General features: G+C 67.9%; 51 protein-coding genes (1 of these 51 running past the window's edge). 25 read left to right on the top strand and 26 right to left on the bottom strand.

Annotation, left to right across the window (positions count from 1 at the left end):
• The 12 genes from ACREB7_RS03410 to ACREB7_RS03465 form a co-directional block, all read right to left on the bottom strand.
• On the bottom strand, positions 1-1,150 hold a 1,150-nt coding region (locus ACREB7_RS03410; protein ID WP_431590884.1), incomplete at its 3' end, for a GGDEF domain-containing protein.
• A gap of 82 nt (positions 1,151-1,232) precedes the next feature.
• Positions 1,233-2,249 carry a LacI family DNA-binding transcriptional regulator gene (locus tag ACREB7_RS03415; protein ID WP_431590885.1) on the bottom strand — a complete coding sequence of 339 codons (1,017 nt, stop codon included), beginning with the start codon at positions 2,247-2,249 and terminating at the stop codon, positions 1,233-1,235.
• A gap of 48 nt (positions 2,250-2,297) precedes the next feature.
• Positions 2,298-3,053 (bottom strand): hypothetical protein, encoded by a 756-nt coding sequence (locus tag ACREB7_RS03420; protein ID WP_431590886.1) that lies wholly within the window; start codon positions 3,051-3,053, stop codon positions 2,298-2,300.
• Positions 3,050-3,850 carry a sulfotransferase gene (locus ACREB7_RS03425; protein ID WP_431590887.1) on the bottom strand — a complete coding sequence of 267 codons (801 nt, stop codon included), beginning with the start codon at positions 3,848-3,850 and terminating at the stop codon, positions 3,050-3,052. The genes ACREB7_RS03420 and ACREB7_RS03425 overlap by 4 nt, the downstream gene beginning before the upstream one ends.
• The gene (locus tag ACREB7_RS03430) at positions 3,847-4,695 is read right to left on the bottom strand and encodes a glycosyltransferase (protein ID WP_431590888.1); all 849 of its coding nucleotides are present in this window, start codon (positions 4,693-4,695) and stop codon (positions 3,847-3,849) included. The genes ACREB7_RS03425 and ACREB7_RS03430 overlap by 4 nt, the downstream gene beginning before the upstream one ends.
• On the bottom strand, positions 4,692-5,324 hold the full coding sequence (locus ACREB7_RS03435; RefSeq protein ID WP_431590889.1) for a sulfotransferase family 2 domain-containing protein: 633 nt from the start codon (positions 5,322-5,324) through the stop codon (positions 4,692-4,694). The genes ACREB7_RS03430 and ACREB7_RS03435 overlap by 4 nt, the downstream gene beginning before the upstream one ends.
• On the bottom strand, positions 5,321-7,132 hold the full coding sequence (locus ACREB7_RS03440) for an asparagine synthetase B family protein (RefSeq protein WP_431590890.1): 1,812 nt from the start codon (positions 7,130-7,132) through the stop codon (positions 5,321-5,323). The genes ACREB7_RS03435 and ACREB7_RS03440 overlap by 4 nt, the downstream gene beginning before the upstream one ends.
• Before the next feature lie 176 nt (positions 7,133-7,308).
• The gene (locus ACREB7_RS03445; protein WP_431590891.1) at positions 7,309-7,449 is read right to left on the bottom strand and encodes a hypothetical protein; all 141 of its coding nucleotides are present in this window, start codon (positions 7,447-7,449) and stop codon (positions 7,309-7,311) included.
• Between the two features lie 131 nt (positions 7,450-7,580).
• Complete coding sequence (locus ACREB7_RS03450) at positions 7,581-7,871, bottom strand: PqqD family peptide modification chaperone (RefSeq protein WP_431590892.1); 291 nt, start codon at positions 7,869-7,871, stop codon at positions 7,581-7,583.
• A 55-nt stretch (positions 7,872-7,926) separates the two neighbouring features.
• Positions 7,927-8,781: a sulfotransferase domain-containing protein gene (locus ACREB7_RS03455; RefSeq protein ID WP_431590893.1), complete on the bottom strand. Its 855-nt coding sequence runs from the start codon at positions 8,779-8,781 to the stop codon at positions 7,927-7,929.
• An 8-nt stretch (positions 8,782-8,789) separates the two neighbouring features.
• Positions 8,790-9,716, bottom strand: coding sequence for a hypothetical protein (locus tag ACREB7_RS03460; RefSeq protein WP_431590894.1), 927 nt, complete (start codon positions 9,714-9,716; stop codon positions 8,790-8,792).
• Positions 9,713-10,321: an aspartyl/asparaginyl beta-hydroxylase domain-containing protein gene (locus ACREB7_RS03465; protein ID WP_431590895.1), complete on the bottom strand. Its 609-nt coding sequence runs from the start codon at positions 10,319-10,321 to the stop codon at positions 9,713-9,715. The genes ACREB7_RS03460 and ACREB7_RS03465 overlap by 4 nt, the downstream gene beginning before the upstream one ends.
• A gap of 188 nt (positions 10,322-10,509) precedes the next feature.
• Between ACREB7_RS03465 and ACREB7_RS03470 the strand changes: the two genes are divergently transcribed.
• Genes ACREB7_RS03470 through ACREB7_RS03485 form a run of 4 tightly spaced genes read left to right on the top strand, consistent with a single transcriptional unit; the run spans position 10,510 to position 15,239 of the window.
• On the top strand, positions 10,510-11,799 hold the full coding sequence (locus tag ACREB7_RS03470) for a cupin domain-containing protein (RefSeq protein ID WP_431590896.1): 1,290 nt from the start codon (positions 10,510-10,512) through the stop codon (positions 11,797-11,799).
• Positions 11,796-12,284 carry a lasso peptide biosynthesis B2 protein gene (locus ACREB7_RS03475; protein ID WP_431590897.1) on the top strand — a complete coding sequence of 163 codons (489 nt, stop codon included), beginning with the start codon at positions 11,796-11,798 and terminating at the stop codon, positions 12,282-12,284. Before ACREB7_RS03470 ends, ACREB7_RS03475 begins: the two co-directional genes overlap by 4 nt.
• On the top strand, positions 12,277-14,007 hold the full coding sequence (locus ACREB7_RS03480; RefSeq protein ID WP_431590898.1) for an ABC transporter ATP-binding protein: 1,731 nt from the start codon (positions 12,277-12,279) through the stop codon (positions 14,005-14,007). Before ACREB7_RS03475 ends, ACREB7_RS03480 begins: the two co-directional genes overlap by 8 nt.
• The gene (locus tag ACREB7_RS03485; RefSeq protein WP_431590899.1) at positions 14,004-15,239 is read left to right on the top strand and encodes a nucleotidyltransferase domain-containing protein; all 1,236 of its coding nucleotides are present in this window, start codon (positions 14,004-14,006) and stop codon (positions 15,237-15,239) included. Before ACREB7_RS03480 ends, ACREB7_RS03485 begins: the two co-directional genes overlap by 4 nt.
• A 66-nt stretch (positions 15,240-15,305) precedes the next feature.
• Here ACREB7_RS03485 and ACREB7_RS03490 read toward each other — a convergent pair whose 3' ends face one another.
• Positions 15,306-16,952, bottom strand: a complete 1,647-nt coding sequence (locus ACREB7_RS03490; RefSeq protein WP_431590900.1) for a CHASE domain-containing protein — start codon at positions 16,950-16,952, stop codon at positions 15,306-15,308.
• Positions 16,953-17,126: 174 nt separating this feature from the next.
• Here ACREB7_RS03490 and ACREB7_RS03495 point away from each other — a divergent pair, with 174 nt between their 5' ends.
• Both ACREB7_RS03495 and ACREB7_RS03500 read left to right on the top strand, forming a co-directional pair.
• Complete coding sequence (locus ACREB7_RS03495; RefSeq protein WP_431590901.1) at positions 17,127-17,774, top strand: glutathione S-transferase family protein; 648 nt, start codon at positions 17,127-17,129, stop codon at positions 17,772-17,774.
• The gene (locus tag ACREB7_RS03500; protein WP_431590902.1) at positions 17,774-18,349 is read left to right on the top strand and encodes an SRPBCC family protein; all 576 of its coding nucleotides are present in this window, start codon (positions 17,774-17,776) and stop codon (positions 18,347-18,349) included. Before ACREB7_RS03495 ends, ACREB7_RS03500 begins: the two co-directional genes overlap by 1 nt.
• 694 nt (positions 18,350-19,043) lie before the next feature.
• Here the strand turns inward: ACREB7_RS03500 and ACREB7_RS03505 are convergent.
• Positions 19,044-20,015: a magnesium and cobalt transport protein CorA gene (locus tag ACREB7_RS03505; RefSeq protein WP_431590903.1), complete on the bottom strand. Its 972-nt coding sequence runs from the start codon at positions 20,013-20,015 to the stop codon at positions 19,044-19,046.
• Positions 20,016-20,078: 63 nt separating this feature from the next.
• Positions 20,079-21,593: a magnesium-protoporphyrin IX monomethyl ester anaerobic oxidative cyclase gene (gene bchE / locus ACREB7_RS03510; RefSeq protein WP_431590904.1), complete on the bottom strand. Its 1,515-nt coding sequence runs from the start codon at positions 21,591-21,593 to the stop codon at positions 20,079-20,081.
• A 64-nt stretch (positions 21,594-21,657) separates the two neighbouring features.
• Here bchE and ACREB7_RS03515 point away from each other — a divergent pair, with 64 nt between their 5' ends.
• A complete protein-coding gene (locus ACREB7_RS03515) occupies positions 21,658-22,032 on the top strand; it encodes a hypothetical protein (protein ID WP_431590905.1) in 375 nt (124 codons plus the stop codon).
• Here the strand turns inward: ACREB7_RS03515 and ACREB7_RS03520 are convergent.
• Complete coding sequence (locus ACREB7_RS03520) at positions 22,013-22,672, bottom strand: NUDIX hydrolase (protein ID WP_431590906.1); 660 nt, start codon at positions 22,670-22,672, stop codon at positions 22,013-22,015. The two genes, ACREB7_RS03515 and ACREB7_RS03520, sit on opposite strands and share 20 nt — an antisense overlap.
• A gap of 125 nt (positions 22,673-22,797) precedes the next feature.
• On the opposite strand from ACREB7_RS03520, the gene ACREB7_RS03525 reads away from it, so the two are divergent.
• Together ACREB7_RS03525 and ACREB7_RS03530 are read left to right on the top strand one after the other, a co-directional pair.
• Complete coding sequence (locus ACREB7_RS03525) at positions 22,798-23,862, top strand: bifunctional nicotinamide-nucleotide adenylyltransferase/Nudix hydroxylase (RefSeq protein ID WP_431590907.1); 1,065 nt, start codon at positions 22,798-22,800, stop codon at positions 23,860-23,862.
• A 52-nt stretch (positions 23,863-23,914) separates the two neighbouring features.
• Entirely contained in the window at positions 23,915-25,300 is a 1,386-nt protein-coding gene (locus tag ACREB7_RS03530; RefSeq protein ID WP_431590908.1) for a nicotinate phosphoribosyltransferase, read from the top strand.
• A gap of 211 nt (positions 25,301-25,511) precedes the next feature.
• On the opposite strand, the gene ACREB7_RS03535 is transcribed toward ACREB7_RS03530, so the two are convergent.
• Entirely contained in the window at positions 25,512-27,851 is a 2,340-nt protein-coding gene (locus ACREB7_RS03535) for a GH92 family glycosyl hydrolase (RefSeq protein WP_431590909.1), read from the bottom strand.
• Positions 27,852-27,907: 56 nt separating this feature from the next.
• Positions 27,908-28,648, bottom strand: a complete 741-nt coding sequence (locus ACREB7_RS03540) for a hypothetical protein (protein WP_431590910.1) — start codon at positions 28,646-28,648, stop codon at positions 27,908-27,910.
• Positions 28,649-28,718: 70 nt separating this feature from the next.
• On the opposite strand from ACREB7_RS03540, the gene ACREB7_RS03545 reads away from it, so the two are divergent.
• From ACREB7_RS03545 to ACREB7_RS03570, 6 genes are all read left to right on the top strand, one after another.
• A complete protein-coding gene (locus ACREB7_RS03545; RefSeq protein WP_431590911.1) occupies positions 28,719-29,354 on the top strand; it encodes a TetR/AcrR family transcriptional regulator in 636 nt (211 codons plus the stop codon).
• Between the two features lie 87 nt (positions 29,355-29,441).
• Entirely contained in the window at positions 29,442-29,819 is a 378-nt protein-coding gene (locus tag ACREB7_RS03550) for a BlaI/MecI/CopY family transcriptional regulator (protein ID WP_431590912.1), read from the top strand.
• Positions 29,816-31,558 carry a M56 family metallopeptidase gene (locus ACREB7_RS03555; protein WP_431590913.1) on the top strand — a complete coding sequence of 581 codons (1,743 nt, stop codon included), beginning with the start codon at positions 29,816-29,818 and terminating at the stop codon, positions 31,556-31,558. The genes ACREB7_RS03550 and ACREB7_RS03555 overlap by 4 nt, the downstream gene beginning before the upstream one ends.
• Before the next feature lie 173 nt (positions 31,559-31,731).
• Entirely contained in the window at positions 31,732-32,574 is an 843-nt protein-coding gene (locus tag ACREB7_RS03560; RefSeq protein ID WP_431590914.1) for a hypothetical protein, read from the top strand.
• Positions 32,571-34,667, top strand: a complete 2,097-nt coding sequence (locus tag ACREB7_RS03565; RefSeq protein ID WP_431590915.1) for a TonB-dependent receptor plug domain-containing protein — start codon at positions 32,571-32,573, stop codon at positions 34,665-34,667. The genes ACREB7_RS03560 and ACREB7_RS03565 overlap by 4 nt, the downstream gene beginning before the upstream one ends.
• A gap of 17 nt (positions 34,668-34,684) precedes the next feature.
• Complete coding sequence (locus ACREB7_RS03570; protein ID WP_431590916.1) at positions 34,685-35,068, top strand: reverse transcriptase-like protein; 384 nt, start codon at positions 34,685-34,687, stop codon at positions 35,066-35,068.
• A 10-nt stretch (positions 35,069-35,078) separates the two neighbouring features.
• Here the strand turns inward: ACREB7_RS03570 and ACREB7_RS03575 are convergent, their stop codons facing one another.
• The gene (locus ACREB7_RS03575) at positions 35,079-35,714 is read right to left on the bottom strand and encodes a TetR/AcrR family transcriptional regulator (protein WP_431590917.1); all 636 of its coding nucleotides are present in this window, start codon (positions 35,712-35,714) and stop codon (positions 35,079-35,081) included.
• Positions 35,715-35,779: 65 nt separating this feature from the next.
• Between ACREB7_RS03575 and ACREB7_RS03580 the strand changes: the two genes are divergently transcribed.
• From ACREB7_RS03580 to ACREB7_RS03600, 5 genes are all read left to right on the top strand, one after another.
• Positions 35,780-37,207, top strand: coding sequence for an efflux transporter outer membrane subunit (locus ACREB7_RS03580; RefSeq protein WP_431590918.1), 1,428 nt, complete (start codon positions 35,780-35,782; stop codon positions 37,205-37,207).
• Positions 37,207-38,355, top strand: a complete 1,149-nt coding sequence (locus tag ACREB7_RS03585; RefSeq protein WP_431590919.1) for an HlyD family efflux transporter periplasmic adaptor subunit — start codon at positions 37,207-37,209, stop codon at positions 38,353-38,355. The genes ACREB7_RS03580 and ACREB7_RS03585 overlap by 1 nt, the downstream gene beginning before the upstream one ends.
• An 8-nt stretch (positions 38,356-38,363) precedes the next feature.
• Positions 38,364-39,908 (top strand): DHA2 family efflux MFS transporter permease subunit, encoded by a 1,545-nt coding sequence (locus ACREB7_RS03590; RefSeq protein WP_431590920.1) that lies wholly within the window; start codon positions 38,364-38,366, stop codon positions 39,906-39,908.
• Between the two features lie 180 nt (positions 39,909-40,088).
• The gene (locus ACREB7_RS03595) at positions 40,089-41,141 is read left to right on the top strand and encodes a rod shape-determining protein (protein ID WP_431590921.1); all 1,053 of its coding nucleotides are present in this window, start codon (positions 40,089-40,091) and stop codon (positions 41,139-41,141) included.
• 76 nt (positions 41,142-41,217) lie between these two features.
• Complete coding sequence (locus ACREB7_RS03600) at positions 41,218-41,682, top strand: hypothetical protein (RefSeq protein WP_431590922.1); 465 nt, start codon at positions 41,218-41,220, stop codon at positions 41,680-41,682.
• Here the strand turns inward: ACREB7_RS03600 and ACREB7_RS03605 are convergent.
• Both ACREB7_RS03605 and ACREB7_RS03610 read right to left on the bottom strand, forming a co-directional pair.
• On the bottom strand, positions 41,679-42,704 hold the full coding sequence (locus ACREB7_RS03605) for an adenosine deaminase (RefSeq protein WP_431590923.1): 1,026 nt from the start codon (positions 42,702-42,704) through the stop codon (positions 41,679-41,681). The genes ACREB7_RS03600 and ACREB7_RS03605 overlap by 4 nt on opposite strands.
• Positions 42,697-43,272 carry a phosphoribosyltransferase gene (locus tag ACREB7_RS03610; RefSeq protein ID WP_431590924.1) on the bottom strand — a complete coding sequence of 192 codons (576 nt, stop codon included), beginning with the start codon at positions 43,270-43,272 and terminating at the stop codon, positions 42,697-42,699. The genes ACREB7_RS03605 and ACREB7_RS03610 overlap by 8 nt, the downstream gene beginning before the upstream one ends.
• A 110-nt stretch (positions 43,273-43,382) precedes the next feature.
• Here ACREB7_RS03610 and ACREB7_RS03615 point away from each other — a divergent pair, with 110 nt between their 5' ends.
• A complete protein-coding gene (locus tag ACREB7_RS03615; RefSeq protein WP_431590925.1) occupies positions 43,383-43,838 on the top strand; it encodes a DUF983 domain-containing protein in 456 nt (151 codons plus the stop codon).
• Positions 43,831-45,168 (top strand): PLP-dependent aminotransferase family protein, encoded by a 1,338-nt coding sequence (locus ACREB7_RS03620; RefSeq protein ID WP_431590926.1) that lies wholly within the window; start codon positions 43,831-43,833, stop codon positions 45,166-45,168. Before ACREB7_RS03615 ends, ACREB7_RS03620 begins: the two co-directional genes overlap by 8 nt.
• A gap of 23 nt (positions 45,169-45,191) precedes the next feature.
• On the opposite strand, the gene ACREB7_RS03625 is transcribed toward ACREB7_RS03620, so the two are convergent.
• Positions 45,192-45,578 (bottom strand): hypothetical protein, encoded by a 387-nt coding sequence (locus tag ACREB7_RS03625; RefSeq protein ID WP_431590927.1) that lies wholly within the window; start codon positions 45,576-45,578, stop codon positions 45,192-45,194.
• Positions 45,579-46,528: 950 nt separating this feature from the next.
• On the opposite strand from ACREB7_RS03625, the gene ACREB7_RS03630 reads away from it, so the two are divergent.
• A complete protein-coding gene (locus tag ACREB7_RS03630; protein ID WP_431590928.1) occupies positions 46,529-47,416 on the top strand; it encodes a DMT family transporter in 888 nt (295 codons plus the stop codon).
• 105 nt (positions 47,417-47,521) lie between these two features.
• Here the strand turns inward: ACREB7_RS03630 and ACREB7_RS03635 are convergent, their stop codons facing one another.
• A complete protein-coding gene (locus ACREB7_RS03635; protein WP_431590929.1) occupies positions 47,522-49,189 on the bottom strand; it encodes a M20/M25/M40 family metallo-hydrolase in 1,668 nt (555 codons plus the stop codon).
• Positions 49,190-49,278: 89 nt separating this feature from the next.
• On the opposite strand from ACREB7_RS03635, the gene ACREB7_RS03640 reads away from it, so the two are divergent.
• Both ACREB7_RS03640 and ACREB7_RS03645 read left to right on the top strand, forming a co-directional pair.
• A complete protein-coding gene (locus ACREB7_RS03640) occupies positions 49,279-49,989 on the top strand; it encodes a 2OG-Fe(II) oxygenase (RefSeq protein WP_431590955.1) in 711 nt (236 codons plus the stop codon).
• Between the two features lie 143 nt (positions 49,990-50,132).
• Positions 50,133-50,621, top strand: coding sequence for an ECF-type sigma factor (locus ACREB7_RS03645; protein WP_431590956.1), 489 nt, complete (start codon positions 50,133-50,135; stop codon positions 50,619-50,621).
• Positions 50,622-50,896: 275 nt separating this feature from the next.
• On the opposite strand, the gene ACREB7_RS03650 is transcribed toward ACREB7_RS03645, so the two are convergent.
• The 3 genes from ACREB7_RS03650 to ACREB7_RS03660 all read right to left on the bottom strand — a co-directional run.
• Positions 50,897-53,335 carry a serine/threonine-protein kinase gene (locus ACREB7_RS03650; protein WP_431590930.1) on the bottom strand — a complete coding sequence of 813 codons (2,439 nt, stop codon included), beginning with the start codon at positions 53,333-53,335 and terminating at the stop codon, positions 50,897-50,899.
• Positions 53,336-53,400: 65 nt separating this feature from the next.
• Positions 53,401-54,894: a helicase HerA domain-containing protein gene (locus ACREB7_RS03655; RefSeq protein WP_431590931.1), complete on the bottom strand. Its 1,494-nt coding sequence runs from the start codon at positions 54,892-54,894 to the stop codon at positions 53,401-53,403.
• Between the two features lie 60 nt (positions 54,895-54,954).
• Positions 54,955-55,961: the 3' portion of a tryptophan halogenase family protein gene (locus ACREB7_RS03660; protein WP_431590932.1), read on the bottom strand. The gene runs 478 nt beyond the window's last position; only the last 1,007 of its 1,485 coding nucleotides appear in the window; its start codon lies beyond the right edge, outside the window — the gene reads right to left on this strand; it ends in the stop codon at positions 54,955-54,957.

Here is a 55,961-nt window from a genome sequence, read left to right on the forward strand (position 1 = left end):
AGGTGAAGGCGCGAACGCGGTCGCGGCCCGCGCGCTTGGCTTCGTAGAGCGCCTGATCGGCGTCGCGCATCAGGCGTGACAGGCCGGCGCCGGGGGCGCTGACCGCGAGGCCGATGCTGGCGGTCGGCGCGGCGCCGCCGGGGACGCTCGCGGCGCAGGCGGCGGCCATGCCGCTACGGATCGCCTCGGCCAGCTGGCGCGCGCTCTCGATTCCCTCGCCGGGAAGGAGGATGGCGAACTCCTCGCCGCCGATGCGCCCGGCGATCATCGCGGCGGGGCCGAGGCGGCGGATATGCGCGCCGAAGGCGGCGATGATCGCGTCGCCCGCGGCATGGCCATGGGTGTCGTTGATCGCCTTGAAATGATCGAGGTCGGCGATGAGCAGCGCTGCGGGGCGATTGACGTCGTCGCAGTGGCGCACGGCGGCGCCCGCCGCCGCCTCGAACCCGCGGCGGTTGAGCAGGCCCGACAATTCGTCGCCGTCGGCCTGTTGCCGCAGCTCGGCCATCAGGTCGATCGCGACCGCGACCATCAGCGTGATCGCCGCGAGGACCGAGAAGATCGCCTGGGTGAACAGCACCGTCGTCCAATAGACCGATTGCTGAAACCCCGAATAATTGGCGATGCTGCCGGTGACGCCGAGGATGAGCAGCGGCCGCAACGTGTAGTTCAGCGCCCAGACGATGCCGAACCAGAACAGGATATGATCGACGATGTGGCGCTTTGCGACGGGACGCAGCTTGATCGGGATGACCAGCGCGATGACGCCGAGCGCGAGGCTGATCGAATAGATGCGCGCGACGATGACCGGCTGGACGAGCAGGAACCACAGGAAAAACGCCGCCGAAATCGCGCCGGTGACGGCCATGAAGCGCCAGGGCACCGCGACATGATAATGGCCGACGATGGCGCCGCTGATCAGGCAGCCCGCGAGCAGGAAGCCGAAATTGGAGGGGATGCGTTGCAGTTCCATCGGCAGCGCCGGGACCATGTCCTGGATGACGAAGGCGACCGTCGCGACCGCATAACCCAGTGCGGCCGTCGCCACATAGATCTGATCGCGGCGATAGAGCCAGAGCAGCAGGAAGGCACCGGCGAGCAGCAGGCAAATGCCCGGATTGAGCAAGGAAATGAAAAACTGACCCGACAAAGACTTGGCGCCTTTCGCGACCGGCGTAACATGATCAGGGGTAATAAGCTGTTACGATCGCATCGGCGATGCGACGAAATGATCAGGCGCTGCCGCGCACCGCAAGGCGGACGGGAACGCGGGTGCCGTCGCGGCTATGCTCGTCATCCTCGAGCGCCATCGCGACCAGCGCTTCGCCCGCCGCGTCGAGGTCGGGTTCGAGCGTGGTGAGCGCGGGGTCGGCGAGAGTGCCGGCGCGGATGCCGTCGAAGCCGATCAGCGCGACATCCTCGGGCACGCGGCGCCCCGCTTCCTTGAGGCCCTGAAGTATGCCGAGCGCGAGCATGTCAGACGCGGCGAAGATCGCGTCGGTGTCGGGATGCGCGTCGAGCAGGGTGCGGGCGGCCGCGACACCCTGCGCGTGGCGGTCGGGGGCGGGGGCGGCGGCCCAGACGACCGGTTCGACGCCATGCGCGGCGAGCGCGGCCGAAAAACCCTCGCGCCGTTCGTCGAACTGGCGCTGCGCCGAATCGGCGGGGCCGATGAAGGCGGGGCGGCGGCGGCCGGTGGCGACCACATGCTCGGCGGCGAGGCGGCCGCCGGCGTCATTGTCGCTGCGCATCCAGTGAAAGGGCTCGCCCGGGCTGCCCCAGCAGACGAAGTCGAGCCCCGAGGCCTGGGCCGCAGCAAAATAGTCCCACGCCGCATCATTGCTGGTGGTGCCGATGACGATCATCGCGTCGGCGAGCCCCGAGGCGACGAAATCGGCCCGGAAATTGTCGGGGCTTTCCTGGAAACTGACGAGCAGGTTGAAGCGCCGCGCTGACGTCGCCTCCGCAATGCTGCCGAGCAGCGCAAAATAGAAGGGGTTGATCGCGCTGCGGTCTTCGCCGGGGCGGCAGATGGTGACGAGCGCGATCGTCTCGCTGCTTTTCAGGCGCAGCGACGAGGCATGGCGGTCGACGACATAGCCGAGTTCGCGCGCGGCGGCCGAGACGCGGGCGCGGGTTTCGGCATTGACCCCCGGGCTGCCGCGCAGTGCGCGCGACACGGTCGATTGCGAAACGCCCGCGCGCTCGGCGACGTCGAACGATGTCGGGCGCAGCATTTTGGCGGTCACGATCCCTGTCTCCCCTGGCCCCGTCTGTCGCGCGGGCGGCGGGCGCTGTCAATCGGCGAGCGGCCAGCGGCGTGCGCGCACCCAGTCGACGAGCGCGACGTCGCCGGGCGAGTCGGCATGGATGCGCGCGCGCAGGCCGTCGTCGAGGGTGACGCGGCGTTGCAGCTTTTCGGTGCGCGCGGGGTGCGAGGCGGGGAGTTCCGCAGGATTGTCGGCACCACGCACATGCTGCCAGTCGGCGGCGATGCCCATTGCGCCGCAAAGCAGGTCGAGCCCCTCGTTCCAGCGCTCGGTGGTGGTGACGAACCAGCAGAGCGTCAGCAATTGCTGCGCCATGGCGAGGCGCTGGTCCGCGTCGGCCGGAAGCGCGCCGCCATAGAGGCGTTCGGCGAAGAAGCGGACCATATAGTCTGACTGTTCGGGGCGGTACCAATGCTGATACCACGCATCGAAATCGTCGGGCGCGTGGCCGCGGCTCCAGCGGAAATTATAGAGCGAGACACAGCGTTCGGCGGGGTCGCGCAGCACGGTGACATAGCGCGCTTCGCAGTTACCGGGGACGAGGCGATGGACGCCATAAGCGAGCTGGTGCCCCGCCAGGATCATGGCACGGGCGCGATCCTCGGGCCGGCGATCGGCAAATTCCGGACGGTCGTGCGTCTTGCGGTAGCGGCGGCCCCAGTCGGAAAATTCGACGAGCTGTTCGTCCATGGTGAAATGGCGTTCGAGATGCGCCTTCAGCGTCGTGCCGCCGCATTTGGGGACGTGGAGGAAAATCCACAGAGGGCGCGCCGGATCGGTCATACGGTGATCGGCGTATAGCCGAAGCCGGCGAGCAGATCGCGGTGGGTGTCGAAGACGGCGTCGAGATCGGCGATCTGGCCGGGGGTCAGGCGGGCGATCTGATCGGCGTTCATATCGCGCAGGGGTTCATGGTAGCGCCCCTTGACCGGGAGCGACCGGTCGAGCGCCAGGTCGGCGAGCGACGGGACGAGGGCGGCGATGCGTGTCGCGATCGCCTCTGGAGCGGCGCACATATCCTCATAGGTGAAGAAGATCGCGCGGTCGGCGAAGGCGGCGCGATTGGCTCGCTGCGCGGCGAGCGCGGCGACGATGTGGCGCGCGGCGGTGGTCGCGAGGCTGTCGCCGGGTGCGACGGGGCCGGCGTTGGCGGCGCGGCGGATGATGCCTTCGGCGACCGCATAGGGGTTGCGCACCATGATGAGGAAGGCGGCGTCGGCAAAGGCGGCGGCAAGCTGGTCGGCGATGAGCAGAAAGGGCGGCGAGGCGATGACCAGCATGTCGGCGCCGGCGCGATCGGCGCGGGCGTGGAAATGCCAGGCGCGGCGGGTGCGGTTCCAGTCATAGGCTGCGGCGTCGCGGAAGGTGGCGACCGAGGCCGGCGTGGCCGCCCACAGCAGGCGCGCGCCGGTGCCGCGCGAACTTGGCCCCTGGAAGCCCGCGACATGCTGACCCTCGCGCGGCAGCGACCAGGCGCGGGCGCAGCGCGCGAGCGCGGCGGCGAGGAAGGTCGAGCCGCTGTTGTTGGGCGCAAGGAGGAAGAGGTGGCGCCGGATCGCGCCGTCGCCGCCGGTGATCATCGGTGCGCCCTCAGCCAGTCGGCGCGGGCCCGGGCCCAGAGGCGGACGGCGGTCGCATAGTCGGGATCGCGCGCGATCGCGTCGGCGTGACGATCGGGACGCCAGGGCTTGGCAGGGCCGTTGAAGTGGAGGACATGGGCGTTCTCCAGCGCGACGGGTTCGTGGGCGAAGCTGGCGGCGCGGTGGCCGATCATCAGATTATAGCTGGTGCCGACCAGGCGGACGCGGTCGCGCAGCAGCAGGTTCCACACCGCCTGATCGGTGTGCTGCGACGCGATGCGGCTCCAGCTTTCGGGAGCGAGCAGCGGCCAGAGGGCGTCGGCGATGGCGGGTTCGGGGGCGGGTTCGGGATCATAGAGCAGCAGGCCGGCGTTGAAGCTGGCGCGGGCGTCGCCGTCGGCCGCGACTTCGGCGAGCGTTTCGGCGTCGCGGGCGTTGCCGCGCAGCATCGCGGCGTCGGGGGCGGCGACGAGCGGCGCGTCGATCGCCAGCAGCGGCGATATATCGCGGCGGAACAGCATGTCGCTGTCGGCGAAAAGCCGCTTTCCGGGCGCATCAAGAAGCAGGGTTTCGAGGCTGAGGAAGCGATCGCGGCGCGCGGCCAGATGCGGGTGCGCGGCGGTGAGCGCGTCGATCGCGGCGGCGAGCCGCGGGCTGGCGGTGCGGCATGTCGTGCGCGGGAAAGCGGCGGTAAGCGCGCGTTGGTCGGCCTCGGCCAGCCGGCTGTGGAGGATGAGGATGTCGCCGTCGAACCAGGGGTTGTGCGCGAGAAAACTCGCGAGCATCACTTCGCTGCCGATGCGGAAATCGGGCGAGGAGACGGTGACAAGCGTGGCGACGGTCATGGCGCGGCCGCCGGATCATAGCCGAACAGCGCGAAGTCGCGGGCGTAGCGCGCCCGGATCAGGTCGGCGAGTTCGGCGTCGAGCGCGGCGCCGCTGGTTTCGGGCGAGACGTTGACCGCCTCGAGCGGCGCGAGCGGCGCGCCCAGCGCGTCGGCGAGGCGGAGCATATCGGCAGCGAGGCTTTCGTGGCGAAGCAGCAATGTGGTGCGGATCTGGCCGGCGTCGTCGCAGACGAACTCATGCTGCGGGCGGAGCAGGATATGGCCCGCGCGGTCGGGGTCGGTCAGCGCGCGCTTCATCGTGCCGTGCGGGTCGCGTTCCATTGCGTCGCTGCCGCGCCAGGCGAAGCGCGCAAAGGAAAGGAAGCGATCGAAGGGCGACCGGACGACCGCGAAGCTGGTGAGGCCGTCCCACTGGCCGGGGAGCAGGAAGGGTGCGACATCGCGATAGGACAGATGCCCGTGCCCGATCGCCGCGAGCGGCTGGACCGGGAAATAGCGCTTGTCGAACAGCGTGCATTGTTCCCAGTCGTTCGGCGCCAGCAGCGGGCGCAGCGCGGTGCGCAGCGCATGGCCGGCGGTCTTGGGAATGGCGACAAAGGCGAAGCGGCGGCTGAACGACAGGATCATGCTATGTCGAGGAACTGGAGCGCGAGGCGGAGCGCGGCGTCGCGGCCCGAGCCGGTGCGGCGGGCCCGCGCGATCCGTTTTTCGAGGCGTATCATATCGATATAGCGCGCGCGGGCAGGCGGCGTGCTGCGCGCGGCAAGGCGGTCGCCGATCCGGATGAGCGTTTCGCCGAGTGTCTTTTCGATCCACGCGACGCGCAGCGGTTCGGTCTTGCTGTTGTTGAGGCGGACCACATCGGGGAGCAGCCCCTCGCTCGCCTGCTTGATCAGCCAGCGCCGCATCGCGCCGCGGCGGAACATGCGCGGCGGCAGCGTGTAGATGAATTCGAGCAGGCGGCGATCGAGCAGCGGAAACCGGTAATCGATGCCGTGCGCCGCGCCGCTGATCGCCCAATCCTCGATCCGCGCCGTCGTCGAACCGTAGCGGAGCAGCGCGTGCTGGGTCTGGCGCACGCCATATTCGCGGATCGCCGGAATGGGGAGGAGGCGGGCGCGACGCAGAAAAGCGGATTCGATCAGGCTGTTTCCCGCCAGCCGCCGCCAGCGCAGGGGCAATTCGGGACGGAATTCCCGGCCGACGCGCCGCGCGGCGTGATAGATGGTGCGCAGCCCGCCCTTGATGCCCGGCCGCGAGCGGTCGCGATACAGCGTACCCCAGCGGCCGGTGACAAAGAGCCAGGGATGATAGCCCCGGCCATTATAGGAGGCGCCCTCGTCGCCGCCCCAGCCCGAGAGGATGACTTCGACGCCGCGCGTCGCGGCGTCGCGCTGAATCGCCGCTTCGTGCAGCAAATTGCGGATGTCGGGGCCGCGCGTCCCGTCCTGCGCGAACAGCGCGACCATCTCGTCCACCGTGAGTTCGGGGGCGAAGAGGTCGAGGCCGAGCCGCGCGCGGATCGCCTCGCTCCAGCCGGGTTCGCTGTCGGGATCGGCGTCGGCGTCGACGAGGTGCCAGCTGTAGCCCGGCGGATCGGCGAGGCCGCGTGCGCGCAGTTCGGGCACCATGATGGCGGCGATGAGCGACGAATCGAGGCCGCCGCTGAGATGCACGGCGAATTGCGTCGCGCCGGCGAGGCGATCGGTCACCGCCTGGGCGACGAGGGCGCGGAAGCGGGCGATGGTATCGGCGTCGTTCGCCGTTTCGTCGACGGCGATGACCTCGGGATTCCACCAGCGGTCGATCCGGACCTCGCCGCCGGCGAGGTGCAGGCGGTGGCCCGCCTCGAGCCGGCGGACCGCGCGCAGGAAGCTGCGCCCCATCGGCTCGAACTTGCGGTGGACGAGCGTGCTGGCGACAAAATCCTCGTCGAGATCATCGGGGATGCCGGGCAGCGCGAGCAGCGCGGCGGTGTCGCTGGCGAAGGCGAGGCGGTCGTCGGCGAGGGCGTAGAAAAAGGGGCGGGCGCCGACATGGTCGCGCGCCGCAAAGCTGTCGCCGCTGCGGCCGTCGTAGAGCGCGAAGGCATAGTCGCCATAGAGAAACAGCGGGCAGTCGGCCCCCCATCGGCGCCAGGCGGCGGCGACGAGCGCGGCGGCGGAGGCATCGGCGGGCGGGGCGTGATCGGCGAGCGCCGCGCGCAGGTCGGCGGCGCCGTCGATGCGCGCGTCGGCGACGACGATCAGCTCCTCGTCGACATGGAGCGCCGCGCCGGGCGGTTCCCGCCGCGCGGTCTGCAAGGCGCCGAAATCTGCGGCGCCCAGACAGGCGGTGGTCGCGGCGGGGCCGAGCGCGGCGATGATCGGAGAAAGGCCGGCGCCGGGCGGCGCGGCGGGCGCGGATCGGGTAAGGAGGCCACAAATGCGATGCACGGCGATGATGTGTTTCCGTCAGGACGCGGGTGCGTCGTTACCGGTCGTGGCGTCAGCGTCAAGCGCAGGGCGGCGAAGACGCCATGACGTCGGCCGTTACGCGCCCGCGCCAAAAGATTTGGCCCCGCAACGCAGGGCCAAAGCTTTTGGTTTGTCGGAAAATGGTGTGAGGCGAATCAGGACGCGTCGTAGAAGATGTCGTCGGCGTCGTTGATGTCGCCGCCGCCGCCGCGCGTGCGTGCCGCCGGGACGACCGAACGCAGTTCCGGCTTCTGCCAATCCTTGCGCGGCGTCTGCTTTTCAACGGTCTTGGTCATCATACCCCCCTTTTGGATTTTGATCCCGCCAGTCGCCCACTGGAAATCCATCGCTGGTCCGACGACTTACTATCCCATGATGAGACATAAACGCCGGTCAGTCAAGGCAGAGAGCCCCATGTCCCAATGGCTTAGGCCGGTTGCAGAGTCACCAGGCCCTTCGCTGCAAGTTCTTCGATGAATCCAACGGTTTCGCTGCGGCAGACATCGGGTTCGACATCATATTCCGCCACCAGCGAGTCGCAAATTCCGTCGAGCGTCCCCGGCGATTCGAGCAGCGTCCAGATGCGCCCGCCGACCGAATCGATATCGAAATAATTGCCGCTGTCGATGTCCATCATCATCAGCCCGTCGTCGAAGTCGTTAAACAGTATCGACGGGTTGCGTGCGATCACGGTCTTGCCGGTTATTTCGGCGCTCATGTCCTGCCCCCCTCTGAAAACCCCATAGCGCGATAGCGAGGCGCGGCGCTGCACGTCAAGCCGTTGAGGCGGGCAGGTAATCGAGCGCGGCCATTGCGTCGCGATGATCGGCGACGATGCGCGCGACCTGGGCGTCGGTCAGCGCCGCGCGCCATTCGCCGGCGCGGCCGCTGCGGAAGAAACCGGGCATGTTGGCGGGCTTTTCGGCGAAGCCTTCGGCCGCCTCGCGCGCCTGCAGCCGCTCGAAGCTGCTCGCGGCGACCGCGGCGGCGAGGGCGGCGGGCGCGGCGTCGAGGCCGGCGGCCGCAGCGACGCGCGCCAGCGCCGCGAGCGGATCGGCGAGCATGTCCTCATAGCGCAGCAGGCAGAGCGGGATCGCGTCCTGCCCCGTCCAGCTTTCGACATGGTCGCCCCAGCGGCCGAGATGGACGGGGAGGAAGTCGCTGATCCGGTCGGGCCAGACATTGAGCATCGCGTCCGGGTCGGCCATGCGGGCGATCGTCGTCTCGATATCCTGCTGGCTGTGATGCGCGAAGCTGAGCGCGACATCGAGCGGATTGCGCACTAGACAGATCGCGGCGCGGCTGGCGTCGGCGGGGAAAAGCGCCGTTCCATCGGACGCGCGGGCATATTGGTCGTGGGTCTTGACGAACAGCGGACCCGGCGTTGCGGCGGCCATCTGGCGATGGAGTAGCGCGCGATAGGGCAGCAGCTCGGCGGGCCGCATTTCGGCCGACGAAATCGCGCAGGCGTCGTCGAGCGTGTGGCGGTCGCCGCCCTCGATGCCGCCGGCGAGCGCATTGATGCTGAAATCGGCGCCGGGCGAATGGACGAGATGGGTGAGCATCGCGCGCAGCCAGGTGTTGCCCGATTTCGGATAGGAGGCGAGCCAGACGATCGAGCCGGACATAAGCGGCGCTAGGCGGTGGGCTGGAGCGCCGGGTCGAGCCCGAAATGTTCGATCACCGTCGCGGCGACGCCCGCCGGGGTCGCGCCCATCACGGGGCGGCCGACCGCGATCATGTCGACCGACTGGGCGAGACGGACGACCGCGTCGAAACCCCAGCGCTGGAGGCCGAGGCCGCGGAGGAAATTCTTGCGGTGGACATAGCGCGCGAGCGCCTCGACCCGGTTCGCCATCGCGACCGGCCGGACGGTGATCGCCGGGCCATTATGCCCCTGGAGCAAGACGATCGCACGGACCGGCATCGGGTCGGCGCGGAAGCGGTCGATGCCGACATAATATTTCTCAATATCCTCGCGCACCTGGAGCTTGTCGTCCTGGTCCTCGCCGAGCAGCGCGAGGCTGTCGGTCCACAGCCGCATCGCCGGGAAGGCGGGGATCGCGGTCGCGCCGCCCGTATCGACGGTTACCCCGGTCACATCGTCGGCGAGCATCGTGCAGCCCGCCCCCATCAGGCCGCCGAGCAGCGTCGACTTGCCCGCGCCCGACCGCCCGATCACCAGGATCGCGCCCTGGTCGCTGGCGATCGAGCAGGCGTGCATCGGCAGGATGCGGCGCTGCATCAACAGCGCCGAAACGCCGGTGCCGAGGATGATCGAGACGAGCGCGGCGTCGGTCGCGCCGCCGTCGCGTTCGACGATCATCGTCGCGCCGTCGGTGACCAGCAGCCGGCAGATACCGAAAGCGTGGAACAGGATTTCGCCCGGTTCGGCGCGCCAGTTGCGGAAGTGCAGCGCATCGCCGAGCTGGTCCGCCGCGATCGCGCCGAGGCGGACATCGATCTCGACCGGCGCGGCGGGGTCGCCGGGCAACAGATGCGGCAGCGCGAGGTCGGACCGCAGGTTGAAGCCATAATGGCGATAAAAATGGCCGCTGGTCATGCCGCCGAGGGGACTCCGGCACCGGCCCCGGCATCGGTTTTCGCTTCGGCGGCGCGGTCGAAGACTTCGAAGATGAAATGGATGCGGTCGGCATCGCCTTCGTTCACCCCGCCGTGCGACGCGATGTTGTTGACCTCCCACGCATGGCCAAGGGCGAGATGGTGGCGGTTCGGGCCGCTGAGGAAAAAGGCCTGCGGATTGGTGATCAGCGGAACATGGATCTTGTGGGTGCGCAGGTTCGACCCGGCGCCGTCGCGATGAAGATCGATCTTTTGGCCAGCCTGAAGCCGCGCGAGCATCGCTTTCGGAAAGGCGGGGTCGGCAAAGCCATAGGGCGCGATCGCCGCATCCATCACCGGCTGGAGCAGCGGGCGCCACACCATCCAGGCGGGATTGTCGTAATAATCCTCGGGCTGGCGATTGCCCGGGGTGAAGCGGAAGATGATGTGACGGGTGTGGTGGAAGACGTCGAAGTCATTTTCCTTGAGCGCATCTTCGCCCGCCCAGACGCGCTCCGAAATCGCGGCGACGCGGTCGCGCAAGGCCGAGGCGTCGACCGGCCCGAGGTCGCGGACATTGGCTGGTTTGGTGACGATGACGGCCATGGATCGAAAACTGCCCCCGCAAAATTCGCGCCGTTCTGACGCGCCGCGCGCCGCGCGACAAGGGGTAAAGTCGCGCGTTTTCGCTTTGGGACACAGCGAGTTCGGGCGTGCAGGGCCGGATTGAACCTTGTCCGCGCGCTGGCTAAGGTCGCGCCGGGCCGGGGGTGGTCCTTGGGGGAGTGCCGGTGATGGCGGAACAGGACCAGGCGAGGATGGCCCGCAGCGCCGATGCGCTGTCGTCCTCCGGGGACGGGATCGATGCGCTGTCGCCATCCGGCGACGGGCCGTCGCTGGCCGAGCTGGTCGCGCCGCTGAGCGTCGCTGAATTTCTGGCGCAGCACTGGAATCGCAGCTTTCGCGCCTGGCCGGGGCGAGCGGGGCGGTTTTCCGCGCTGATCGACTGGGACGACATCAACCATATCCTGTCGGCCCAGCGCCTTGAACCGCCGCAGCTGATCCTGGTGCGGGGCGGCAAGAATGTGCCGGTCGAGCGCTTCACCCATGTCTCGGGCAGCAACCGGCGGATCGATGCCGGCGCAACGACAGCGCAACTGGCGCAGGGCGCGACGCTGGTGTTGAGTTTCGTCGACGAGATGGTGAAACGGATCGGCGACCTCGCCGACCGGCTGGGCGGCGACCTCGGTGCGCGGTGCAACGTCAATCTCTATGCCGGGTGGCGCGCCGACCATGGCTTCGACCTCCATTGGGACCACCATGACGTGTTCATCCTGCAGATCGCGGGGCGCAAGCATTGGCGGGTCCAGCGGCCGACGCGCGATCATCCGGCGCGCGGCGAGATCGTGCCGCCGCCGGCCGCCGACGACGCGCCGGTCTATGACGACATCCTGGAAGAGGGGGGCGTCCTCTATATTCCGCGCGGCTGGTGGCATGTCGCCACCCCCGTCGAGGAGCCGAGCCTGCACCTGACGCTGGCGATCACGCCGCCGACCGGACAGGATTATCTGCGCTGGCTGGTCGGCAAGGCGGCGGCCGAAGCGGTCTTTCGCGCCGACTGGCCGGTCGCGGGCGGCGATGCGGCAACAGCGGCCTATTGGGGCGAGCTGGGTGCGGCGATGCAGCGGCTGCACGCGGCGCATCCGCCCGAGGCGTTCCTTGCGGAGCAGCAGGCGAGCCGGGTCGCGCGGCCGTTGTTCACGCTGCCCGATTTCGCGGCGGGCACGATGGCGCGATTGTCGCCCGATAGCCGGCTCAGGCTGGCGGGCGCCCGCGCGCTGGCACGAGTCCATGATGCGGTGAGCGGCGACGAGGGGCTCGATATCGGCGGGCGCATCTTTGCCTGCAGCGCGGCCGTGGGTAGCGTGCTGGGGCGGCTGTCGAGCGAGCGCGATACCCGCTTTGCCGTGCTGACCGAAGGGCTGGGCGACGCGGTGCGGCGCGAGCTTGAACAGCTGCTGATCCGGCTGGTCGCGACAGGGGCGATCTTTGTCGATCCCGGCCTCGATCAGAGCAAGGCGTGACCGGGCGGATCGCCCTGGCGCGGCGCAAGCTGGTGAGCGCGTGGCGGCTGGGCGGGCGGCGCGGGCTGCTGGTGGCCGAGGCGAGCCTGTTGCTGCTCGCGGCGCGAATTGCCGTCGCTGTGCTCCCCTTTCGCCGGGTGGCGCAATGGCTGGGCACGCCGGTGGCGCCGTCGGCCTTGCCCGCGCCGGCGGAGCGCGAACGGCCCAATGACGATGCGACGATGGTGAGCTGGGCGATCCGCTTTGCAGCAGGGCGGCTGCCCGTCGAGGCGGTATGCCTGCCGCAGGCGATGGCGGCGCGGACGATGCTGAAGCGGCGCGGGATTGCCGCGACGGTGCATCTGGGGGTGTGGCGCGACCATGGCAAGGCGGTGAAGATCGATCCCGATGCGCCGCCGGCCCATGCCTGGCTCGATGCCGCAGGGCAGCGGATCACCGGCTATCCGGTCGATCCGGCGCTGGTCGAGGTCGCGGCCTTTGTCTGACGCTCCTGCCCCGGTCGATCCGCTCGCGCTGCTCAAGGCGATGCTGGCGGTCGCCGACCGGCGGCGGCTGACGATCGTGCTGGTGCTGATGATCCTCGCCGCGCTGACCGAAGGCGTCGGCATTATGATGCTGGTGCCGATGCTGGCGCTGGTCGACGGCAAGGGTGCGGCGCTGCCCGGGCGGGTCGGCGAGATATTGTCGGGCTTTGCGGGCGGGGTGACGCTGGGGCAGGTGATGCTGATCTTCCTCGCGTTGCTGACGCTGCGCGCCGCGATCAAGCATGTGCAGACGATGCAGGCGCTCGAACTGCAGCACACGATGGTCGACCGGATTCGCGAAACGCTGTTCGGCGGGCTGATTTCGGCCGAATGGCGCTGGCTCGCGGCGCGGCGGGCGTCGGACCATGCCAGCCTGCTGATCACCGACATCGGGCGGATCGGCGGGGCGTTCCAGCAATTGCTGACGCTGGCCGCGACGCTGGTGACGGTCGCCATCTATCTCGCCGCCGCCTATCTGCTGTCGTGGCAGGTCGCGCTGGTCGCGACGCTGGGCGGGGCGCTGGTCCTGTTCGGATTTGCCGGGCACCGACGCCATGCGGTGCAGCTCGGTCGCAGCCTGGGCGGCGCGAACAAGGCTTTGCAGGCCGAGATCGCCGAGGGGTTCGACGGAGTGCGGATCACCAAGATGCTCGGCGGCGAGGCGCGGCAGCGCGGGCGGTTCGCCGATGTGCTGCAGGCGCTGCGCGCGCGGCAGGTCGAATATGCCGCGAGCGCGAGCCATGGCCGCACCGCGCTGCAACTCGGCGGCGGGGTGCTGCTGGCGGCGCTCGTCTATGTCGGGCTGGCGGTGCTCAGGCTGCCGCTGGCGGCGATGCTGCCGATCCTGCTCGTTTTCGGGCGGCTGGTGCCGATGCTGGGGGTGGTCCAGCAAAGCTGGCACAGCTGGCTGCATTCGGCGGCGGCGATGGCCGAGTGCGAGGCGTTGCGGCAGGCGACCGAAGCGGTGGCCGAGGCCGCACCGCCGACGGACGCCGCGCCGCTGATGCTGGCGCGCGCGGTGACATTGAACAAGGTGAGCTTCACCTATGCGGGGCGCGACGGCGCGGCGCTGCACGATATCGATCTGGTCCTGCCGGCGCACACGACGACCGCGATCATCGGGCCGTCGGGGGCGGGCAAGAGCAGCCTCGCCGATATCCTGATGGGGCTGTTGTCGCCCGATACGGGCGAGATGCGCGTCGACGATGCGGTGATCGCCGGGGCGACTCGGCAGCTATGGCGGCGGTCGGTCGCCTATGTCCAGCAGCAGCCGTTCCTGCTCGGCGCGAGCGTTCGCGACAATTTGCTGTGGGCGGCGCCCGACGCCAGCGACGCCGCGTTGCACGCGGCGCTGGAGCAAGCGTCGGCCGAGTTCGTCCATGGCTTGCCGCACGGCCTCGACACGCTGGTCGGCGATCGCGGGCAGCAATTGTCGGGCGGCGAAAGGCAGCGGATCGCGCTGGCGCGGGCGTTGCTGCTGTCGCCCGAACTGCTGGTGCTCGACGAGCCGACCAGCGCGCTCGACCCCGCGAACGAGGCGGCGATCCGCAAGGCGATCGCGGGGCTGCATGGCACGATCACCTTGGTGATTATCGGGCATCGGCAGGCGATGCTCGACCTGGCTGACCAGTTGATACGGATCGAGCATGGGCGGATCGTGCCCCATGCGGAGGCGGCGGAATGACGGCGCGGGCGGCGCTGGCGCCCCTGTTGCTCGACATGCTGGCGCGAGATCGCGGGGCCGACCGCGCGGCGCTCGCCGCCTTGTCCGACGCCGAATGGGACATGATCGGCGATATGGCGAAACAGCATCGGCTGGGACCGTTGCTGCACCAGCAGATGGGTGGGCGCGGCAGCGACTGGCCGGTTCCGGCGGCGCTCAAGGCGCGCTGGGCGCGGGGGTGGCGGGCCTCGGCCGAGCGGGCGCTGGCGGTGCAGCAGGCGTTGATCGCGGTGGGAGCGCTGGCCGACCGCGAGGGGCTGGCTTACGCCGCGCTCAAGGGCGCATGGCTGGCGTGGCAGGCCTATCCGCAGCCGGCGCTGCGCCCGATGCGCGATATCGACCTGCTGCTCGGTGAAGAGGATGCGGTGCGGTTGCATGCGGCGATGAGCGCGGCGGGGGCCGAGCCGGGGAAATTCTCGCACACCCCGATCGACTTCGCGCGCGCGCATCACAAGCATCTGCCGCCGCTGCATTGGGGGCCGCAGAAGGTGGCGTTCGAATTGCACTGGCGGCTGTCGAACCCCGTCGCGGGCGAGGACCGGGCGGGCGTCGCGGCGACAACGGCGGGGCTGCTGGCGCGGCGGGTGCGGGCGACGGTCGGCCCGGCCGATATCACCTATCTCGACCCGACCGATAGCTTGCTGCACCTGATCGTCCACGCCGCTTATGGCCGCCAGCCGTTCGACACCGGGCCGCAAGTGCTGACCGACCTGGCGGCGGCGATCGATGCGGCGGCGATCGACTGGCCGCGCTTCTGGGCCGACGCCGAGCGGCAAGGGCGGACGGGCGGGGCGCGGCTGCTGTTCGCGCTGGTGGCGAAATATATGGGGGTGCGGGAGACCGGCGATCCCGATCCGACGCCGGTGCCCGGACGGCTGGTCGCGGCGGCCGAGGCGCTGATGCTGCAGGACATGGACGCGCGCGCCGAGCGCGGCTTTGCGACACAGATCGCCGAGGCGGGCGGCAAGCGCGGCAAGGCGGCCTTCGCCTGGGGCCGCGCCTTTCCGCCGAAGCATATCGTCGCGCATTATGCCGGGGTGCCGGCGGACAGTTGGCGGGTGTGGCCCGCCTATCCGGTGCGGATGGTCGATCATGGCTGGCGCTGGCTGTTCCAACGCGGCGATGCGGCGCTGGGCGCCGAGGTCGCCGATGCGCGCGACATGCGCGCCTGGCTGGGGACGGGGAAGGCCTAGGGTCCGCCGCGCGCGAGCCAATGTTCGCCTATATCGCCGCCGTCGATCGGGATCGGCCCGCGCGGCTCAGGCCGCGATATCCCGGTCGGGCCAGCGGATGGTGATGGCGAGGCTGTGGTCGGCGGCGCGGCGGTCCCAGCTGCCCTTCAACTGGCGCTCGATCAGGGTGCGGATGAACTGGGTGCCAAAGCTTTCGCCCACGATCTGCGGGGTTTCGGGCAGTGCGCTTTCGACCCAGCTCAGCTCGATGTCGTCGCCGACGCGGCGCCAGGCGACGGCGAGGTCGCCCTTGCCCGCCAGCGCGCCATATTTGATGCTGTTGGTGACGAATTCATGCACCGCGAGCGAGAGCGCCTGCGCCGTTTCGTCGTCGAGCTGGACATCGGGGCCCTGCGCCGCGTCGGCGGGCTGGCCCATGAGGTCCAGCTCGCGCCGGATGATCTTGCCGAGATCGACGGTGTCGACGGCGCCGGTGACGAGCATCTGCTTGGCGTCGGACAGCGCGCGCATGCGGCCGTCGAACCGCGCCTCGAAATCCCGGAGGTCGGTCGATTCGCGCAGCGTGATGCGCGCGAGGGCGCCGATGCGCGCGAAGGCGTTCTTCATCCGGTGCGCCATCTCGCCGATCATCAGCTCGCGATCCTCGGCGTGGCGCGCCCTCTCCTCGGCCAGCGCCTGCGCGGCGTCGATGCGGCGGCGCTGGACGCGGTGGAGCTGGGTCGCGAGGAAGGCCAGCGCGGCGCCGAACAGGATGATGCCGAGCGGCCGGCCGAGGCGGTCGATGAAGCGGCCGTAGGAGATGCGGATCGTCCATTGGCGGTCGGCGACGCGGAGTTTCTGTTCGTGCGCGTCCCAGCCGATCGCGCCATGGCGGTAGACGAGCGGCGCCGAGGGGCCTTCGCCAGCGCGCACCTCGATGCCGTCGATGCTGTGCAACTGCTCGCCGAGCACCGCCGCCATGAAGTCGCGGGTGCGGAACGGGGCGTAGACAAAGGCTTCGACGGGGCGGGCGCCGGGCGTGGTCGCGATGGTCGGGGCCAGCGGTGCAGGCGCGCTATCCGCAGGCGTCGCCGGACCGGTGGCGGGCCGCGGACGGGCATAGACCGGGACGTAGATGAGGAAACCCGGCTGTTTTTGCTGCGCCGCCTTTTCCTGGGCGAGATAGGCGATGCCGCTCGCCGCCGGGCGCCCGGTCTGCCAGGCGCGGCGCATCGCCTCGCGCCGGATCGGTTCGCTGTACATGTCGAAGCCGAGCGCGACGTTGCGGCGGGGGGTATAGGGTTCGACGAGGGTGACCGCGAAGCCGATCGGTTGTTGGCTGGTTCCGGGCCACACCTTGATATCGCGGCCATAGTTGGCGCCAAGCTGGGCCTCGATCCCGGCGGGATCGCCGGTCCGCATCGCGGCGGCGATGCCGACGCCCTCCATGCCCGGCGCATGGACCTGCGGCTGGAGCGCGGCGAGATAGGAGCGGATGCCGGGGCCGCTGGTCGCGGTGTCGCTCTGGTAGAGCGCGCGCACGCCCTCGAGCACCGCGATATGGTCGCGCAGCCGCATGTTGATCTGGGTCGCGACGCGGCTCGCCTGGTCGGCTTCCTGCGCCTGATTGTAGAGAAAGCTGGCGGCGGCGGCGATCAGCGTCGCGATCAGGATCACCAGCCCGACAAAACGGACCAGCAGGCCCATCAGCCGATCTGCCCAAACGGAGCGCATACCCGTTGTTTTCCTGTAGGTTAGCTGCCGTGGGTGGCGCCCCTTGCTGGTAACATTCCCACGCGGCGAAAGGCTTAGCAAGCGCAATATCGCCCCGGGCGGATTGGCGGGCCCATGGTTGCGGTTTGCAACCTTTCGCCTAAGACAGGGGGACAGGAAAAAGGGAGCGGTTCGATGATCATCTATGGTTCGCTGGTGTCGCCTTTCGTGCGCAAATTGCTCGCCTATCTGGGCGAAAAGGGGCTCGATTTCGAACTGAAGGGGGTCGGCATCGGCGACCCCGATCCCGGGTTCCAGGCCGCCTCGCCGCTCGGCAAGATGCCGGCGATGAACGACGATGGCTTCATGCTCGCCGATTCGAGCGCGATCATCCAATATCTGGAAGCGAAGCACCCCACGCCCGCGCTGATCCCCGCCGACCCGCAGACGCGCGGGCGGGTGATCTGGTGGGAGGAGTTCGGCGACACGGTGTTCGCGGCGTGCAGCGGCAAGATGTTCTTCAACCGCATCGTCGCGCCGAAATTCCTCGGGCGCGATGGCGACCTGGCCGCAGCGGCGCTGGCCGAGAGCGAGGAACTGCCGAAACTGCTCGCCTATCTGGAAGGCGCGATCCCGGCGTCGGGTTTCCTCGTCGGCGACCGGCTGACGCTCGCCGACCTCGCGGTGGTGTCGCCGCTGATGAATTTCCGCCATTGCGGGTCGGTGGTCGACCCCGCGACGCATCCGAAGATCGCGGCATGGAGCGCGGCGATTCTGGCGCGGCCGAGCATGGCGCCGTGGGTCGAGAAGGAAGAGCGGATGATGGCGAAGGTGCTCGCCTGATGCGCGGACTGGCATGGGGGCTGGCGGCGGCGTTGCTGATCGCGACGCCGGGCGCGGCCAGCGCCGACGAGGTCAAGGTGACGCGGCAGGTCGAAGCAGACCGCACGACGACGATGGTGCATGAGGTGCTGGTCGATGCCTCCCCCGCCGCCGTGTGGACGGCGATTTCGACCGCCGACGGATGGATGACATGGGCGGTGCCGGTCGCCTGGATATCGAAGGCCGATCCCGACCTGATCGAGACATCCTATGACCCGGCGTCGAAACCGGGCGGACCCGACACGATCCAGCAGCGCTTCGGCGAACGGGTCGCAGGCAGGAGCCTGGCGTTTCGGACGGTCAAGGCGCCGGCGGGTTTTCCGCATTGGGATGAGTATCAAAAGGTCGCCAGCGTTTTCGAGATCGAACCGGCGGGCCAGCAGACGCGCGTCCGGCTGATCTCGCGGCTTTATCCCGACAGCGCGGGTGGCCGCGCGCTGATCGGCTTTTTCGAGGGCGGCAATGCGATGGCGCTCGGCAATCTGCGGCAGCGCTTTGCAACCGGGCCGATCGACTGGGCGGCGCAACGGCGCTGACCGGCGTGCGGACGCGGGCGAGCATCTGTGCGCGCAAGGCGCGTTATGCGTCGGCGGAGGAGGCCATGGGTGCGGCGCGGGCGAGCGGGCTGGTGCTGCGGGCCTATCGTTGCGAGCGGTGTGGGCGGTTTCATCTGACGAGCCGGACCAAGGGGAAATGGGTGCCGAAGGCGGCGGGGTGATCGGTCGGGGTGTCGCTGCTGGGGGGATTTCGACCCGTTGCGGACTCCGGTCACCTGAGCGATAAGGGGCAGAACGCCGCCGTGGAGGCCTAGATATTGCAAGCCCAGAATATCCGTGTCCGTTCGTGGGCGCACAAGCACAGCTTCCTGCTGACGCTGCATCTGTTGTGGATAGCGTATGGCATCTACAGCTGGTTTAATAATTCGTCTTTTTATTTAACATATCTGGCGGTTTGGCTGGCATTCGGTCTATTTTTGGCAGGCAAGCGCTTGATCGACAAATTCTGATCGATCGGATCGCTTTCCATTCTATTGTGATGATCGGCGGAACGGCCGTTGACGTGCGATTGTGACCCCGCCCTTCCTCGTCACCCCGGACTTGATCCGGGGTCCCGCTTGGGGTCGAAGTCTGCGGATACCTGAAAAAGCGGGATCCCGGATCAAGTCCGGGATGACGACGGGAAATGAGGCGACGTCCGCTCCCCACTCCCAAAGCCGACATTTCAACCCCGTCAGAGCCACCCGATATGCTTGAAGCGCCAGAAGACCAGCGCTGAGCCGCCGAAGATCAGGCCGAGCGCGAAGGGATAGCCGAGCCGCCAGTCGAGTTCGGGCATGAATTCGAAGTTCATCCCGTAAATGCCGGCGATCGCGGTCGGCACCGCGAGGATCGCGGCCCAGGCGGCGAGCTGGCGGGTGATGACGCCCTGGCGTTGCTGTTCGAGCATCGAATTGGTTTCGATCACCGAGGCGGTGACGTCGCGCAGCCCGGTGAGGCGAAATTCGGCGCGCTGGACATGATCCCAGATGTCGCGGAAAAAAGGCCGTACCGCCTCATCGATGCCGGGCAGCTCGTCGTCGCCCGCGAGGCGCCAGGCGACGTCCTTCATCAGCCCGACGATGCGCTGGAAACGGATGACCTCGTGCCGCTGGGCGTAGAGGTGGCGGATTTCGGCGGCGTCGAGCGGCGTGTCCATGACGCTTTCCTCGACGAGCAGCAGCCGGTCCTCGATCGCGTCGATCACCGGGATATAGCCGTCGACGATGAAATCGAGGATCGCATAGAGGACATAGTCGGGACCGTGGGCGAGCTTGGCGGGCAGCGTCTCCAGCCGCGCCCGCACCTCGGTATGCGCGCGCGCCGAGCCGTGGCGGACGCTGACGATGAAATGGCGGCCGACGAAGATCGCGGTTTCGCCCGACTGGATCGTGTCGCCCTCGCGGTTGCCGGTCGCGGCGATGACGAAGAGCTGGTCGCCATAGACCTCGACCTTGGGGAGCTGTTTGGCCTTGAGCGCGTCCTCGACCGCGAGCGGATGGAGGCCGAAGCGCTTGGCGATGCCCGCGAGTTCATCGGGGGTCGGTTCGAACAGGCCGAGCCAGAAGAAATCGCCGTCGGCGCAATCCTCGGGGATGATGTCGTCGGGGCCGAGCTCGCGGACGAGCTTGCCGTGGTTGTAGTGGCGGGCGGCCATGATCGGCATCGGCGGGACTTTCTTGCGTAACTATGCCTTCCATAGATCGCGGCGCGGGGAAGGGAAGGGGCGTCAGGCAGCGCGCGGAACGCGCTCGACGACCATCGATTCCTCCTCGGCCTCCAGCGTCTCGCCGGAGAACTGCGCTAGCGTCGTGCCGCGGTCGCGGGTGCAGTCGCGGAACAGGAAGCCCATGATCTCGTGGAACCAGACGCGGCGGCCCATCCGGTAATACCAGCGGATCGCATGGCGGATCTTGGGGTCGGGGTTCCACGCCCAGCGGCGCAAGGCGCGCGGACGAAGCTGCGCCGCCGCCTCGATCGCCTTGACCCACAGGAACAGGCGCCAGGGCGGCATGCGGTCCATGCCGAGGACCTGATGCTTGTAATCCCATTTGGTGCGGTCGTCCTGCACCACGCGGCGATCGCGCGCGATGCCGAAGAAGGGAGTCCAGCGATGCGGAGTGACATAGAGCGCCTGAATCTGGTCGGGGTCGTAGTCGATCAGCTGTTTGAGCCCCTGCCACAGGTCGCGGTCGGTCTGGTCCGAAAAGCCCGCGACCCAGGTCGCCATCGAGAGGATATTATGCTGGCGCAGCAGGCGGATCGCTTCGCGGTCGGCGGCGACGGTGCCGCCCTTGCGGATCAGCTTCAGCGTCGCTTCGTCGGTATTCTCCATGCCCATCAGGAAGCGTTCGAAGCCCGCCTTCTTGTAGAGGTGGAGGATGTCGGCGTCGCGCACGATGTCGTCGGCGCGGGTCGAGCCGACGAGGGTGACCGAGACGTCTTCGGCGATCAGCGCTTCGAGAAAGGCCTTCCACGGCTTGCGCCCGGCGCTGGGGTTTTCGTCGGCGAAGTTGAAGACTTCGACGCCGTGATTGCGGTGGAGATGCGCGATTTCGGCGGCGAGCTTCTGCGGATCGCGGTGGCGCCAGCGAGTCCAGAAGCCGCGCTGGCCGCAATAGTTGCACAGATGCGGGCAGCCGCGCGAGAATTGGATGACCACGGCGCGCTTGCCGCCCCAATAGGAATAACGGCTGTGGTCGATCAGCTCCCAGCCGATGCGGTGGGCGTCGAGGTCGTTGATCGCGGCGGCGGGGGGCGTGGCGATGGCGCGGCCGTCGGCGTCGCGGAAAGCGAGGCCGCGGATCGTATCGATCGGCGCTTGGGCGCCGAGCGCCGCGAACAGCGCGGCGCCGGTCGCCTCGCCCTCGCCGCGCACGATGATATCGACATGGGGGTCGGCGGCGAGGATGTCGCGCCAGTGATAGGTCGGATGGACGCCGCCATAGACGATGGTGACATTGGGCAGTGCGGCGCGGATCATCGCGGCGACGGCGGTGATGATCGGCTGCGCCGAGGAGGAGCCCGAATGGCCGAAGAGGATAGCGTCGGGGGCGAAGGCGGCGATGTCGGCGGCGAGGGTTTCGAGCGGCGCGGGGCCGAACTCGCCGTCGAACAGGCGCACCTCATGCCCGTCGTCGATCAGCGGGCCGCCGACGCAGAGCAGCCCGAGCGGCGGGAGCTGTTCGTCCGGAATGCGGCTGCCGATCGCGGGGTGCGGGACGTTGACCAGGGCTATGCGCATCGACCATAAACTCCATCGGGTTCGGTCGGTATATCAGCCGATTAGGGAAGCGCGAGGGGATAAGATGGACCGAGATGCGTTGCTGCTTCGCTATCGGGTGATGAGCGACACGCGGCTGCATTTCAGCCGGCTCTATTTCGCGGTGGTCGCCTTTTCGATGTTGCTGACGGTGGCGTTGTGGGCGCTGTTTCCGGTGAGGGCCGCACTGGCGTTGATCGGCTGGGTGCCGGTGGCGGGGGCGTTTGTCGCGCATCGGCTGTTGCTGCGCGAACGGTCGGCCTTTGCGGCGATGACGGCGGCTTGGCGGGCGCTCGACGGCGACGTAGCGGTGTCTGCCACGCGGTCGGCGCCGGGGGCGATGGCACTGGTGCTGATCGGCGCGGTACTGGTGGGGCTGGTGCTGGTCGGAATTGGTGCGATCAGCTGGGTTGCGGCCTGACGCGGTAGAGTTCGGCGGGGCGGAAGGCGCCGCCGGTCTCTTTCTCGCCCGTACCCTCGATCCAGCCGGTGTCGGTCATGCGGCGGCGGAAGGCGGGCTTGCCCAGCGGCGTGCCGAGGATCGCTTCATGGACGTCCTGCAGCGCGCGCAGCGTGAAGCGCGGGGGGAGCAGCGCGAAGGCGATGGGGGCATAGTCGAGCTTGCCGCGCAGGCGGGTCGCGGCGTGGTCGACGATGCTGCGGTGGTCGAAGGCGAGCGGCGGCAGCGTGTTGAGCGGGGCGAGGGTCAGATCGGTGCGCGCGGCGAGCGGGGCGGTCAGATCAGCGGCGGGAAGCAAGGCGAAATAGGCGATGGTGACGATGCGCATGCGCGGGTCGCGGGCGGGATCGCCGAAGCTATACAGTTGTTCGAGCCAGGCGCCCTTGAGCCCCGCCTTGTCGGCGAGGATGCGCTGGGCGGCGGCGTCGAGGCTTTCGGCGGCGCCGACGAAGCCGCCGGGGAGCGCCCAATCGCCCTTGTAAGGGTCCTCACTGCGGCGCTGGAGCAGGACCGCCAGACGGCCCTCGCGCACGGTCATCAACACGAGGTCGACGGTGACGGCGAGCGGCGGGAAGGCGGCGGGGTCGTAGGTGTCGGGCATGGCAGCAACTTATATGTTGACTAGATATATGTCAAATGCGTATAAGTAAGTCAGCGGCGCCGAATCGGGGTCGCGTGGTTTCCGGGGAGTCCGGAAGCAAAATAGCATCGAGGGAGTCTCGAACGATGGCCAAGGCCGATTTCGGCGTCTTTATCGGACGCTTTCAACCGCTGCATATCGGGCATGAGCATGTCATCCGCCAGGCGCTGGGCGAGGTCGGGCGGCTGATCGTCCTGATCGGATCGGCGAATGTCGCGCGCGACCCGCGCAACCCCTTCACCTTCGACGAGCGCGCCGCGATGCTGCGCGCGGCTTTCCGGCGCGAGATCGCCGAGGAGCGGCTGATCGTCGAACCGCTCGACGACCATCTCTATTCGGACACCGCCTGGGTGACCGAGGTGCAGCGTCGGGTGAACCGCATCATCCTCGACGTCGGCAACGGGCACGGCTTCGGCAGCCACGGGCTCGCCGATTTCACGGTCGCGCTGACGGGCTATGGCAAGGATGCGTCATCCTATTATCTCCGCCTGTTTCCCGAGTGGGACAATATCCAGATTGACAGCCAGTACGGCACTTTCAGCTCGACCGACGTGCGGCGGCGCTTTTTCCAGCGCATTCCGGAGGTTCCCGCGTCGATCCTGACCGCCGACGTGGCGGCGTGGATGGAGGCGTTCAAGCTGGGCGAGACGTTCCGGACCTTGCTCGAAGAGAGCGAATATCTCGCGGATTATCCGAGGCAATGGGGCAAGGGGCCGTTCGTCACCGCCGATGCGGTGGTGGTGCAGTCGGGGCATATCCTGCTCGTCGAGCGCGGGCGGCTGCCGGGCAAGGGGCTGCTCGCGCTGCCCGGCGGGTTCGTCGATGCGGGCGAGCGCATCCGCGACGCCGCGATCCGCGAGCTGCGCGAGGAAACGGGGATTTCGGACGGCAAGGGGCAGATCCCGCCCGCGATGCTCGCGAGCTTCATCGAGGATCATCGCACGCGGGTGTTCGATGCGCCGAACCGCAGCCTGCGTGGGCGGGTGATCACGCACGCCTATCTGTTCCGGCTGCCCGAGCGGCGCAAGCTGTTCGCGGTCAAGGGCGGCGACGATGCGGCGCATGCGCTCTGGTACCGGCTCGGCGACCTCAGCCCCGAGATGTTTTTCGAAGACCATTGGTCGATCATCGAAGAGATGGCCGACCTGTAATCCCGCAGCGGGGGAGTCCCGCCGACACCAAGGAATGTGAGGAGTTCACATCATGAAAAACCCGATCCTGGCGACCGACAGCTACAAGCAGAGCCACTTCCTGCAATATCCGCCCGAAGCGCGGGTGATCAGCGCCTATGTCGAGGCGCGGCCGAACCCCTTTTCCGATGAGATTGTATTTCTGGGGTTGCAGCCCTTGCTGCTCGACTATTTCACGCAGGCCGTGACGCGCGCCGACATCGACGAGGGCGAAGCGATCTGCATGGCCCATGGCGTGCCGTTCAACCGCGCGGGGTGGGAGGCGATCGTCGCCGACCATGGCGGTTACCTGCCGCTCGCGATCAAGGCGCTGCCCGAGGGGGCGATCGTGCCGGCGGGGGTGCCGCTGGTCCAGCTCGAAAACACCGACCCGCGCATGCCCTGGCTGACGACCTTCATCGAGACCGCGATGCTGCGCGCGATCTGGTATCCGACGACCGTCGCGACCCTGAGCTGGAAATGCAAGGCGGTGATCCGCGCCGGGCTGGAGACAAGCAGCGACGATGTCGAGGGGCAACTGCCCTTCAAGCTGCACGATTTCGGCGCGCGCGGGGTGTCTTCCGCCGAGAGCGCGGGGTTGGGCGGCATGGCGCATCTGGTCAATTTCCAGGGCACCGACACGATGGAGGCGCTGCTCGCGGCGCGGCGCTATTATGGCGCCGACATGGCGGGCTTTTCCATCCCCGCAGCCGAGCATAGCACGATGACGAGCTGGGGCCGGGCGCGCGAGGAAGCGGCGTATGAGAATATGCTCGAGCGTTTCGACGGCGAGGGGCGGATTGTTGCGGTGGTGTCCGACAGCTATGACCTCGATGCTGCGGTCGCGGGCATCTGGGGCGGCAGCTTGCGCGACAAGGTGCTCGGGCGAGCGGGAACATTGGTCGTGCGTCCCGACAGCGGCGACCCCATCGAAACGCCGCTGCGCACGGTGAAGACCTTGTGGGAGAAGTTCGGCGGCAGCGTGAACAGCAAGGGATATCGCGTGCTCGATCCGCATGTGCGGGTGATCCAGGGCGACGGGATGACGATCGACAGCATCGGGCGGCTGGTGGCGCGGATGATCGAAGAGGGCTTTGCGATCGACAATATCGCCTTCGGCATGGGCGGCGGGATGCTGCAGCATGTCAACCGCGACACGTTGCGCTTCGCGATGAAGGCCAATGCGATGCGGGACGACAAGGGCGAATGGCGCGACGTGTTCAAGATGCCGAGCACCGACCCCGGCAAGGCGAGCAAGGCCGGGCGGCAGGCGGTGGTGATGCGCGAAGGGCGCATGGCGGCGGCCAGGCTCGACAGCGTGGCGGACGGCGAGGATCTGCTGGTGCCGGTGTGGCGCAATGGCGAGATGCTGGTGCGGCACGACTTCGACGCGGTGCGGGCGCGGTCGGAGGGGCGGTAGTTTTTTGCGTTGGGGAGCGATCCTCCCCGGCACGGGGAGGGGGACCAGCGAAGCTGGTGGAGGGGTACAGGCGGTTTGCCTTGCCGGTGAGGTAGTGCGCAACGGCGACGTTGCCGGAAATGAAGGGCTTGTAGGTCTGGCGTTATGCAAACCTCCTGTGCCCCTCCACCACCCTGCGGGTGGTCCCCCTCCCCCTACGGGGGAGGATCTTCTATTTCGCCGTCGACATCGAATAGGGTCGGGCCTCCACCGCCTTGCCCCACGCCTTGTTCGGCGTCGCCTGCATCGTGAAGCGCAGCGTGCCTCCCTGGCGGATTTCTTCGTCGGCGATCCAGCTGCGGGTCAGGGCTTTGCCGTTGAGTTCGACCTTGCCGACATAGGGGTTGGCGTCCGACAGGCCGATCGTCTCGACGGTGAAGCTTTTGCCTTCCGGCAGGTTCAGCACCGCGCGATCGACGAACGGCCGGCCGATGACATATTGGTTCGATGCGGGGGCGACGGGATAGAAACCGAGGCCGGTGAAGACGAGCCAGGCCGACATCTGGCCGAGGTCGTCATTGCCCGACAGACCGTCGGGGGTCGGCTTATACTGGCTGTCGACGATCTGCTTCAGCCGCTCCTGCGTCCGCCAGGGCGCCCCGGCATGGTTGTAGAGATAGGCGACGTGATGGCTCGGTTCGTTGCCGTGGATATATTGGCCGATCAGGCCTGCGATATCCTCGGCATGGCTATAGTCGAGCTTGCTGTTGTCATAATCGAACATCGCGTCGAGCTTGGCCACGGCTTTGGCGTCGCCGCCGAGGATGCGGAAGAGCGCGGCCTGATCCTGCGGCACGAACCAGCTATATTGCCAGGCATTGCCCTCGGTATAGTCGGAGCCATAGTTGATCGCGGTGGGGTCGAAGGGGGTGCGGAAGCTGCCGTCGGCCTTGCGCGCGCGCAGCCAGCCGGTTTTGGCATCGAAGCTGTTCCGCCAGTAACCCGCGCGCTTGTAGAAGCGGTCGGCGATGTCGGTGCGGCCCATCTTTTCGGCCATGCGGGCGATGGTCCAGTCGTCATAGGCATATTCGACGGTTTTCGACGCCGCCTCGGGCTCACGGTCGATGGGGACATAGCCGCGCGTCATATAGTCGCCGAGGCCGCCATAGGGGGCGTAGTCCGCGCTCGCGACCATCGCGTCGAGCGCGTCGTCGGCGCCGAAATCGCCGAGGTCCTTCATATAGGCGTCTGCGATGACGGGGACGGCGTGATAGCCGATCATCGTCCAGGTCTCGCGCCCGTGGAACTGCCAGATGGGCAAGATGCCGTGCGGGCTGTGCTGCTGGCTGGCGAGCAGCGACCGGACGACGTCGGTGGTGGTCTGCTCGGGCTGGACGAGGGTGAGCAAAGGGTGCTGGGCGCGGAAGGTGTCCCACAGTGAGAAGGTCGAGCGGAAGGTGAAGTCTTTCGCGACATGGACCGCGTCGTCGGGACCGCGATAGCGGCCGTCGACGTCGCTCCAGATGCTCGGCGCAAGCAGGCTGTGGTAGAGCGCGGTAGTGAGGTTGGTGCGCATCGGGGTGGGGGCGTCGATGGTCAGCGCGCCGAGCGCGCCCCGCCATTCGCCCTCGGTGCGGGCGCGGACGGCGTCGAAGCCGGCGCCGCCAGCTTCCTTTTCGGCGGCGTCGAGATTGGCGATCGCGCCCGCCTCGTCGACCCCCGAGAGCGCGACGCGGACTTCGAGGGGCCCACGCAGTTCGCCGAAGTCGAAGCGCGCCTCGAGCGCCTTGCCGAGCTTTTCGGCGAGCGCGTCGGTGCCGCGTCCGGGGCCCTGGAAACCCTTGTACGGAATCTTGTCGTCGCGATCGATGAAGGCGTGGCCGAAGAGCGGGTGCGAAAAGCGCATCGCGAAATAGAGCTTGCGGCCCGCCGCCCAGCCGCGCGTCTCGCGAAAGCCGGTGATCGTACCGTCGGCATGGCGGCGCAGGCCCGACCACAGGATCTTGCCCGGATAGTCGTAGAGCGAGCTACGCAGGTCGAGGAGAAGATGTGCCTCCTGCCCGGCGGGGAAGCTGTAACGGTGGATGCCGACGCGGGCGCCGGCGGTGAGTTCGGCGCGGATGCCGCTGTCGGCGAGGGTGACGGCATAATAGCCGGGGCTGGCGGTTTCGGTGTCGTGCGAGAAGCGCTGGCGATAGCCCGAACCCGGCTGTTTGGGATCGCCGGGATCGAGTTGGACCTTGCCCGCCTGCGGCATGACGAGGACATCGCCGAGGTCCGAATGGCCCGCGCCCGAGAAATGGGTGTGGCTGAAGCCCTGGATCGTCGGGTCGTTGTAACTGTAGCCCGCAGCATGGGCATAGCAGTCGCGGATCTGGCAGGTCGCGTCGGTGTCGGGGGAGAGCTGGACCATGCCGAAAGGCGCGGTCGCGCCGGGGAAGGTGTGGCCTTCGGGGCCGGTGCCGATCATCGGATCGACGAAGGTCAGGATGTCGGGCGCGGGTTCCTCGGCGGCGCTCGGCACGGACAGCGACGAGAGCAGGAGCGCGGCGACGAGGGGCAGGTGTTTCATGGCCACCCTTGTGCCGCGAAGCGCGGCGGGGGCCAATGGGAAAAGCGGGCGTGAGATCAGCCCGGCTGGCGATCGATCTCCGCGACCGCCGCCCTGATCCAGTTCGAGAATTCGCAGGCGAGATGCCAGCGATGCCCGGTGACGACCGACGGCATGATGAAGAGCGGAAATTCGACCGTCAGTCTTGCGCGGAAGCCCGTGCCTTCGTTGCGAAACTGATGGCGCACGCCGCCGATCGCGGTCCCGTCGGGCGCGCGCGCGACGCCGGCGACCTGAACGGGATAGGCGGGATCGGCTTCGGAGCGCAGGCTCGACAGATCGGCATAGTCGACGAAGAATCGCGCCGGCATCGGCGCGCCGCCGTTGGTCTCGATCACTTCCTGGCGGCCTGCGGCGTCGGTGGCGATCAGATAATGTTCGGGCGCCGCGGCGATCATCACCTCTTCGCGGTCGCGGCGTGCGGCCTCCTCGAACCAGTGCGCGAAGCCTTCGGCGGTTCCGGCGGGCGAGACGATTTCGACGATGCTGAACCGGCGGCGGCCGCGCGACAGCCAGGCGACCGATTTGGCGATGCGATCGGCCAGCGCGAGTTCACGGCGGAACAGCGACCGGATCGCGTCATGGCCGAGCGCTTCCTTTCGGCGCGCCAGTTGCTCGCGAAGCGCGGGCAAGTCGGTGCGCTCGGCGCGCACGCCGAGTTTGCCAAGGGCCTTTAGCGCGCTGCGCCGTTCCCATGCGGCCACCCGGTCGGACGCGATATTTTCATTCGCGATGAAGATTTGCAGATCGATTGCCATTGCGTCCGACTCCGTTCGCCCTATGCTATAAACGCAACTATAGTTGCTATAGTGACGAGGTGCAACCCGAATGTCGAAGATCGATGCCACGTCGGCAGCCAGCGAGACACAGCGTGCCGGGACCCGGCCGGGCGGGCGGGCGACGAAAGTGGTCGCGGCGATCCACAAGGCCGCGTTGGAACTGCTCGCCGAGCGCGGTTACGCGGGGGTCGAAATTCCCGAAATCGCGGCGCGCGCGGGTGTGAACCGCACGACCATCTATCGGCGCTGGCCGGCGAAGTCCGAACTGATGCTCGATATCATGCTGAGCGAGATGCGCGCCAAGGTGCCGACGCCCGATACCGGCTCCTTTGAGGGCGACCTGGCGCAACTGCTCGCGAGCATCGCGGAGGTCCTGATGCAGCCGCTGACGCAGGATCTTTTCCATGCCTTCGCCATGCGGCGCGATATCGATCCCGACTATGAGGCGATGCGGAGCGCTTTCTGGGAAGAGCGCTTTGCGGTGAGCGGGGACATCGTCGCGCGCGCGATTGCGCGGGGCGAAATTCCGGTCGGCGCTTCGCCGCGCGATGTCCTCGAATCGGGATCGGCGCCGCTCTATTTTCGCATATTGGCGCTGGGAGAAACGGTCGATGCCGGGGCGATCGCGGCGCTGGCCAAGCGGGTAGCGCGCCAGGATTTCACCGATTTTCCGCAGTCGCTCTAGTCCATGTGTATTACCCGAATAAAACCCCTTGCCAAGCATGCGCTACAAATGTAGCACGCTACAAATGTAGCGCATGAGGTGATTCGGATGCTGACCAGTTTGCCACCCCGGGAACGCGAGATCGTCGACGTCCTGTACGAACGCGGCGCATCGACGGTGACCGAAATTGCCGAGGCGCTGAGCGACGAGCTGTCGGGGTCGGCGATCCGGGCGATGCTCAAGCGGCTCGAGGGCAAGGGTTTTGTCGCGCGTGAACAGTCCGAGCGCGGCTTCGTCTATGCGCCGAGCGTGCCCGAGAAAGCCGCGAGCAAGTCGGCGCTGGGCCAGGTGGTGCGCGTCTTTTTCAACGGATCGGCGACGAGCGCCGCCGCCGCGCTGCTCGGCATGCAGGACGAGATGAGCGGCGACGAACTCGACGAGCTGGAAAAACTGATCGCGCAGGCGCGCGAAGGGAGGGCAAAATGATGCCGGAGATGGTGATCACCGCTTCGATGCTGCTGGGCCTGGCGTGGAAATCCGCCGCAGTCGCGGGGGGTACGCTGCTGCTGCTGCGCCTCGCGCGGTCGCGCTCGTCGGGCGAACGCTCGATGATCGCGCATAGCGGGCTGTTCGCGCTGCTCGCGCTGCCTGCGGCGATCCTGCTGCTGCCGAAATGGGCGCCGCTGCCGGCCGAATGGTTCGCCGCCGCTGCCCCCGCAGCACTCGCGGCCAGCGATCTGGCGACAACAGGGGGACCGGCGGCCGACCTTGCCGCGCCCGCCGCGACCTCAGTCCCTGTCGTGGTGGATGCGGGTGGTTCGCCGCCGGTCGTGCTGGCGTCGCTGGGCGATATTGCCCCCTTTCTTTATGCGATCCCGCTCATCCTGCTGGTCGGCGTGATGCTGCTCGCGGTCGTCCGCCTGTTCGCGATGCGCGGGCGCGCCGAGGTGCTGGTGCAGCCGTCGTGGCTGTCGGCGCTCGCCGAGGCGCAGCGGCGCATGGGGTTCAAACATGGCACCGCGCTCTTGGTGAGCGAGGAATTGCGTTCGCCGATCAGCTGGGGGGTGCTGCGCCCGACGATCGTGCTGAGCCCCAAGGCGGTGCAGGCGACGGGCGAGGCCGAGGCGATCATCGCGCACGAGCTGGCGCATGTCGCGCGGCTCGACTGGGCGAAATTGCTCGGCGCGCGGGTTGCCTGCGCGGTGTTCTGGTTCAATCCCTTCGTGTGGATGCTGGCGCGCGAGAGCCACCAATTGCGCGAAGAAGCCGCCGACGATGCCGTGCTGATGGCCGACATCGACGGCCCCGATTATGCGACCTTGCTGGTCGGCGCGGCGCGCCACGATAATAAGGCCGCATTATTGGCGGCGCATGGTGTGGCGCCGGCCAAGAGCAGCCTCAAGCGCCGGATCACCCGCGTGCTCGACGGCAGCCTGAAGCGCGGACCCGCGAGCGGCGGCTGGATGCTGGGCAGCTTCCTGCTGCTCGTCGGGCTGACGGTGCCGCTCGCCGCTTTCTCCGCCACCGCACCCGAAGCGCAAAAGACAGCGGAGGAAAGCCGCGCGGTCGCCGTCGCGGCGCGGCAAGAGGCGGTGGCAGCGTCGCGGTCGGCGGTGGCTGCCAAAGCGACCGCCGAGGATCAGGCGGTGGCCGCTGCCGCGACGTCGCGGAAACTCACCGCCGAGGAGCTGGTCAGCCTGCGCGCGGTCGGGGTGACCCCCGAATATGTCGCCGAGATGCGCGAGCAGGGGGTACCGATCAACGCCGACGACATGATCGCCGCCAAGGCGTCGGGTATCGACGCGTCCTATGTGCGGTCGATGCGCGCGATCGTCCCCAACGCCGACATCGGCGAACTGGTCGGGGCGCGGCAGCTGGGGGTCAACACCGCCTTTGCCCGCGACATGAAATCGCATTTCCCGGGGGTCCAGATGGACGATCTGATCGCGCTGAAGGCGATGGGGGTCGATTGCGACTTCGTCACCGACATGCAGCGCGCCGGGGTCACCATGCGCGACGCGGACGACGCGATCGCACTCCGTGCCGTTCCCGGTCCGCGCCGACCGGTGGCGGTGAAGGCGGCCAAAGGACCCAGGGGCGAGAGGTCGGCGACGGTCAGCGTGGGTCCCGGCGGCGTGATCGAGGCGCGATCGGCCGACGGCCGGGTGGCGCGCATCGAGGTTCCCGAGCCGCCGGAGCCGCCCGAGGTACCCGACAACCGATAGCCGGACGTTCGTCCGCACGAGGTTGATGATGTTCGGGCATGCGCCCGCAAAAGCCCAATAACGTCCGGACGTTCGTCCGTACTGAGGGGTCACTGATCGAAAGTTTCTTTTGAAACGTCGTTGCGGCGGCGAGCGGTGACGCTCGTCTGGCGCACGAAGGGAGGAGTGTTGCCATGAAGACAATGATGATTGCGCCCGGCTTGATGCTGATGTCGGTGCTGGCGTGCGCCGGACCCGGCCAGCCGGCGACCGCCGCGGCTCAGGAAAAGGGCGAGGTTCGCTGGACCGTCGACGCCGATGCCGGCAAGGCGGGCGCGCCCAAGCTGCGGCTTGCGCACGCCAAGTCGAGCAGCGACCTGTCGCTCGACGATGCGCTGGCGGCGAAGCGGCCCGAGTTCGACGCCGCGCGCGCCGCGCTCGGCGGCAGCGGGCCGGTGCGGTTTTCGGTGGTCCATGAAGCCGGCACACTCGATTGCACCGGCACGCTGACGAAGGCCTTTGTGGGCAAGGGAAGCTGCAGCTTCGCGCCCGACGCCGGATTCGAGCGGGCGCTGGCAGCGCGCGGGCTGACGCCCGAGAAGCGCGACGAGCTGTTCGCGATGCTGATCGTCGATGCGACGATCGAACTCGCCGACGGGCTGGCCGCCGAGGGGGTGACGCCCCAAGATGCGAACGACCTGATTGCGGCGGGCGCGCTCGAGGTCACCCCCGACTATGTGCGCGGGTTCAAGGGCACGTCGCTGGCGCTCCACAAGATCGACGATGCCGTCGCTTTTCGCGCGCTGGGCGTGACGGGCGATTATGTCCGCGATCTCAACGCGGCGGGCTTCGCCGGGCTGTCGGTCGACGATGTGACCGCGATGAAGGCGCTGGGCGTCACCGGCGACTATGTGCGCGAGCTGGCGGCGGCGGGCTATGAAAAATTATCGGCGGAAGATGTGATCGGGATGAAGGCGATGGGCGTGACCGGGGCATATGCAAAAGCCATGAACGGCGGCACCGGGGGTGGCCAGTGAAGCCGCTGATCAGTCTGTCGGCGATCGCGGCGGCGCTGGTTGCGGCCCCGGTCGCGGCGCAGGAGGCGCCGACCGGCGACACCCCGCCGCCGGCGCCGACCGCAGCGCCCGCCGGCGGCGCGAGCAGTGCGGCGCGGCAGGTTTACGCTCCCGCCGACTTCGCGCGCTACGCGCCGAAAAACGCCTATGACATGCTCAACCAGGTCCCGGGCTTTTCGATCCGCGACAATGAGAATCTGCGCGGGCTGGGGCAGGCGACGGGCAATGTGCTGTTCAACGGCGAAAGGCCGTCGAACAAGGGCGACGACATGTATACGCAATTGTCGCGCATCCCCGCCGGCAATGTCGAGCGGATCGAGATCGTCGACGGCGCGACGCTCGATATTCCCGGATTGTCGGGGCAAGTCGCGAACATCGTCTATCGCGCCGACAGTTTTTCGGGCCAATTTTCGTGGAAGCCCGAGTTTCGGGCGCATTATACCGATCCCTTGTTCACGCGCGGCGACGTGTCGGTGCGCGGGCGGCAGGGCGATGTCGAATATGAGGCGTCGCTCAACAATGATGAATCGGCGCGCAGCGGCGCGGGCGGACCGACGCTGATCTATAATGGCGCGGGTCAGATCATCGAGCGGCGCAAGGATATCTGGAACACCCATTATGACACGCCCAAGCTGTCGGGGCGGATCACCTGGGATCCCGCCGGCGACACGGTCGCCAATTTCGGTGGCCATTATCAGCGCAAATATGACCGCTATTATGAGGATGGCGTCCGCACCGGCCCCGGCCAGCCCGACCGGTTGCGCACTGTCTATGAAAATGCCGACAGCTGGAATTACGAGGTCAGCGGCGATTATCAATTCGGCGTCGGGCCGGGCAAGCTCAAGCTGATCGGACTGCGGCGGTTCAGCCACGAGCCCTACTCACAGGAAATCGTCACGACCTTTGCCGACGGCCGGTCGGCCGAGGGCGACCGCTTCGCGCAGACCGGCGATTTGGGCGAGACGATCGCGCGCGGCGAATATCAATGGAAGATGTTCGGCGGCGACTGGCAGCTGTCGGGCGAGGCGGCGTTTAACACGCTCGACAATGTTGCGTCGATCGCGGAGCTTGAGAATGGCGTGTTCGTCGACATACCCTTTCCGGGTGGCACCGGCGGGGTCAGCGAGGATCGTTATGAAGGGCTGCTGAGCTTCGGACGCAAGCTGACGAACAAATTGTCGTTCCAGATCGTCGCGGGCGCCGAGCATTCGACGATTACCCAGACCGGGGTCAACGGCCTGACCCGCACCTTTTCGCGGCCGAAGGGGTCGCTGTCGCTCGCCTGGACGCCGACCGCCGATTTCGACGCATCGCTGAAGATCCGGCGGCGCGTGCTGCAGCTGTCCTTTTACGATTTCCTCGCGCGCGCCTTCCTCAACGACGGCAATCAGAATGAGAGCAACAACGACCTCCGGCCCCAGCAGGACTGGAGCTATGAGGCCGAGATCAACAAGAAGTTCGGCGCCTGGGGATCGACCAAGGTCATCTTGATCTATCGCGACGTCGAGGATCGCGTCGATGTCGTGCCGGTCGGGGTCGATGGCGAGGCGGTGGGCAATATCGCCAAGGCGAAGGCCGGGGCGATCGACTGGACCGCGACGATCAACATGGATCCGGCGGGCATCAAGGGCATGAAGTTCGAGACGCGGGTATTGCTGCAGAAAAGCTCGCTGCGCGATCCCTTCACCGGCGAGAAGCGCCAGTGGAGCGGGTTCACCGATACCGTGATCGAACTCGGCACGCGGTACGACATCCCGGGCAGCGATATCGCCTTGGGCGCGAGCGCCAACTATGGGCATTACCAGCCGAACTATCGCCGCAACCAGGTCGACAAGACGTGGGAAGGCCCGTGGTTCGCCGCAGCCTATATCGAGCACAAGAATGTGATGGGACTGACGGTACGGGCGCAACTCGCCAACATCGCGAACGCACGCTCGAAGCGTGATCGTACCGTCTATACCGGGGTGCGCGGCGAGAGCGATATCGCCTTCGTCGAGGAGCGCAACCGGCTGATCGGACCGGTCTTCGCTTTCTCGGTGCGCGGGAAATTCTGAATCGCTAGGGTCGCTGCGTGACGACGCGGCGAACCAAAATCTATTTCGACGGGGGCGCCCGGCCCAATCCGGGGGCGATGGAGATCGCCGTCGTTTGCGGCGGGGTGGCGGAGATCGACGGCGACGCAGGGCAGGGCAGCAGTTTCGACGCCGAATGGCTGGCGCTGATCGCGGCGCTGCGGCTGGCGCGGGCGCGCGGGCTGGCCGATTTTACCCTGCTCGGCGATGCTGCCGCTGTGGTGGCGCAGGCGAACGGGACGGCGCCGGCGCGCGGCGGTGCGGTGGTCCATCTGGCGGCCTATCTCGCGCTCGTCGGCGACGGGCCGATGCCGCGCGTGCGGCATACCAAGCGGACGCAGAATCTGGCGGGGATCGCGCTGGCGCGGCGGCACGGGCGCTGATCGTTCCGGGTCAGCGCGCTTCGGGGCCCCAGGCGCGGTAGAAGGTTTCGACCGCCGCATCGACTTCGGCGGCGAGGCGGTGGGTTTCGCGGCCTTCGGGAAGGCCGAGCACGGCGTGCTGATAGAGGCCCGACTGACAGAGGCCAGCGAAATGGCGGACGACCTGCATCGGATCGCCCTGACGCAATTCGCCGCGCGCCATCTTGGCGGCGACCCAGATCGCGGCGCGCGCCTTGCCGCGACGCGGGCCGCGATCATAGAAGGTTTCGGCGAGATGCGGAAAGCGCTCGGCCTCGCCGACGACGAGGCGGAACAGCGACAGCAGGGGTGTGGTGACCAGCGCCGCCATCAGCACATTGCCGAAGCGCGTCAGCACCTCGACCACCGGCTGGTCGACCGGCAGGTCGACGTGCAGCGCGGTGCCATATTCGCCGACGATTTCGTCAACCACCGCCGCGAACAGGTCCTCCTTCGACGGGAAATAGGTCCACAGCGTTGTCTTCGACCCGCCGACCTTGGCGGCGATCGACGACATGGTGGTGCCGCTATAGCCGTTCGCCAAAAACAGCGCGCGCGCGGCGTCGACAAAGGCCTTGCGCCGCGCCGCAGTGGCATCGTCCAAAGTGGTCGTACTGTCTGGTATCATTTCGATTGACAACTTATCGTCCGCAGTTCAATGGCGCATGATACCAGCTAGTATCGTTGGATGCCATGCCCCGCAGATTTTTTTTGACCACCGTAGTTTTCGGCCTGCTCGCGGGCTGCGTTGCGACCCCCGACGTCGGGCCGAAGCCGGTTCCCGTCGCGCCCGAGTCGCTGGCGTCGAACGCCTCCTTTGCCGATGCGGCGGGCGCGTGGCCGGTCGAGGGATGGTGGCAGGGGTTCGGTGACGCGCAGCTGACCGGGCTGATCGACGAGGGGCTGGCGGGTTCGCCCGACGTCGCGATCGCCGCCGCGCGGGTGCGCGCCGCCGATGCGCTGGCGCAGCAGGCCGGCGCGGCGCTGGGCCCGCGCGTCGGCGTCGAGGCCAGTGCGGGCGGCACGCAGCAGAGCAAGAATCTGGGCATTCCGCCGCAGTTCGTGCCCGACGGAATCCAGGATACCGGACATGTCGCCGCGACCTTCGGCTTCGATCTCGACCTGTGGGGCCGCAATCGCGCGGCGCTGGCGGCGGCGACCTCGGAAGCCGAGGCGGCGCGGGTCGACGCCGCGCAGGCGCGGTTGATGCTGAGCACCGGGATCGCAGGCGCCTATGCCGATCTGGCGGGGCAGTTCGCCGCGCTCGATGTCGCGCAGGATGCGGTGCGGGTGCGCGGGGCGAGCGCCTCATTGTCGGCGGCGCGCGCGAGAGCGGGGATCGAGAACCAGGCGGCGCAGCGACAAGCCGAGAGCCGCGCCGCCGCCGCGCGCGGCGACGTCGTCGCGCTCGAGGAAGCGATCGCGCTGACCCGCAACCGGATCGCGGCGCTGGTCGGCGCCGGCCCCGATCGCGGGCTGGCGATCATGCGGCCGACGCTCGCCGTACCGTCGGCGGGTTTGCCGGCCGATGCGGGCATCGCGCTGATCGGGCGGCGCCCCGATATCGTTGCGGCGCGTTTGCGCGGCGAAGCGGCGGCGAAGCGCATCGACGTCGCGCGCGCCGATTTCTATCCGAACATCAGCCTGTCGGCGCTGGTCGGTCTGCAGTCGCTGGGCCTGTCCAACCTGTTCGACAAGGGATCCGAATATGGCAATGGCGGGGTCGCGCTGAGCCTGCCGATCTTTGACAGCGGGCGCTTGCAGGGACGCTATCGCGGCGCACGCGCTGACTATGACGTCGCCGTCGCGACCTATGACCGGACCTTGATCGCGGCGCTGCGCGATGTTGCCGATATCGTCGCCAGCCGCAGTGCGAATGCGCGCCAGCTCGCCGAACGGCGAGAGGCGCTGGCGGCGGCGAGCGAGGCGTCGAAACTGGCCGGGCTGCGCTATCGCGCCGGGCTGTCGAACCAGATCGTGCAGCTGACCGCCGAGGATAGCCAGGTCGCGCTCGCGCGTGCGGTGGCGGACCTCGAGGCGCGGCAGCTGGCGCTCGACATCAGCCTGATCCGTGCGCTGGGCGGCGGCTATCGGAGCAAGACTTCAACAGGAGAGCTATGATGGCCGACGATACGGCTGCGATCCCCGCCGAAACCTCCCCCGAACAGGCCGAAGGCAATGGCGCCGCGCGCGCGAAATTCCTGCGCATCCTGTTGATCGTCGTGGTGGTCGCCGCGCTGATCTGGGCGGCCTGGTATTTCCTGACCCAAGCCGGGCGCGTGCATACCGACAATGCCTATGTCGGCGCCGATTCCGCCGTGGTGACCGCGCTCGTCGCGGGACCGGTGCAGGAGGTGCGCGTCGCGGGCACGCAGGCGGTGAAGAAGGGCGACGTCCTCGTGATCCTCGACGATGCCGATGCGAAGCTGGCGGTCGCCGATGCCGAGGCCGCGCTGCGGCTGGCGCGGCAACGCTATGGCCAGGCGGGGGCGAATGCCGATGCGGCGCGGGCGCGCGTCGCGGCGCGCGGCGCCGATGTGAACCAGTCGCGGGCGCGGCTGCGCGACGCCAATGCGGCGGTCGACAAGGCACGCGCCGAACTGGCGCGGCGCGAGAGCATCGCAGGTACCGGTGCGGTGTCGGGCGAAGAAATCACCTCGGCCCGGGCGGCGCTGCAGTCGGCGACGGCGGCGCGCGATCTGGCGTCGGCCGGAATCGCGTCGGCGCAGGCGACGCAGGGCTCGGCGGCGGGCGACCTCGGCGCGGCCGAGGCACTGACGCGCGGCACGACGATCGACAGTGCGCCCGATGTGGCGGCGGCGCAGGCGCGGCTGGAAAAGGCCGAGCTCGATCTGGCGCGCACGGTGATCCGCGCGCCGGTCGACGGGATCGTGACCAACAAGCAGGTGCAGGTCGGGCAGCGGATCGCGGCGGGCGCGCCGATTATGACGATCGTCCCGATTTCGACTGCCTATGTCGACGCCAACTACAAGGAAAGCCAGTTCCAGGACATTCGCATGGGCCAGCCGGTCGAGCTGGTGTCGGACTATTATGGCGACGATGTCGTCTTCCACGGCAAGGTGGTCGGCATCGCCGGCGGGACCGGCGCGGCCTTTTCGCTGATCCCGGCGCAGAATGCGACGGGCAATTGGGTGAAGGTGGTGCAGCGCCTGCCGGTGCGCATCGCGCTCGACCCCAAGGAGCTGAAAGCGCATCCGCTGCGCGTCGGATTGTCGATGGAAGCGACGATCGACACGCGCGGCAAATGAGCTGAACCATGGCCAGCGCCGCCACCTCCATCCTGTCCGACGAGCCCGCGCCGCTGACCGGGGTGCGGCTGTTCGCCGCCGCCTTTGCGCTGGCGCTGGCCAATTTCGTCGTCGTGCTCGACACCACCATCGCCAATGTGTCGGTGCCGCATATCGCCGGCGGGCTGGCGGTGTCGCCGACGCAGGGGACGTGGGTCATCACCAGCTATGCGGTCGCCGATGCGATCAGCGTGCCGCTGACCGGCTGGCTCGCGATGCGCTTCGGCACGGTCCGCTGGTTCCTCTATTCGATCATCGGCTTTGGCGTCTTTTCGATCCTGTGCGGGGTTTCGCGGACGCTGGACGGGCTGGTCATCTTCCGCATCCTGCAGGGCCTGTCGGGCGGACCGCTGATGCCGCTGTCGCAGATCTTGCTGCTGCGCATCTTCCCGAAGGAAAAGGCCGGGATCGGGCTTGCGATCTGGGCGATGACGACGACGACGGCGCCGATCCTCGGGCCGATCCTGGGCGGGCTGATCAGCGACAATTGGAGCTGGCCTTGGATCTTCTTCATCAACATCCCCGTCGTGGCGCTGTGCGCCTTCGGGGTCGCCAGCCTGCTGCGGCCGTTCGAGACCAAGCGCGCGAAGGCGCGGATCGACACGATCGGGCTGATCCTGCTCGTGCTGTCGGTCGGCGCCTTCCAGTTGATGCTCGATACCGGGCGCGAGCATGACTGGTTCGAATCGACCTGGATCGTCGCCCTCGCGATCACCGCCGCGATCGCCTTTGCCGCCTTTGTGATCTGGGAGCTGACCGACGCCAACCCGGTCGTCGACCTGCGGGTCTTTCGCTTTCGCGGGTTCAGTTTTGCGACGGTCGCGATCTCGCTGGGGTTCGGGGCCTTTTTTGCGCAGGTGGTGCTGACCCCGCTCTGGCTGCAGCAGGTCGCGGGCTATACCGCGACCGAGACCGGCTATATTGTCGCGTGGATCGGGGTGTTCGCGGTGCTGCTGTCGCCGGTGGCGGCGGGGCTGATCGGCAAGGTCGACATCCGCCTCTCGATCAGCGCGGGCATCTTGTGGATGGCCTTCATCTCGATCCTGCGCGCAAGCTGGAACGCCGATGTCGATTATTGGACGCTTGCGCTGCCGCATCTGCTGCAGGGGATGGGCATGCCCTTTTTCTTTGTCGGGCTGACCGCGCTCGCGCTGAGTTCGGTGCCGCCCGACAAGCAGACCTCGGCGGCGGGGTTGATGAGCTTTCTCCGTACGCTGTCGGGCGCGATCGGGACGGCGGTCGCGACCTCGGCGTGGGACACGGAGAATCGCGTCGCCCGATCCGAACTGGTCGGCCATATGAACGGCACCGCCGAGACGATGGACCTGATGCAGCGCGCCGGGCTGACCCTCGAACAGGCGCGCGCGGCGATCGAGCGGCTGGTCGATGTGCAGGCGGCGACGATCGGTGTGCTGCACCTGTTCCTTGCCGCCGGAGTCGTGTTCGTGGTCGCCGCGATCGCGGTCTGGTGCGCGCCCTTGCCCAAACAGGTGTCGATGGGCGCCTCGCACTGACGCGGCCGCTGCACGCTCTGGCGCGCCGATTTCGTTCGATCCTGATTAACCAACGGCCCGGCTATGGCGCCGGTTGACGCACCCCCGCGCGCCCCGCAAGCGATTGGGATAGCGGGTGCGGGCGCGGGTGGCCGGTCGGACCCGCCCCCCCGAACGCCGCCAAAAGGGTCCGCACCCCCCATGAGTTTTTTCCATCGTTTCAGCCATGGCTTTGGCGCGTCCGCGCATGACATGGCGATCGACCTCGGCACCGTGAATACCGTCGTTTATGCCCGCGGCCAGGGCATCGTCCTCAACGAACCGTCCGTGGTCGCGCTCGAAACGCGCGACGGCGTGCGGCGGGTCAAGGTCGTCGGCAACGACGCCAAGCTGATGATGGGCAAGACCCCCGGCAATATCGAGGCGATCCGCCCGCTGCGCGATGGCGTCATCGCCGACATCGACGTCGCCGAGCAGATGATCAAATTTTTCATCGACAAGGTGCTCGGCGGCGCGAGCCGGCTGCGGCGGCGCAGCAACGTCGTGATCTGCGTGCCGTCGGGGTCGACGATGGTCGAGCGCCGCGCGATCCGCGACGCCGCGACCAATGCCGGCGCGGTGTCGGTGCAATTGGTCGAGGAAGCGCTGGCGGCGGCGATCGGCGCCGGGCTGCAGGTCGCCGAGCCCCGCGGGGCGATGGTCGTCGACATCGGCGGCGGCACGACCGAGGTCGCGGTGCTGTCGCTGAGCGGTGTCGCCTACAGCAATTCGGCGCGCGTCGGCGGCGACAAGATGGACGAGATGATCTCCTCCTATATCCGTCGCAAACATAATCTGATGATCGGCGAGATGACCGCCGAGCGCGTCAAGCTGGCGATCGGCTGCGCGGTGGCGCCCGAGGGCGAGGGCATGGTGATCAGCGTCAAGGGCCGCGACCTCGTGAACGGCCGCCCCGCCGAGATCCGCGTGTCGGAGGCCGAGATCGCCGAGGCGCTCGCCGAGCCGGTCGGCCAGATCGTGAGCGCGGTGCGCGCCGCGCTCGAACAGACGCCGCCCGAATTGTCGGCCGACATTATCGATGAAGGGATCACGCTGACCGGCGGCGGCGCCCTGCTCGGCCGGATGGACGAAGCGATCGCGCGGGCGACGGGGCTGGACGTGCGGGTCGCGAAGGATCCGCTGACCTGTGTCGCGACGGGCGCCGGGATGGCGTTCGAGGACCCGGCCTATCATGGGGTGCTGATCGCGGGATGACGGCGCGCGACGGCGGGATGGTCACACATTGTTAGTCGGTGGCGATTAGCGTAAGGGTCCGATCCGAGGAGCGGACGTGCGACATACCCATCCCTTGCCGATCCATCACAGCTGGCCGCTTTACGAGCGCGCCCGGCACTTCGAGCTGGGTCAGTTGCACGATTATGACGCGGGGCTGGCCGTCGCCGACGCTGGACGGAGTCTGCCGCCGGGACTTGCGAGGCCCGGCGAATGGAGCTGTGAGCTTGCCGACAACCGGCTGACCTGGTCGCGCGAAGTCTATGCGATTTTCGGCCTTCCCGACGGCGCGCGCGTGTCGCGCGACGAGACGGTGGCGCTCTATTGCGAAGGGTCGCGCGCGGCGATGGAGTCGCTGCGCGCCTATGCGATCCGGCACCGGCGCGGTTTCACCCTCGACGCCGAGATCGCGCCCGTGACCGGCGCGCGGCGCTGGATGCGGCTGATCGCGGCGCCGGTGTGGGAGGGTGGCGAGATCGTCAGGCTGCAGGGATTGAAAATGCTCGTGCCCGCCGCAGCTTAGGCACAGGCTTCGATCGCCGCGAGATGCGCCGCCTTGTCGGCGTCGTCCAGAAAAGAGCCGGTGAAGCTGTTGCGAGCCAAGGTCACAAGCTCGTCTTTCGACAGGTCGAGGGCGTCCGCGACCGCAAGATAATTGGCCCCGACATAGCCGCCGAAATAGCTGGGATCGTCGCTGTTCACCGTCGCGGCGAGGCCGGCGTCGAGCATCGTCCGGAGCGGGTGGGCGGCGAGGTCGTCGACGACGCAGAGCTTGAGGTTCGAGAGCGGGCAGACGGTGAGCGTCATGCCCTCGGCGGCGAGCCGCGCGACGAGGGCGGGGTCTTCGAGGCTGCGGTTGCCATGGTCGATGCGGTCGACCCGGAGGATGTCGAGCGCCTCATGGACATATTCGGGCGGACCTTCTTCGCCGGCGTGGGCGACGATTTTGAGGCCCAGGCCCTTGGCGCGGGCGAAGACGTTGGCGAATTTCGACGGCGGGTGGCCGACCTCGCTGCTGTCGAGGCCGACGCCGTCGATGCGGTCCAGATATGGCAGCGCTTCGTCGAGGGTGGCTTCGGCGTCGGCCTCGCTGAGGTGGCGGAGGAAACACAGGATCAGTTTTGAGCTGATGCCATACTGCGTCTTCGCATTGTCGAGCGCGCGGGTGATGCCGGTGATCACGGTCTCGAATTTGATCCCGCGTTCGGTGTGGCCCTGCGGGTCGAAGAAGATTTCGACGTGGCGGACGTTATCGGCACGGGCGCGGGCGAGATAGGCGGCGGTGAGATCGGTGAAATCCTGCTCGGTGATGAGCACGCCCATGCCCTGGTAATAGATGTCGAGGAAGTCCTGGAGGTTCGAGAATCCATAGGCCGCCCTGACTTCATCGACGCTGGCGAAGGGGATGGCGACGCCGTTGCGCTGCGCCAGCGCGAACATCAGTTCGGGTTCGAGGCTGCCCTCGATATGGAGGTGGAGCTCGGCCTTGGGCAGCGCCGCGATGAACGCGGCGCGGTCTTCGGATGAGGCGAACCCGTCAGGCATCGTTGCTTCCTTCCTCGCGCAGGATGATCGCCGCCTCGGGCTTGTGGCGGCGGATTTCCTCGACCGTCAGGCCGTCGATCTCGTGCGGGAAGATCAGCCACTGATCGGTTTCGTGGACGAAGAAATCGGGGCGCAGATCGGTGACGTTGCGGCGCGGTTTATAATAGACGGTGGCGATGCGGATGTCGCGCGGCATGTTGTGGCGACAGCGCGCCTTGAGTTCGGCGATGAAGGCGCGGATGCTGCGGCCGCTGTCGAAGACGTCGTCGATGATGAGCAGGCGATCCTCGGGATCGAGGGTGTCGATGAGATAGCCCAGCGCGAAGACTTTGACCTTTGCGTCCTGCCGGTCGATGCCGTGGTAGGACGAGGTGCGGATCGCGATATGGTCGCAGTGCTGGCCGTGATAGTCGAGCAATTCCTGCACCGCGATGCCGACCGGCGCGCCGCCGCGCCAGATGCCCACCAAATGCGTCGGTTTGAAGCCGCTGTCGACGACCTGCATGCCAAGGCGGAGCGAATCGGCGAGCAGATGATTCGCGTCGATGTAGATTTTCTCGTCGCTCATGGAAGGGGGCGTAATCGCCTGCACCGCCGCCCGCAAGACGAGCGCTGGACATTTGTTATGTCCGCTATTATGTATGGTATTGTGTATGGATTTGAGAAGGTATCGAGTCGATGACAGGCGAGCTTGAAGGCGGCGACAAATGGCGGTGGATCTATCGGACCGGGCTGCACGGGCAGTGCCCGCGCTGCGGCGAGGGGAAGATGTTCCGGCGCTGGCTGAAGGTCAGCGACCAGTGTGAGGCGTGCGGGCTCGATTATGATTTCGCGGCGCCCGACGACGGACCGGCGTTTTTTTCGCTGTGCTTCGTCGCCTTTCCGTTGCTGTTCCTCGTCGTGTGGTTCGAGGTGGCGCTAAACCCGGCGTGGTGGGTGCATCTGCTGACCTCGGTGCCGCTGATGATCATCCCGTGCCTGTTGGTGCTGCAGCCGATCAAGGGCTGGCTCGTCGCCTCGCAATATGTGAACAAGGCGCAGGAAGCGGGCACCGGCGCGCTGTGGGCGGGCCTCAATGCCCGCGAAAAGCACGCGCGGGCCAAGGGGGAGTTGGTGAGCGAGAGCGATGCCTGAGACCTGGGTTCCCGACCTGAGCGAAACGCCGGGCGCCAAATATCTGGCGATCGCCGACGCGATTTCCACGGCGGTCGAGAGCGGCCAGCTGCGCGCGGGCGACCGCCTGCCGCCGCAACGCGATCTCGCGGCGCGGCTGGGGATCGACCTGACGACGGTCACCAAGGCGTATGAGCAGGCGCGCGGGCGCGGGCTGATCGGCGCGCGCGGGCGGGCGGGGAGCTTTGTGCTGCCGCAGGAGGCGATCGCGGCGGGACCGCCGCCGCTCGACACCGGCATGAACATGCCGCCCGAGGTCGCGGGCGGGTCGCTGCTGGCGGCGTGGGAGCGGACGGCGAGCGCGCTGTTGCGCGCGCCGGGCGCGGGCGGGCGGCTCCATTATACGCCGGCGGGCGGGCGCGCTGCGGATCGCGCCGCAGGGGTGGAGATTTTTGAACGGTTGGGGCTCGCTTGTGCGGCCGACGAGGTGATCGTAACCGCCGGAGCGCAGAACGCGCTGCACGCGATCGTCGCCGCGACGCTGAAAGCGGGCGATGTGGTCGCGTGCGGCACCCATGTCTACTCGGTGTTCCTGCAACTGGCGCGCAAGGCGGGGCTGAAACTCGCGCCGCTCGCGGCGATGGACGCCGACGCGCTCGATGCCCTGTGCCGGACCACCAAGGTGTCGGCGCTTTATGTGGTGCCGACCAACGACAATCCGACCACGCGGACATTGGATGAGGCGGAGCGGCGGGCGCTGGCCGCAGTGGCGCGGCGGCACGGGGTGCGGATCATCGAGGATGACGCCTATGGCCGGCTTCCCGAGCGGGCGATCGCGCCGCTGACCAGTTTTGCGCCCGAGCTGGGGACCTATGTGGCGAGCTGTTCGAAAATATTGTCGCCCGCGCTGCGCGTCGCGCATGTCCGGGCGCCGTCGGTGCGCGAGGCGCTGGCGCTGGCCGCCGAGGTGCACAAAAGCTGCGTGATGGCGCCGCCGCTCGACGCGGCGCTGGTGACGCGCTGGCTGGAGGACGGCAGCTACGACCGGCTGGTCGCCGAGACGCGGGCGGAGGCGGTGGCGCGGCAGGCGCTGGCGGCGGAGATATTGCCCGCAGGATCCTATGCCGCGCATGGCTGCGGCTATCATCTGTGGGTGCCGCTGCCGACCGGGACCGACCAAGGGCGTATCGCCGAGGCGCTGCGCGGGGTCGGGGTCACCGCAATCACCGCCGACGCCTTTGCAGCGGGCGAGGGCGGCGGCGCGGCGCTGCGCGTGTCGCTGGGCGGCGCCGTGACGCGCGAGACGCTCGTGCGCGGGTTGACGGTGCTGGAGATGGAGTTGGCGGGGTAGGGGGCTGGTTTGGGGTGGGGACGTCAGCGAGAGGGCGTGACTTCCGAACCAAGCTTCCAATCCCCTACATCCGCGACCTCGAAAACTTGGCCGCTATCTTCTTTCACCGCAAACCAGCCCAACAATACGCTGCCGCACATCTCTTCGTGGCAGTATCCATTGACACGAGTTACCCGGAAGCCTGGCGGATTTGCGCTATCGATTATTCCGTCGCAACCGGCGATGTCCGTTGCTTTGAAATCGCCCCCAGCCACGAGCGATGCCGTTATACGATCACAGGCCTTGGCATCCGCAGAAACATCGAAATAGGCTTTCGCTTCGATGGAGGGAGTTGGCTCCTCTTCTGCTGGTCCGCAGCCGAACAAGCCCATTGCGAGAATGACGGTTGGCAGAATGTGAGGCTTCGACATCCGCGCAAACTAGACAAAATTGTTACGCCCGCAATCGGTCACGCGCGAATGATCCGCCGGTGTGGTGGCTGACGGTACGGGAGATGGAGTTGGCTGGTTAGGGGCGGCTTTTTCAGTAAGACGCGCCATCAACAAGACGACGCGGCAAATCGCGCCACAAATCCGGTTCGAACATCCTTAGATTGACTCCCATGCGCTGGTAATCGGGATCCGTTGGCGTCCAGTGTGTCGTACAGCCACAGGCTTGGCAGTGCCACGTGTCGAGTGCGCGATCACCCTGCTGGTATGCTACTCCCTCTCCCTCGACCGTGACCAATTTCGGTTGGCAATAGTGCCACAGTCCGGCGGTACGCCGACAAATCGAGCAATTGCATTCGCTGACTTCGGTTGGCTCGTCGCGGAGTACCAAGTGAACCTGCCCGCAATGGCAGCTGCCGTGGTGCTCGATCATCGTCGCTCCTTCTGACTCAAGTCATCTTGAGCGCCTAGTTTTAGCCATCCCGCCAGTTCAAAGCGATGATTGAAATGGGTCGGTTGCTGACGTTCCGCCGAGGTGATGCCGATAGGTTCGGCCAGTTATTTCACGCAAAGACGCAAAGGCGCAAAGAAGCTGGCCCGCGACCGCAAGGTCGCCTTTCTATCGTCGCGGCATCGTGCCCCAGCATCGATGAAGAAGCCGCTTTGCGGCGGGCACGACCTCTTCGCGCCTTTGCGCTTTTGCGTGAAATCCATTTTGCAGACGTTGCGGAGCGGGAGCCCGGATCAAGTCCGGGGTGACGAAAAAGGAATGGCAGCTAACGCCCGAAAGCGGCCATTCGTCATCGCCGGCTTGTCAGAGCGGGCCCGGCCAGTCCGCATAGCTATTACCCGGTTCTGCGGGTTCCATGATCCGTCCTATCTGCTAACGCCCCGGCAAGGGCGGACGGTCGGCTTTCCGCCAAGCGGGTGAAATGGTGCGCGTTCGCGACTTCCTCCTCCTTGTTGCGGTGTGCCTGATCTGGGCGTTCAACAATGTGCTGAGCAAGATCATCGTCGACAGCTGGGCGATCCCGCCGCTTTTCTATGCGGCGCTGCGCTTCGCGGTCGTCGCGCTGGTGATGCTGCCCTGGCTGCTGCCGATGCCGCGCCCGGCGTGGCGGATCGTCGCGATCGCGCTGTGCCTTGGCGGCGGCAGTTTTGCGCTGCTGTTCGTCGGGCTCAAGACCACCTCGCCCTCGGCCGCCGCGATCGTGCTGCAGCTGGGGGTGCCCTTCACGATGCTTTTGTCGGTGCTCGTGCTCGGCGAGCGCATCCATTGGCGGCGCGGGCTGGGGATCGCGCTGACGCTCATCGGGGTGCTGATCGTGACCTGGCGGCCGGGCTTCGCGCTGTCGACGGGACTGTGGCTCGTCGCCGCCTCGGCCTTTTCGGGGGCGGTGGGGGCGGTGCTGATGAAGCAGGTCGATAATGTCGCGCCTTTCCGCTTCCAGGCGTGGGTCGGGCTGGTGTCGGTGAGCGTGCTGGGCCTGGCCTCGGCGACGATCGAGCAGGGGCAGGCGGCGGCAGCGCTGGCGGTCGGCTGGCCCTTCCTCGCCGCAGTACTGTTCACCGCGCTGATCGTCTCGGTCGGCGCGCATTCGGTCTATTATTACCTGATCGACCGTTATGAGGCGAATTTGCTCGCGCCGCTGACGCTGATGACCCCGCTCGCGACGATCGGTTTCGGGGTGTGGATCACCCACGATCATTTCGACCTGCGGATGGCGATCGGTGGCGGGCTGGCGATGATTGGCGTGCTGATCGTCGCGCTGCGGCGCAAACCCGCGACCGAGCTGCTGGTCGAGCGCGAGGTGCGCTAGGCGTTCCTCTCTCCTGAAGGCGGCGGGTTCGGGCTGGGTGGCCAGCGAAGCGACCACGCGCCATCTCGTTGCCTTTCCCTGACGGGGAGGGCCGTTTTGGCGGTGTTATTTGCGCGCAGCGGCGCTCGTCTCACGGATCGCCTTGAACTCGCTGCCGTCCTTCCAGCCCGGCCATTTGGGCGAATGGGCGAGTTCGTCGCCGATCTGCCGGAAGAGCTCGATATCCTGCACCGCGCCGTCGAGGTTCCAGCTCTCGTCCCAGGCGTCGCAGGCCTGATGGTAACAATTGCCGGTATAGTCATCGACCCACTTCTGGCCCGCCGCCTTGCCGCCGACGACGAGGTCGGACGCCCCGGCGATGTCCATCATCAAGAGGACGGGCACGCCGCGCTTGGCCATCGAGAAATGGTCGGCGCGGTAGAAGAGGCCGCGTTCGGGCAAGCTCTCGACGCTCACCGTTCTGCCCTGCGCGGCGGCGAGGCGGGCGAGGTCGTCCTCAAGGCTGCCCTGTCCCTTGCCGACGAGGATGACGTCCTTCGCCTTGCCGGCGGTCTGGAGGATGTCGAGGCCGAGGTTGGCGACGGTCTTTTCGACGGGGTAGATCGGGTTCTGCGCATAGGCCTCCGAGCCGAGCAGCCCGCGTTCCTCGGCGGTCCAGAAGGCGAAGACGAGGCTGCGGTCGGGCACTGGAGACGCCTTAAAGGCGCGGGCGATCTCGAACAGTCCGGCGACCCCGAGGGCGTCGTCATTGGCGCCGGCGCGGTAGATGCGGCCCTGCGCATCGGGCTTGCCCGCGCCATAGGCGTCCCAATGCGCGCCATACATCACCACCTCGTCGGGGCGTTTGGCGCCGGAGATTTTGGCGAGGACATTCTGGCTCTGCACGACCTCATGCTTCACCGGAATCGTGGCCTCGAGCGTGACGCCGCGCAGCTCGACGGGGCGGAAGTCGGCGCGGCGCGCGGCGGTGCGCAGCTGCCCCAGGTCGAGCCCGATGTCGGCGAATAATTTGTCGGCGACGTCATGCGCGATCCAGCCCTGCAGCTGCAGGCTGGTGCGCTTTTCGGGCGGCACGACGAGGCCGTAGTTTTCGCCGCCGCCGCTCTTGACGACGTTCCAACCGTAACCGACGCCGTCACTGTCGTGGACGATCAGCGCGGCGATCGCGCCGCGGCGCGAGGCTTCCTCGAACTTGTAGGTCCAGCGGCCGTAATAGGTCATCGTCTTGCCGCCGAACTTGCCGGCGACGGGTTCGCCCGCGGCGGCGGAGAAATCGGGGTCGTTGATCAGGAAGACCGCCACCTTGCCCTTGAGGTCGACGCCCTTGAAATCGTCCCAGCCGCGTTCGGGGGCGCTGACCCCATAGCCGACGAAGACCAGCGGGGCCGCGGCGACGGTCGCGATATCGACCGGCTGGAGCGTCGAGACATAGATGTCGGTGCCCTGCACGAGCGGCTGGTAGTTGTGATGGCTCGCGCGCTCGAACTGCAATTTGGTCGGCGAGGCGAGCGCGGTGTGGAGCAGGGGCACGGGCTGGGTCCAGCCGCCATCGACGCCGCCGGGTTCGAGCCCGAGCGCCTGGAGCCGGCCGATGAGATAACCGACGGTGCGTTCCTCGCCGATCGTGCCGGGGGCGCGGCCCTGGAACTGGTCGGAGGCGAGGGTGCGGACGGTTTCGTTGAGGTTGTCGGCGGAGATGGCGGGGGCGGTCTGCGCCGAGGCGGGACCGGCCAGCGCGGCGAGGCAGAGGGCGGCGGTGAGGCGGAAGGTCATGGTTCAGGGCGTCCGTTGGCTTTGGCCGCAAGAAACGGGGCGCGGCCGGGGGTGCGGGACGGCATAGCCCGGACATGACCATGGAAACAATGCCCACGCTCGCCACCCGCCTTGCCGCGATCGACTGGCCCGCGCTCTCCGCGTCGCTCGATGCCGAGGGGTGGGCGGTGGTGCCGGGGCTGCTCGGCGCTGCCGAATGCGACGGGCTCGCGGCGCGTTACGATGCGGCCGAGGGGTTTCGCAGCCATGTCCATATGGCGCGGCACGGGTTCGGGCGCGGCGAATATCGCTATTTTTCCTATCCGCTGCCCGAACCGGTCGCGGGGCTGCGCGCGGCGCTTTATGCGCGGCTGGCGCCGATCGCCAACCGCTGGCACGAACGGATGGGGATGGGGGTGCGCTTTCCCGAAGCCCATGCCGATTTCCTGGCGCGCTGCCACGCGGCGGGGCAGGCGCGGCCGACGCCGTTGCTGCTGGATTATGGCCCGGGCGATTATAATTGCCTGCACCAGGACCTCTATGGCGAGCATGTGTTTCCGTTGCAGATCGCGGTGCTGCTGTCGGCCCCGGGGACCGATTTTGCGGGGGGCGAGTTCATCCTGACCGAGCAGCGCCCGCGCATGCAGTCGCGCGCCGCCGTCGTGCCGCTGGCCAAGGGCGATGCGGTGATCTTCGCGGTCAATGCGCGGCCGGTGCGCGGGAGCCGGGGCGATTACCGGGTGGCGATGCGGCACGGGGTGAGCGCGCTGCGATCGGGGCGGCGGCGGGTGTTGGGGATCATCTTGCACGACGCGGGGTGACGCACGCGAAGCCCGCTTGCCAAACTGCTGGTCTGCCCGCATAAAATCATCTCGTCAGGCTTGCTGGCGGGCCGCATTGCGGGGGAAAGTCGATCGATCCGGATACGCCCCCCGAGGACGACCTGCCCGGTCCCGCCGATGCGCTGGTCGCGAGCCTCTATGCCGAACTGAAGACGATCGCGCGGCGCGAGCATTATCGCGCCGGCGGGCCGCAGACACTGCAGACGACGGCGCTGATCAACGAGGCCTATGTCAAATTGCGCCGCGCCGACGGGTGGGAAAGCCAGTCGCATTTCCTCGCCTGCGCGGCGACCGCGATGCGGCACATCTTGATCGACGCGGCGCGGGCGCGGCTGGCGTCGAAGCGCGGGGCGCCGACCTACAGCTTCACCCAGAGCCTCGATTCGCTGGCGGCGGCGGTGCCCGAGGACGAGCAGGTGCTGAAACTGGGCGAGGCGCTCGAGGCGCTGAAGCGGCAGGACGCCAATCTGGCGCAGGTCGTCGATTGCCGCTTCTTTGCCGGGATGGACGAGCGCGAGACCGCCGATGTGCTGGGGGTCACCGACCGCACGGTGCGGCGCTGGTGGGTGCAGGCGCGGGCATGGATTCACCAGGAGATGGCGGCGGTCTGAGGGCTTTTCCGATCGGGAGGTGTCCGGGCCGACGGGCTTTGCCGGGGCGTCGTCTCAACCGTCGGCGCTGGCTGGCTCCGGGGTTCCGCTTGCTGCCTGGCCGCAGTTGTGACGGGGTTTTGCATCCGCTGACGGCGCTCCCCCTCACCAAGCTTCGCTAGCTCCTGAAGGAGCAAGCTGCGCTATCCTCTCCCTCAAGGGGAGAGGAGGCTGTGACCGCTCCCCACCCCAAAGCTGCCATTCGCCTCCCCATGGGGACGAAACGGCGTTGGGCGCTATCCCGCCGCAGCGATCCGGGCGCGGAGGGTGGCGGCGGATTTGAGATAGGCTTCGCCGCCGGGTCCGGCTTGGCGGAACAGCGCCTCGGCGGCGTCGATTTCCTTGCGCGCTTCGGCGATCCGGCCCTGTTTCAGGCGCAGGACGGCGCGGGCGCGGCCCAGCACGGCGGTCGGCACGCCGGGGGGCACGGCGTCGAATAACGGCTGCAACTGGGTGATCAGCGCCTGCGCGCCCTCGATATCGCCGGTTTCGGCGCGCGCCTCGGCGAGCGAGGCGCCGATGATGATCGTCGGCATCGCCTTGGGCGAAAGATTTTCGGCGGCCATCGGATAGGCTTCTTCGAGCGCCTTGCGCGCGTCGGCATATTTGCCGAGCGGGACCTGGGCGCGGCTGAGTTGCACAAGGTCGACCGCGAGCCCCGCCGATTCGCCGAGCGTGGCCCGGCGCTGCGCGACGATGCCGCGGAGCAGGGGTTCTGCCTCGGCGGGTTTGCCGAGCCGGATCAGGCGCAGCGCCTTCAACTGCCGGATATTGAGGTCGGATGGGCTGTTTCTTTCGTCCGACCGCGCGATCAGCGCATCGGCCCGCGCGAAGATCGGCGGCATCGCGTCGAGCTGGCTGGTCTCGATCATATAGACGAGGATATTGTTGTAGATGGCGATGACGTCGCGGTGGTTTTCCTTCCACACCACCTCGGCATCGGGGAGGGTCGAGATGAGCAGATCGATCGCCTCCTGCGTCTTGCCGGTCCGGCGCAGATATTGCGCTTGCGCCTGTTTCAGCTCGACGATTTCCAGCCGGTAGCGGACCGGATCGGGGCTGAACACGCGTTCGGCATAGGCGAGCAGCTTCGGCATTTCGTCGGTGTTTCCGATCACGGCGGCGGCGGCCGCCTTTTTGACCATCAGATCGGCGGTCGCGGCGGGGCTGTCGCTGCCGACGCCGCGCTCGAGCGCGCGGCTGACGAGGGCGTAGGAGCCGGCGTTGTCTTCCAGATTGACGTAGAGGTTGAACAAAGTGCCGACGAGCACCGCCGATTCCGCGCTATGGTCGAGCGAATTGGCGAGTTTGTCGGCGGTGTGGTCGAGCATCTGCTTGACGGTCGCGGTCTGGCCTTCGTCGGTGGCGGCGGTGTCGCGCAGCATGACGGTGAGCAGGCGGTTGATCGCCTCCGACCTTTTCGCCTCCGCCAGTGCCGCGTCGCGTTCGATCGCGGTCGCGCGCGCCTGCCAGGCGATGCCGCCGGCGCCGACGAGCAGCGCCGCGAGGACGGCGGCGGTCGCGGCGACGCCCCAGCGATAGCGGCGCAGGAAGCGGCCGAGCATATAGCGGGTCGACCCGTCGCGGGCGTGGACGGGGAGGAACTGCTGGTGGCGCGCGACGTCCTCGGACAGCGCCGAGACGCTGAGGTAGCGTTCGGCGGGGTTGCGCCGCATCGCCTTCATCACGATCGCGTCGAGATCGCCGCCGATCTTGCCCGCAGGGACCGGCGCGTTGCCCGATGCGGCGGCGCGGCTGGGCAGCGCGGCGTCCTCATAGAGCACGCGGCGGATCATTGCGGGGACCGACGCCTTGTCGCTGCGCCAGGGGCTTTGGCCGCTGACGAGCTCATAGAGGACGACGCCGAGCGCATAGACGTCGGTCGCCACCGTCGCTTCGTCGCCGTCGAGTTGTTCGGGGGCGGCATAATCGGGGGTGAGCATCGCCTGCGTCGTCGCGGGCAAGGCGGCGCTGTCGTCGAGCAATTTGCCGATGCCGAAATCGACGAGGCGCGGCTTGCCCGCCGGGTCGATCAGGATGTTTGAGGGCTTGATGTCGCGGTGGACGACGAGGTTGGCGTGGGCGAAGGCGACCGCATCGCACGTCTCGCGGAACAGCCGCAGCCTTGTGTCGAGGTCGGCGGCGTGGCTGCGGCACCAGGCGTCGATCGGCTGCCCGTCGACATAGTCCATGACGATATAGGGGCGGCCGTCGGGCGCGACCCCGGCGTCGATCAGCCGCGCGATCCCCGGATGGTCGAGCCGCGCGAGCAGGCGGCGCTCGCGCGCGAAGCTTTCGGCGCGCTCGGCGGCGTCGACGCGGAGCAGCTTGAGCGCGACCTTCTGGTCGAAATCGGCGTCGGCACGGCGCGCGAGATAGACCTCGCCCAGCCCGCCGCGCCCGATCAGCCGGTCGATCGTGAAGCCGCCGATATCCTGACCGGCGGCGAGCGAGGTGTAAGCGGCGGGCGCGGCTTCGGTTCCGAGCGGCGGGGGCGTCCCGTCGAGGATGCCCTCGCCGCGCGACGCGGTGAGCAGCCCGCGCACCGCCGTGATGATTTCGGGCGGGTGCGCCGACCGGGTCAGCCGCTGGGTCTGGGTGTCGGGGGGCAGGTCGACCAGTTCATCGAACAAAGCCTGGATCGCCTGCCAATCGTCCCGGTCGAGTCCCGCCATATGATGTCCCCCTTGCCATCGGTGTAAGCGAAGCAAAGGTCAGGTCAATCGCTGGAATCGGGGCGTTATTCGGCCTCGGTGCTGAGCCCCAAGGCGGGGATGCCGATCGAGCGGCGGCCGCCGAAGTCCGAGCGGACGACGACCGCGCCATGCTTTTCCATATAGTCGACGAGGCGGCGGATGCGCCCCGGCGAGCGCGTGCCGTAAGCGCGGCCGAGCGCGTCGTCGTCGGGGCAGACCTCGCCCTCCATCGCGGCGCGGCCGATCTGGACGAAGGGCGCGAGCATGTCGTCGGGCAGGCGCGATGCGGCGTCGAGCAGGTCGGCCCAGCGCGGGTCGGCGGGGTCGAAGATGCCGCCCTTCGCCAGCGCGAAGCGGCGGCGGAACTGCGCGAGGTCGAGCGGCACGCGCGCGAGCCGCGCCATGCGGCAGCGCACCGAGAAATCCTGGTAAAGGAATGCCTCGGGATGGAAGGCGCCGTCGGGGTCGGCGAGCATGTCGTGCAGCGCGGCGACGATGCCGGCCTCGATATCCTCGGCGGCGGCGGCCGCCGCAGCCTCGGCCGCTTCGATCTCTTCGGGGCTGAGCGTGGGGTCGGGTTCGGCTTCGGCGATCGCGAGGTCGTCGTCGTGCGCCGCGAATTGCCGCATCAGGTCGTGCGCGGGGACGGGTTTCGGCGGCGGTGGCGGAGGCGGCGGCATCGTCTCCAGCTCGGCGAAGAGCATCGTGCGCATGTCGTGCGGTTCGGCGTCGGGCAGCGGCAGCAGGCTGTGGGTGCCGGCGCGGGTCGCGGTCTGCGTCGCGCCGATGCGGATCGACACCGGGCGGCGCGCAATCGCGGGGCCGAGCCCGAGGAAATGGCCGCGATCGAGGTCGCGGATCGCCTCGGCCTGGCGGCGTTCCATGCCGAGCAGGTCGGCGGCGCGCGCCATGTCGATGTCGAGGAAGGTGCGCCCCATCAGGAAATTGCTCGCCTCGGCCGCGACATTCTTCGCAAGCTTGGCAAGGCGTTGGGTCGCGATCGCGCCGGCGAGCCCGCGCTTGCGGCCGCGACACATGAGGTTGGTCATCGCCGACAGGCTGGCGCGGCGGACGGTGTCGGAGACGTCGCCCGACGCGCTGGGGGCGAACATCTGCGCCTCGTCGACGACGACGAGCGCGGGAAACCAATGCTCGCGCGGGGCGTCGAAGAGGGCGTTCAAAAAGGCGGCGGCGCAGCTCATCTGCGCCTCGATGTCGAGGGTGTCGAGCGCGACGATCACCGAGGCGCGATGTTCGCGGATGCGCGCGCCCATCGCCGCGATCTCGCGCTCGCTATAGTCGCCGGCGTTGATCACGACATGGTTGTAACGGTCGGCGAGGGTGACGAAATCGCCCTCGGGATCGATCACCACCTGCTGGACGAGGCCGGCGCTCTCCTCGAGGATGCGGCGCAGCAGGTGCGACTTGCCCGACCCCGAATTGCCCTGCACGAGCAGCCGCGTCGCGAGCAGTTCCTGCACGTCGATGCGGACCGCATTTAGCGCGGCGTCGGTTCCGATGGTGATGCTGCTGTCCACGATGGTTTGCCACTAACGGGGCGGGGGCGGGGTGGCAATGGCGGGGCGGGGTCTTGTGCGTCAGGCGGGCGCGAGGCTGTGGTCTTTCGTCGCCTCGAACGGCGCGAGGAAATGGGCGTAGTCGGGCATGGCGGCGACTTGCAGCGCGACCTGTGCGCGGGCGCGTTGCAGCATCTTGTGGCGATCGGCGTCGGGCAGGGTGCTGGCGACGGGGTGGTTTCCGCCGGGGGTCAGGCCCTGTCCGGTCAGCACCGCATACCAGCTGAGATCGCCAAAAAAACTGCCGCGCGGCGGCAGGGTCTCGCCGCGCGTGCGAAACAGGTCGAGCCGGTCGGCGAGGCTGTCAGGGAGCGGCATCGCCTTGCAATAGCGCCAGAATTCGCTGTCCTCGCGCTCGGTGCAGGTATAATGGGCGACGATGAAGTCGCGGCAATCCTCGTACACGCCCGCGACCTCGCCGTTGAAGCGGTCCGCCAGCCGGGGGTCGCAGTCGCGGCCGGGAAACAGCCCGAGCAGATGCTGGATCGACGCCTGAATCAGAAAGATGCCGGTCGATTCCAGCGGCTCCAGAAAGCCGCCCGCCAGCCCGATCGCGACGCAATTGCCGATCCAGCTCCGCCGCCGCCGGCCGGTGACGAAGCGCAGCGTGCGCGGTTCGGCGAGCGCCGGCGCGTCGAGCCGCGCGAGCAGCGCGTCGGCGGCGGCCTGTTCGCTGAGGAAGGCGCTGGAGAAGACATAGCCGTTGCCGGTGCGATGCTGCAGCGGGATGCGCCATTGCCATCCGGACTCGCGGGCGGTCGAGCGCGTGAACAGGCTGGGCGTCTCGTGCCGCGCCGACGGCACCGCGACGGCGCGATCGGCGGGAAGCCAGCGGCTCCAGTCGTCATAGCCCGCCCCGAGCGTGCGTTCGATCAGCAGGCCGCCGAACCCCGAGCAGTCGATGAACAGGTCGGCGGCGATCCGCGACCCGTCGGCGAGGATGACGGCGGCGATGAAGCCGGTATCGGGATGGCGCTCGACATCGACGACCTGACCCTCGACCCGCGACACGCCGCGCTCCTCGGCGA

The organism is Sphingopyxis sp. (assembly GCF_050725615.1).
Lineage (GTDB): Bacteria > Pseudomonadota > Alphaproteobacteria > Sphingomonadales > Sphingomonadaceae > Sphingopyxis.

Bases quoted from the DNA above. Each gene is read 5' to 3' on its own strand.
- ACREB7_RS03515 (WP_431590905.1), top strand. From the start codon at position 21,658: ATGGACCGAGATGCGTTGCTGCTTCGCTATCGGGTGATGAGCGACACG.
- ACREB7_RS03470 (WP_431590896.1), top strand. From the start codon at position 10,510: ATGGCGGAACAGGACCAGGCGAGGATGGCCCGCAGCGCCGATGCGCTG.
- ACREB7_RS03530 (WP_431590908.1), top strand. From the start codon at position 23,915: ATGAAAAACCCGATCCTGGCGACCGACAGCTACAAGCAGAGCCACTTC.
- ACREB7_RS03555 (WP_431590913.1), top strand. From the start codon at position 29,816: ATGATGCCGGAGATGGTGATCACCGCTTCGATGCTGCTGGGCCTGGCG.
- ACREB7_RS03505 (WP_431590903.1), bottom strand. From the start codon at position 20,015: ATGCCGATCATGGCCGCCCGCCACTACAACCACGGCAAGCTCGTCCGC.
- ACREB7_RS03520 (WP_431590906.1), bottom strand. From the start codon at position 22,672: ATGCCCGACACCTACGACCCCGCCGCCTTCCCGCCGCTCGCCGTCACC.
- ACREB7_RS03580 (WP_431590918.1), top strand. From the start codon at position 35,780: ATGCCCCGCAGATTTTTTTTGACCACCGTAGTTTTCGGCCTGCTCGCG.
- ACREB7_RS03525 (WP_431590907.1), top strand. From the start codon at position 22,798: ATGGCCAAGGCCGATTTCGGCGTCTTTATCGGACGCTTTCAACCGCTG.
- ACREB7_RS03550 (WP_431590912.1), top strand. From the start codon at position 29,442: ATGCTGACCAGTTTGCCACCCCGGGAACGCGAGATCGTCGACGTCCTG.
- ACREB7_RS03540 (WP_431590910.1), bottom strand. From the start codon at position 28,648: ATGGCAATCGATCTGCAAATCTTCATCGCGAATGAAAATATCGCGTCC.
- ACREB7_RS03605 (WP_431590923.1), bottom strand. From the start codon at position 42,704: ATGCCTGACGGGTTCGCCTCATCCGAAGACCGCGCCGCGTTCATCGCG.
- ACREB7_RS03585 (WP_431590919.1), top strand. From the start codon at position 37,207: ATGGCCGACGATACGGCTGCGATCCCCGCCGAAACCTCCCCCGAACAG.
- bchE (WP_431590904.1), bottom strand. From the start codon at position 21,593: ATGCGCATAGCCCTGGTCAACGTCCCGCACCCCGCGATCGGCAGCCGC.
- ACREB7_RS03495 (WP_431590901.1), top strand. From the start codon at position 17,127: ATGATCATCTATGGTTCGCTGGTGTCGCCTTTCGTGCGCAAATTGCTC.
- ACREB7_RS03590 (WP_431590920.1), top strand. From the start codon at position 38,364: ATGGCCAGCGCCGCCACCTCCATCCTGTCCGACGAGCCCGCGCCGCTG.
- ACREB7_RS03640 (WP_431590955.1), top strand. From the start codon at position 49,279: ATGCCCACGCTCGCCACCCGCCTTGCCGCGATCGACTGGCCCGCGCTC.
- ACREB7_RS03545 (WP_431590911.1), top strand. From the start codon at position 28,719: ATGTCGAAGATCGATGCCACGTCGGCAGCCAGCGAGACACAGCGTGCC.
- ACREB7_RS03595 (WP_431590921.1), top strand. From the start codon at position 40,089: ATGAGTTTTTTCCATCGTTTCAGCCATGGCTTTGGCGCGTCCGCGCAT.
- ACREB7_RS03490 (WP_431590900.1), bottom strand. From the start codon at position 16,952: ATGCGCTCCGTTTGGGCAGATCGGCTGATGGGCCTGCTGGTCCGTTTT.
- ACREB7_RS03465 (WP_431590895.1), bottom strand. From the start codon at position 10,321: ATGGCCGTCATCGTCACCAAACCAGCCAATGTCCGCGACCTCGGGCCG.
- ACREB7_RS03535 (WP_431590909.1), bottom strand. From the start codon at position 27,851: ATGAAACACCTGCCCCTCGTCGCCGCGCTCCTGCTCTCGTCGCTGTCC.
- ACREB7_RS03420 (WP_431590886.1), bottom strand. From the start codon at position 3,053: ATGACCGATCCGGCGCGCCCTCTGTGGATTTTCCTCCACGTCCCCAAA.
- ACREB7_RS03650 (WP_431590930.1), bottom strand. From the start codon at position 53,335: ATGGCGGGACTCGACCGGGACGATTGGCAGGCGATCCAGGCTTTGTTC.
- ACREB7_RS03560 (WP_431590914.1), top strand. From the start codon at position 31,732: ATGAAGACAATGATGATTGCGCCCGGCTTGATGCTGATGTCGGTGCTG.
- ACREB7_RS03455 (WP_431590893.1), bottom strand. From the start codon at position 8,781: ATGTCCGGCTCGATCGTCTGGCTCGCCTCCTATCCGAAATCGGGCAAC.
- ACREB7_RS03445 (WP_431590891.1), bottom strand. From the start codon at position 7,449: ATGACCAAGACCGTTGAAAAGCAGACGCCGCGCAAGGATTGGCAGAAG.
- ACREB7_RS03610 (WP_431590924.1), bottom strand. From the start codon at position 43,272: ATGAGCGACGAGAAAATCTACATCGACGCGAATCATCTGCTCGCCGAT.
- ACREB7_RS03460 (WP_431590894.1), bottom strand. From the start codon at position 9,716: ATGACCAGCGGCCATTTTTATCGCCATTATGGCTTCAACCTGCGGTCC.
- ACREB7_RS03575 (WP_431590917.1), bottom strand. From the start codon at position 35,714: ATGATACCAGACAGTACGACCACTTTGGACGATGCCACTGCGGCGCGG.
- ACREB7_RS03500 (WP_431590902.1), top strand. From the start codon at position 17,774: ATGCGCGGACTGGCATGGGGGCTGGCGGCGGCGTTGCTGATCGCGACG.
- ACREB7_RS03625 (WP_431590927.1), bottom strand. From the start codon at position 45,578: ATGTCGAAGCCTCACATTCTGCCAACCGTCATTCTCGCAATGGGCTTG.
- ACREB7_RS03635 (WP_431590929.1), bottom strand. From the start codon at position 49,189: ATGACCTTCCGCCTCACCGCCGCCCTCTGCCTCGCCGCGCTGGCCGGT.
- ACREB7_RS03485 (WP_431590899.1), top strand. From the start codon at position 14,004: ATGACGGCGCGGGCGGCGCTGGCGCCCCTGTTGCTCGACATGCTGGCG.
- ACREB7_RS03620 (WP_431590926.1), top strand. From the start codon at position 43,831: ATGCCTGAGACCTGGGTTCCCGACCTGAGCGAAACGCCGGGCGCCAAA.
- ACREB7_RS03435 (WP_431590889.1), bottom strand. From the start codon at position 5,324: ATGATCCTGTCGTTCAGCCGCCGCTTCGCCTTTGTCGCCATTCCCAAG.
- ACREB7_RS03450 (WP_431590892.1), bottom strand. From the start codon at position 7,871: ATGAGCGCCGAAATAACCGGCAAGACCGTGATCGCACGCAACCCGTCG.
- ACREB7_RS03630 (WP_431590928.1), top strand. From the start codon at position 46,529: ATGGTGCGCGTTCGCGACTTCCTCCTCCTTGTTGCGGTGTGCCTGATC.
- ACREB7_RS03615 (WP_431590925.1), top strand. From the start codon at position 43,383: ATGACAGGCGAGCTTGAAGGCGGCGACAAATGGCGGTGGATCTATCGG.
- ACREB7_RS03430 (WP_431590888.1), bottom strand. From the start codon at position 4,695: ATGACCGTCGCCACGCTTGTCACCGTCTCCTCGCCCGATTTCCGCATC.
- ACREB7_RS03425 (WP_431590887.1), bottom strand. From the start codon at position 3,850: ATGATCACCGGCGGCGACGGCGCGATCCGGCGCCACCTCTTCCTCCTT.